57 protein-coding genes and 1 pseudogene (1 of these 58 only partly in view) are annotated in these 54,798 nt (G+C 66.0%); 32 read left to right on the top strand and 26 right to left on the bottom strand.

Going from position 1 to position 54,798, the window contains the following annotated elements; all coding sequences use genetic code 11:
- Window positions 1–434 precede the first annotated feature (434 nt).
- Both AC1DYS_RS30415 and AC1DYS_RS30420 read right to left on the bottom strand, forming a co-directional pair.
- A complete protein-coding gene (locus AC1DYS_RS30415) occupies window positions 435–887 on the bottom strand; it encodes a PA2169 family four-helix-bundle protein (RefSeq protein WP_477905544.1) in 453 nt (150 codons plus the stop codon).
- Window positions 888–995: 108 nt separating this feature from the next.
- A complete protein-coding gene (locus AC1DYS_RS30420) occupies window positions 996–2,417 on the bottom strand; it encodes a sigma-54-dependent transcriptional regulator (protein WP_477905546.1) in 1,422 nt (473 codons plus the stop codon).
- A gap of 306 nt (window positions 2,418–2,723) precedes the next feature.
- On the opposite strand from AC1DYS_RS30420, the gene AC1DYS_RS30425 reads away from it, so the two are divergent.
- From AC1DYS_RS30425 to AC1DYS_RS30460, 8 genes are all read left to right on the top strand, one after another.
- Window positions 2,724–2,912, top strand: coding sequence for a hypothetical protein (locus AC1DYS_RS30425; RefSeq protein WP_477905548.1), 189 nt, complete (start codon window positions 2,724–2,726; stop codon window positions 2,910–2,912).
- 16 nt (window positions 2,913–2,928) lie between these two features.
- Window positions 2,929–3,978, top strand: coding sequence for an SDR family oxidoreductase (locus tag AC1DYS_RS30430; RefSeq protein WP_477905550.1), 1,050 nt, complete (start codon window positions 2,929–2,931; stop codon window positions 3,976–3,978).
- A gap of 237 nt (window positions 3,979–4,215) precedes the next feature.
- Window positions 4,216–5,685: an RNA polymerase factor sigma-54 gene (rpoN, locus tag AC1DYS_RS30435; protein ID WP_477905552.1), complete on the top strand. Its 1,470-nt coding sequence runs from the start codon at window positions 4,216–4,218 to the stop codon at window positions 5,683–5,685.
- Window positions 5,686–5,756: 71 nt separating this feature from the next.
- Window positions 5,757–7,730: a PAS domain-containing protein gene (locus tag AC1DYS_RS30440; protein WP_477905554.1), complete on the top strand. Its 1,974-nt coding sequence runs from the start codon at window positions 5,757–5,759 to the stop codon at window positions 7,728–7,730.
- Window positions 7,731–7,754: 24 nt separating this feature from the next.
- The gene (locus tag AC1DYS_RS30445; RefSeq protein WP_477905556.1) at window positions 7,755–11,222 is read left to right on the top strand and encodes a response regulator; all 3,468 of its coding nucleotides are present in this window, start codon (window positions 7,755–7,757) and stop codon (window positions 11,220–11,222) included.
- A gap of 21 nt (window positions 11,223–11,243) precedes the next feature.
- Entirely contained in the window at window positions 11,244–12,080 is an 837-nt protein-coding gene (locus tag AC1DYS_RS30450; RefSeq protein ID WP_477905558.1) for a CheR family methyltransferase, read from the top strand.
- On the top strand, window positions 12,077–12,703 hold the full coding sequence (locus AC1DYS_RS30455) for a chemotaxis protein CheB (protein ID WP_477905560.1): 627 nt from the start codon (window positions 12,077–12,079) through the stop codon (window positions 12,701–12,703). Before AC1DYS_RS30450 ends, AC1DYS_RS30455 begins: the two co-directional genes overlap by 4 nt.
- Window positions 12,700–13,854, top strand: coding sequence for a hybrid sensor histidine kinase/response regulator (locus AC1DYS_RS30460; protein ID WP_477905562.1), 1,155 nt, complete (start codon window positions 12,700–12,702; stop codon window positions 13,852–13,854). Before AC1DYS_RS30455 ends, AC1DYS_RS30460 begins: the two co-directional genes overlap by 4 nt.
- On the opposite strand, the gene AC1DYS_RS30465 is transcribed toward AC1DYS_RS30460, so the two are convergent.
- Window positions 13,846–15,483, bottom strand: a complete 1,638-nt coding sequence (locus AC1DYS_RS30465) for a sensor histidine kinase (RefSeq protein ID WP_477905564.1) — start codon at window positions 15,481–15,483, stop codon at window positions 13,846–13,848. The two genes, AC1DYS_RS30460 and AC1DYS_RS30465, sit on opposite strands and share 9 nt — an antisense overlap.
- Entirely contained in the window at window positions 15,480–15,824 is a 345-nt protein-coding gene (locus AC1DYS_RS30470) for a hypothetical protein (protein WP_477905566.1), read from the bottom strand. The genes AC1DYS_RS30465 and AC1DYS_RS30470 overlap by 4 nt, the downstream gene beginning before the upstream one ends.
- A gap of 246 nt (window positions 15,825–16,070) precedes the next feature.
- Between AC1DYS_RS30470 and AC1DYS_RS30475 the strand changes: the two genes are divergently transcribed.
- From AC1DYS_RS30475 to AC1DYS_RS30485, 3 genes are all read left to right on the top strand, one after another.
- The gene (locus AC1DYS_RS30475; RefSeq protein WP_477905568.1) at window positions 16,071–16,790 is read left to right on the top strand and encodes a Crp/Fnr family transcriptional regulator; all 720 of its coding nucleotides are present in this window, start codon (window positions 16,071–16,073) and stop codon (window positions 16,788–16,790) included.
- Window positions 16,791–16,910: 120 nt separating this feature from the next.
- On the top strand, window positions 16,911–17,603 hold the full coding sequence (locus tag AC1DYS_RS30480) for a Crp/Fnr family transcriptional regulator (RefSeq protein WP_477905570.1): 693 nt from the start codon (window positions 16,911–16,913) through the stop codon (window positions 17,601–17,603).
- Between the two features lie 158 nt (window positions 17,604–17,761).
- Entirely contained in the window at window positions 17,762–18,292 is a 531-nt protein-coding gene (locus AC1DYS_RS30485; RefSeq protein ID WP_477905572.1) for a hemerythrin domain-containing protein, read from the top strand.
- A 114-nt stretch (window positions 18,293–18,406) separates the two neighbouring features.
- Here AC1DYS_RS30485 and AC1DYS_RS30490 read toward each other — a convergent pair whose 3' ends face one another.
- Window positions 18,407–19,171 carry an esterase/lipase family protein gene (locus AC1DYS_RS30490; protein WP_477905574.1) on the bottom strand — a complete coding sequence of 255 codons (765 nt, stop codon included), beginning with the start codon at window positions 19,169–19,171 and terminating at the stop codon, window positions 18,407–18,409.
- Between the two features lie 189 nt (window positions 19,172–19,360).
- Here AC1DYS_RS30490 and AC1DYS_RS30495 point away from each other — a divergent pair, with 189 nt between their 5' ends.
- The 3 genes from AC1DYS_RS30495 to AC1DYS_RS30505 all read left to right on the top strand — a co-directional run bounded on the left by AC1DYS_RS30495 (window position 19,361) and on the right by AC1DYS_RS30505 (window position 21,820).
- Entirely contained in the window at window positions 19,361–19,732 is a 372-nt protein-coding gene (locus AC1DYS_RS30495; protein WP_477905576.1) for a four-helix bundle copper-binding protein, read from the top strand.
- Between the two features lie 39 nt (window positions 19,733–19,771).
- On the top strand, window positions 19,772–20,923 hold the full coding sequence (locus tag AC1DYS_RS30500) for a glycosyltransferase family 9 protein (protein WP_477905578.1): 1,152 nt from the start codon (window positions 19,772–19,774) through the stop codon (window positions 20,921–20,923).
- A gap of 345 nt (window positions 20,924–21,268) precedes the next feature.
- Window positions 21,269–21,820 (top strand): hypothetical protein, encoded by a 552-nt coding sequence (locus tag AC1DYS_RS30505; RefSeq protein WP_477905580.1) that lies wholly within the window; start codon window positions 21,269–21,271, stop codon window positions 21,818–21,820.
- A 23-nt stretch (window positions 21,821–21,843) separates the two neighbouring features.
- Here AC1DYS_RS30505 and AC1DYS_RS30510 read toward each other — a convergent pair whose 3' ends face one another.
- Genes AC1DYS_RS30510 through AC1DYS_RS30525 form a run of 4 tightly spaced genes read right to left on the bottom strand, consistent with a single transcriptional unit; the run spans window position 21,844 to window position 24,129 of the window.
- Window positions 21,844–22,662, bottom strand: coding sequence for a mechanosensitive ion channel family protein (locus AC1DYS_RS30510; protein WP_477905582.1), 819 nt, complete (start codon window positions 22,660–22,662; stop codon window positions 21,844–21,846).
- A complete protein-coding gene (locus AC1DYS_RS30515; protein WP_477905584.1) occupies window positions 22,662–23,180 on the bottom strand; it encodes a DUF421 domain-containing protein in 519 nt (172 codons plus the stop codon). The genes AC1DYS_RS30510 and AC1DYS_RS30515 overlap by 1 nt, the downstream gene beginning before the upstream one ends.
- A 3-nt stretch (window positions 23,181–23,183) precedes the next feature.
- Window positions 23,184–23,510, bottom strand: a complete 327-nt coding sequence (locus tag AC1DYS_RS30520) for a plasmid stabilization protein (protein WP_477905586.1) — start codon at window positions 23,508–23,510, stop codon at window positions 23,184–23,186.
- 22 nt (window positions 23,511–23,532) lie between these two features.
- Entirely contained in the window at window positions 23,533–24,129 is a 597-nt protein-coding gene (locus tag AC1DYS_RS30525) for a superoxide dismutase family protein (protein WP_477905588.1), read from the bottom strand.
- 164 nt (window positions 24,130–24,293) lie between these two features.
- Here AC1DYS_RS30525 and AC1DYS_RS30530 point away from each other — a divergent pair, with 164 nt between their 5' ends.
- Both AC1DYS_RS30530 and AC1DYS_RS30535 read left to right on the top strand, forming a co-directional pair.
- Window positions 24,294–24,908, top strand: a complete 615-nt coding sequence (locus AC1DYS_RS30530; protein ID WP_477905590.1) for a YitT family protein — start codon at window positions 24,294–24,296, stop codon at window positions 24,906–24,908.
- Between the two features lie 40 nt (window positions 24,909–24,948).
- The gene (locus AC1DYS_RS30535; protein WP_477905592.1) at window positions 24,949–25,410 is read left to right on the top strand and encodes a nuclear transport factor 2 family protein; all 462 of its coding nucleotides are present in this window, start codon (window positions 24,949–24,951) and stop codon (window positions 25,408–25,410) included.
- A 2-nt stretch (window positions 25,411–25,412) separates the two neighbouring features.
- On the opposite strand, the gene AC1DYS_RS30540 is transcribed toward AC1DYS_RS30535, so the two are convergent.
- The 8 genes from AC1DYS_RS30540 to AC1DYS_RS30575 all read right to left on the bottom strand — a co-directional run bounded on the left by AC1DYS_RS30540 (window position 25,413) and on the right by AC1DYS_RS30575 (window position 32,702).
- Complete coding sequence (locus AC1DYS_RS30540; protein WP_477905594.1) at window positions 25,413–25,757, bottom strand: hypothetical protein; 345 nt, start codon at window positions 25,755–25,757, stop codon at window positions 25,413–25,415.
- A 9-nt stretch (window positions 25,758–25,766) separates the two neighbouring features.
- Window positions 25,767–26,234: a TIGR02594 family protein gene (locus AC1DYS_RS30545; protein WP_477905596.1), complete on the bottom strand. Its 468-nt coding sequence runs from the start codon at window positions 26,232–26,234 to the stop codon at window positions 25,767–25,769.
- 29 nt (window positions 26,235–26,263) lie between these two features.
- The gene (gene lepB / locus AC1DYS_RS30550) at window positions 26,264–26,932 is read right to left on the bottom strand and encodes a signal peptidase I (protein ID WP_477905597.1); all 669 of its coding nucleotides are present in this window, start codon (window positions 26,930–26,932) and stop codon (window positions 26,264–26,266) included.
- Window positions 26,933–27,044: 112 nt separating this feature from the next.
- On the bottom strand, window positions 27,045–28,415 hold the full coding sequence (gene chrA, locus AC1DYS_RS30555) for a chromate efflux transporter (protein ID WP_477905599.1): 1,371 nt from the start codon (window positions 28,413–28,415) through the stop codon (window positions 27,045–27,047).
- Window positions 28,416–28,518: 103 nt separating this feature from the next.
- Window positions 28,519–29,790: a c-type cytochrome gene (locus AC1DYS_RS30560; protein WP_477905601.1), complete on the bottom strand. Its 1,272-nt coding sequence runs from the start codon at window positions 29,788–29,790 to the stop codon at window positions 28,519–28,521.
- A complete protein-coding gene (locus tag AC1DYS_RS30565; protein WP_477905603.1) occupies window positions 29,787–30,458 on the bottom strand; it encodes a c-type cytochrome in 672 nt (223 codons plus the stop codon). The genes AC1DYS_RS30560 and AC1DYS_RS30565 overlap by 4 nt, the downstream gene beginning before the upstream one ends.
- A gap of 88 nt (window positions 30,459–30,546) precedes the next feature.
- Window positions 30,547–31,671, bottom strand: coding sequence for a metallophosphoesterase (locus AC1DYS_RS30570; RefSeq protein WP_477905605.1), 1,125 nt, complete (start codon window positions 31,669–31,671; stop codon window positions 30,547–30,549).
- Between the two features lie 116 nt (window positions 31,672–31,787).
- Window positions 31,788–32,702: a LysR family transcriptional regulator gene (locus AC1DYS_RS30575; protein WP_477905607.1), complete on the bottom strand. Its 915-nt coding sequence runs from the start codon at window positions 32,700–32,702 to the stop codon at window positions 31,788–31,790.
- 231 nt (window positions 32,703–32,933) lie between these two features.
- On the opposite strand from AC1DYS_RS30575, the gene AC1DYS_RS30580 reads away from it, so the two are divergent.
- The 7 genes from AC1DYS_RS30580 (at window position 32,934) to hpaI (ending at window position 40,375) form a co-directional block, all read left to right on the top strand.
- Window positions 32,934–34,364 (top strand): FAD-binding oxidoreductase, encoded by a 1,431-nt coding sequence (locus AC1DYS_RS30580; protein ID WP_477905608.1) that lies wholly within the window; start codon window positions 32,934–32,936, stop codon window positions 34,362–34,364.
- A gap of 8 nt (window positions 34,365–34,372) precedes the next feature.
- Window positions 34,373–35,353, top strand: a complete 981-nt coding sequence (locus tag AC1DYS_RS30585) for a Bug family tripartite tricarboxylate transporter substrate binding protein (protein ID WP_477905610.1) — start codon at window positions 34,373–34,375, stop codon at window positions 35,351–35,353.
- A 1-nt stretch (window position 35,354) separates the two neighbouring features.
- Window positions 35,355–36,830: an aldehyde dehydrogenase family protein gene (locus AC1DYS_RS30590; RefSeq protein WP_477905612.1), complete on the top strand. Its 1,476-nt coding sequence runs from the start codon at window positions 35,355–35,357 to the stop codon at window positions 36,828–36,830.
- Window positions 36,831–36,840: 10 nt separating this feature from the next.
- On the top strand, window positions 36,841–37,746 hold the full coding sequence (locus AC1DYS_RS30595; protein WP_477905614.1) for a DODA-type extradiol aromatic ring-opening family dioxygenase: 906 nt from the start codon (window positions 36,841–36,843) through the stop codon (window positions 37,744–37,746).
- On the top strand, window positions 37,743–38,687 hold the full coding sequence (locus AC1DYS_RS30600; RefSeq protein WP_477905616.1) for a fumarylacetoacetate hydrolase family protein: 945 nt from the start codon (window positions 37,743–37,745) through the stop codon (window positions 38,685–38,687). Before AC1DYS_RS30595 ends, AC1DYS_RS30600 begins: the two co-directional genes overlap by 4 nt.
- A 63-nt stretch (window positions 38,688–38,750) precedes the next feature.
- Window positions 38,751–39,566, top strand: a complete 816-nt coding sequence (hpaH, locus tag AC1DYS_RS30605; RefSeq protein ID WP_477905618.1) for a 2-oxo-hept-4-ene-1,7-dioate hydratase — start codon at window positions 38,751–38,753, stop codon at window positions 39,564–39,566.
- Complete coding sequence (gene hpaI / locus AC1DYS_RS30610) at window positions 39,566–40,375, top strand: 4-hydroxy-2-oxoheptanedioate aldolase (RefSeq protein ID WP_477905620.1); 810 nt, start codon at window positions 39,566–39,568, stop codon at window positions 40,373–40,375. Before hpaH ends, hpaI begins: the two co-directional genes overlap by 1 nt.
- A 42-nt stretch (window positions 40,376–40,417) precedes the next feature.
- Here the strand turns inward: hpaI and AC1DYS_RS30615 are convergent, their stop codons facing one another.
- Window positions 40,418–40,783: a nuclear transport factor 2 family protein gene (locus AC1DYS_RS30615; protein ID WP_477905622.1), complete on the bottom strand. Its 366-nt coding sequence runs from the start codon at window positions 40,781–40,783 to the stop codon at window positions 40,418–40,420.
- Between the two features lie 47 nt (window positions 40,784–40,830).
- On the bottom strand, window positions 40,831–41,727 hold the full coding sequence (locus AC1DYS_RS30620) for a LysR family transcriptional regulator (RefSeq protein ID WP_477905624.1): 897 nt from the start codon (window positions 41,725–41,727) through the stop codon (window positions 40,831–40,833).
- A gap of 125 nt (window positions 41,728–41,852) precedes the next feature.
- On the opposite strand from AC1DYS_RS30620, the gene AC1DYS_RS30625 reads away from it, so the two are divergent.
- The 4 genes from AC1DYS_RS30625 to AC1DYS_RS30640 all read left to right on the top strand — a co-directional run bounded on the left by AC1DYS_RS30625 (window position 41,853) and on the right by AC1DYS_RS30640 (window position 44,912).
- Window positions 41,853–42,296: a VOC family protein gene (locus AC1DYS_RS30625; protein WP_477905626.1), complete on the top strand. Its 444-nt coding sequence runs from the start codon at window positions 41,853–41,855 to the stop codon at window positions 42,294–42,296.
- Window positions 42,297–42,327: 31 nt separating this feature from the next.
- Window positions 42,328–43,218 carry an amino acid ABC transporter substrate-binding protein gene (locus AC1DYS_RS30630; RefSeq protein WP_477905628.1) on the top strand — a complete coding sequence of 297 codons (891 nt, stop codon included), beginning with the start codon at window positions 42,328–42,330 and terminating at the stop codon, window positions 43,216–43,218.
- A gap of 108 nt (window positions 43,219–43,326) precedes the next feature.
- Window positions 43,327–43,785 carry a nuclear transport factor 2 family protein gene (locus AC1DYS_RS30635; protein ID WP_477905630.1) on the top strand — a complete coding sequence of 153 codons (459 nt, stop codon included), beginning with the start codon at window positions 43,327–43,329 and terminating at the stop codon, window positions 43,783–43,785.
- 107 nt (window positions 43,786–43,892) lie between these two features.
- A complete protein-coding gene (locus AC1DYS_RS30640) occupies window positions 43,893–44,912 on the top strand; it encodes an alpha/beta hydrolase (protein ID WP_477905632.1) in 1,020 nt (339 codons plus the stop codon).
- 92 nt (window positions 44,913–45,004) lie between these two features.
- Here AC1DYS_RS30640 and AC1DYS_RS30645 read toward each other — a convergent pair whose 3' ends face one another.
- Together AC1DYS_RS30645 and AC1DYS_RS30650 are read right to left on the bottom strand one after the other, a co-directional pair.
- On the bottom strand, window positions 45,005–46,111 hold the full coding sequence (locus AC1DYS_RS30645; RefSeq protein ID WP_477905634.1) for an ABC transporter substrate-binding protein: 1,107 nt from the start codon (window positions 46,109–46,111) through the stop codon (window positions 45,005–45,007).
- Between the two features lie 191 nt (window positions 46,112–46,302).
- On the bottom strand, window positions 46,303–46,791 hold the full coding sequence (locus AC1DYS_RS30650) for a nuclear transport factor 2 family protein (protein ID WP_477905636.1): 489 nt from the start codon (window positions 46,789–46,791) through the stop codon (window positions 46,303–46,305).
- Window positions 46,792–47,002: 211 nt separating this feature from the next.
- On the opposite strand from AC1DYS_RS30650, the gene AC1DYS_RS30655 reads away from it, so the two are divergent.
- Together AC1DYS_RS30655 and AC1DYS_RS30660 are read left to right on the top strand one after the other, a co-directional pair.
- A complete protein-coding gene (locus AC1DYS_RS30655; protein ID WP_477905638.1) occupies window positions 47,003–47,926 on the top strand; it encodes a LysR family transcriptional regulator in 924 nt (307 codons plus the stop codon).
- 80 nt (window positions 47,927–48,006) lie between these two features.
- A pseudogene (locus AC1DYS_RS30660) lies at window positions 48,007–48,168 on the top strand (quinolinate synthase NadA); the annotation flags it as partial.
- Here AC1DYS_RS30660 and AC1DYS_RS30665 read toward each other — a convergent pair.
- Window positions 48,116–48,793: a uracil permease gene (locus AC1DYS_RS30665; RefSeq protein WP_477905640.1), complete on the bottom strand. Its 678-nt coding sequence runs from the start codon at window positions 48,791–48,793 to the stop codon at window positions 48,116–48,118. The pseudogene AC1DYS_RS30660 and the gene AC1DYS_RS30665 overlap by 53 nt on opposite strands.
- Before the next feature lie 287 nt (window positions 48,794–49,080).
- Here AC1DYS_RS30665 and AC1DYS_RS30670 point away from each other — a divergent pair, with 287 nt between their 5' ends.
- Window positions 49,081–49,809, top strand: coding sequence for a hypothetical protein (locus AC1DYS_RS30670; protein WP_477905642.1), 729 nt, complete (start codon window positions 49,081–49,083; stop codon window positions 49,807–49,809).
- A 178-nt stretch (window positions 49,810–49,987) separates the two neighbouring features.
- Here AC1DYS_RS30670 and AC1DYS_RS30675 read toward each other — a convergent pair whose 3' ends face one another.
- The gene (locus AC1DYS_RS30675; RefSeq protein WP_477905645.1) at window positions 49,988–51,700 is read right to left on the bottom strand and encodes a M20/M25/M40 family metallo-hydrolase; all 1,713 of its coding nucleotides are present in this window, start codon (window positions 51,698–51,700) and stop codon (window positions 49,988–49,990) included.
- A gap of 557 nt (window positions 51,701–52,257) precedes the next feature.
- On the opposite strand from AC1DYS_RS30675, the gene AC1DYS_RS30680 reads away from it, so the two are divergent.
- Both AC1DYS_RS30680 and AC1DYS_RS30685 read left to right on the top strand, forming a co-directional pair.
- On the top strand, window positions 52,258–53,034 hold the full coding sequence (locus tag AC1DYS_RS30680) for a glucose 1-dehydrogenase (protein WP_477905647.1): 777 nt from the start codon (window positions 52,258–52,260) through the stop codon (window positions 53,032–53,034).
- 112 nt (window positions 53,035–53,146) lie between these two features.
- Window positions 53,147–53,365 (top strand): SlyX family protein, encoded by a 219-nt coding sequence (locus AC1DYS_RS30685; RefSeq protein ID WP_477905649.1) that lies wholly within the window; start codon window positions 53,147–53,149, stop codon window positions 53,363–53,365.
- Window positions 53,366–53,746: 381 nt separating this feature from the next.
- Here AC1DYS_RS30685 and AC1DYS_RS30690 read toward each other — a convergent pair whose 3' ends face one another.
- The 3 genes from AC1DYS_RS30690 to AC1DYS_RS30700 all read right to left on the bottom strand — a co-directional run.
- Complete coding sequence (locus AC1DYS_RS30690; RefSeq protein WP_477905651.1) at window positions 53,747–53,956, bottom strand: tautomerase family protein; 210 nt, start codon at window positions 53,954–53,956, stop codon at window positions 53,747–53,749.
- 7 nt (window positions 53,957–53,963) lie between these two features.
- Entirely contained in the window at window positions 53,964–54,554 is a 591-nt protein-coding gene (locus AC1DYS_RS30695; RefSeq protein WP_477905653.1) for a malonic semialdehyde reductase, read from the bottom strand.
- A gap of 87 nt (window positions 54,555–54,641) precedes the next feature.
- Window positions 54,642–54,798: the end of a VOC family protein gene (locus AC1DYS_RS30700; protein ID WP_477905655.1), read on the bottom strand. The gene runs 395 nt beyond the window's last position; 157 of the gene's 552 nt are visible here — the last part of the coding sequence; the start codon falls outside the window, past its right edge; its stop codon occupies window positions 54,642–54,644.

The following is a 54,798-nucleotide window of genomic DNA, read 5'->3' on the forward strand; positions in this document are numbered from 1 at the left end:
GCGCAGCGACGCGTCATTAAGCCGATGCGAAGCGAGGCGAATCTGGTGTTCGGGTCCCCGTGGGTGGCGTCGAGGAGCGCAGGGGTTTGGGGCCGCGCGCGATAGCGCGCATCAACAACTGACTTCGCGACGTTTGTCTGAGCGCCGTGAGCGCAGCGAACAGAGCGAGTTGGGCGCGAGGCCCCAAACACCGAGCACCGCAGAGCAGTCCGGCTCAGCCGGACCGCCACCGTCGGGTCGCCTTTCTTTTGCCTACTTTTCTTTGGCGAAGCAAAGAAAAGTAGGTCGGCTGTCGGGACGACATCCCGACGCAGCCTCACGCAGTAAGAAGAAGCCTCTTGCGAATGCAGGCACAGAAACTCAACACCTCACCCCAAGCAAAAAAGCAAAAGGGCCGACCCTCAAGCCGACCCCTTAACCCCCAAAACCAACAATCAACTGGCCCGAGCAATATCCCTCAGCCGCTTGATCTGATCATGGTTGGCCTGCACCCCCATCTGCTGCCGTGCCACCAACGCACGCACAGCCTCCGGCAAGGTGTCGCTCTTCAGCGCAGCGCGATAGCGCGCCAGCGCAGCGTCTTCCCCGCGCTCGCATTCTTCGAGCATCGCCTGGTCGCTGTAGCCCGCGAGCGAGCCGCGCACTGCCACCCAGCCGCGGTGCATGGCGCCTGTTGCGGAGCCGCCGGTGTCAGGCTTACCGCCGTATTCGGCGACGAGGGTCTGCAGCTCATCGGCAGCGATGCGGCACTCGGTGGCGCGGCGAGCGAAGAGCTCTTGCAGGTTGGTCGACGAAACGTGCTTGGCGCAAGCATTGAAGCCGAGCTCGCCGTCCTTGCAGGTCTCGATCAGGTCATTCAGGGTGTCGACGATGTCATCGTTGCTCATGGAAGATCCTTTCGTTGTCGGCGCCGCGAGGCGCCGGGTTGGTCATCGGCGTCGAACCGCACGCCGAGTCGAAATAGCTCGCTTCCCAAACCCCATGACGGAACCCGGTCAGCGCCCTTCCTCCAATGCAGCCGGTTGCGTCACCGGTTCAGAGTCCAATGCCGCGTACTCCTTCAGACGGTTGTAAAGCGTCTTCAGGCTGATGCCCAGCGTTGCCGCGGTCTTCTCTTTGTGGCGACCCAGATGCTCCAGCGTCGCGAGCGTGACCCGGCGTTCGATCTCGGCAAGCGCCGTTCCAACCTCGATGACGATGGCCGGTGCGTTCGACGATGACGTGCTGCTCGTCGCGTTGACGACAGCATTGCCTTCGACACTCGCCTCAGCGGGCACGCACGCATCGTGGATCAGCGTGTCGCTGGCCATCACATAGGCGCGGTACACGACGTTGCGCAGTTCGCGCACGTTGCCTTGCCAGCGGCAGGCCGCCAGGCGCTGCAGTGCGACGGGCGCAAAGTGCTTCTTCTGTCCTTCGCGCTGCGAGATCTGGTCGAGGAAGTGCTGGGCCAGCAGCGGAATGTCTTCTGCACGCTCGCGCAGCGGCGAGAGGCAGATCGGGAACACATTCAACCTATAGAACAAGTCTTCGCGCAGGCGGCCGGCCTTCACCGCACCGAGCGGGTCGCGGTTGGTGGCGGCCACCAGGCGCACGTCGGTCTGCTGCACGGTGGTGGAGCCCACACGCATGAAGGTGCCGGTCTCGAGTACACGCAGCAGCTTGACCTGAAGGTCGAGCGGCATCTCGGTGATTTCATCCAGGAACAAAGTGCCGCCGCTGGCGCGCTCGAAGAAGCCCTGGTGCTGGCGATCGGCACCGGTGAAGCTGCCCTTCTCGTGGCCGAAGATCTCGCTCTCCATCAGATGGGGCGAAATGGCGCCGCAGTTGACGGCCAAGAAAGGCCGCGAGCGGCGGCGGCTCAGGTCGTGCACGGTGCGGGCCACGACCTCCTTGCCGGTGCCGCTCTCGCCGGTGACGAACACCGTGACGTTGGTGCAGGCCACCCGCATGATCTGCTCGTACACATGGCGCATGGCCGGCGCACGGCCCCACAGGCCGCCGAAGTGTCCTTCGGTTTCGAGCTTGGCCTCGAGCTCGTGGATCTCGTCGGGCAAGGGGCACGGGAGGCTCAGGCGAGCCAGCAGCACTTGCAGCTGTTTCATGCTGACCGGCTTGACCAGGTAGTCGGCGGCGCCTCGCCGCAGGGCCTGGATGGAGGTGTCCAGGCTGGCATGTCCGGTAATCAACACCACCTCGGTGTGCGACATGGATCGTGTGTCTTCCAGCAGTTCGAGGCCGTTCCCRTCGGGCAGCATCAAGTCGAGCAGAACCAGGTCGGGCACTTGCAGCGCCATCTGCTTGCGAGCATCACGCAACGACCCTGCGGTCGCCACCGTGAAGCCTTCGGTTGATATCAGCATCGCCATGCTCTCGGCTGAATCGCTGTCGTCGTCAATTACCAGGACGTGTGGCATTCCGTTTGCTCCAGTACATCTGCATGAGTAGAAAGTGGCAGACGGGTAAGCCTGCCCTCTGGGGTCTCCTTTTTCTGCGTACCTTGCCTTGCAGGGCTGGTCGCAAATGTGTTTTGTTTTTCTTACCGAACCATTGAACCGTCGAGTCCGTTGAATCCAATGACGGCATCTTGCCCGCTGGGCGCAAAACCCAGCGTCAGGACCAGCCGATTTGCTTGTGGGAATCGTCTTACACGAACTTGCCGGTCCACAGGCAAATTCAGCAGGTAAACCGGGAAGTTTTGCCACTTCAAGTGGAGATACCGAATGACACATTCGCAAGGCATTGGCACCGATGAACCCGAGGATCGAGCCGACCGTGACGGCGACGGCGCGCCCGACAAATCGGAGCGCGAGTTCGCCGAAGCCGGCCAGGTCCAGCCCCAGCCTGCCAGTGCACCCAACCCCAAAACCCAACCAGCCGCCCAACCCGAGACGACCCGGCGCAGCGGCTGAATGCCGAGGTGATCCGATGACAGAACGCACCCCTCCCAAACCCGAGAAAGCCGAGAAAGACCGCGCCAGCGCCCGCTCCACGCCCCGCTCGACACTCGAGGCCACCGGCGACAAGCAGCGCCAGATCCAGCGCGAGCAAGACTCCCGCGACGAGGCCAAGCCCTCGAACGAGGGCAGCGAATCGAAGAAGCCGGTTCAGGCAGGTGCACGCCAGCAGCCGACCGACCTGCCGGCCCAACACATCGAGAAGCCGGGGCTCGAGTCCGAGCTGCAACTGAAGCCGCGCTTCCTCGCGCCCGACTACGAAGGCAGCCACAAGCTGCAAGGCATGGTGGCCCTCATCACCGGCGGCGACTCCGGCATCGGCCGGGCCGTGGCGATTCTTTTTGCACGCGAAGGTGCCGATGTCGGCATCGTCTACCTGAATGAAGAAGACAGCGATGCCGAAGAGACGCAGCGCCACGTCGAGGCCGAGGGCCGGCGCTGCGTGCTGATCCCCGGCGATGTGAAGGACCCTGCGTTCTGCAATGAGGCGGTCGAGAAAACCGTCCAAGTGTTCGGCAAGCTCGACATCCTGGTGAACAACGCCGCCTTCCAGGAGCACGCCGATTCGCTGACCGACATCACCGAAGAGCGCTTCGACGAGACGCTGCGCACCAATGTCTACGGCTACTTTCACATGGCGCGGGCCGCATTGCCTCACCTGAGCAAGGGCTCGTCGATCATCAACACCGGCTCGGTCACGGGGCTCGAAGGCAGCCCGAAGCTGCTCGACTACTCCACCACCAAGGGCGCCATCCACGCCTTTACCAAGGCGCTGGCGAGCAACCTCATCGAGAAGGGCATTCGTGTCAACGCCGTGGCGCCCGGGCCCGTGTGGACGCCGCTCAACCCGGCCGACTCGCCTGCCGAGAAGGTGCAGCAGTTCGGCAAGCAGACCGACATGAAGCGCGCCGCGCAGCCCGAAGAGCTCTCGCCGGCGTATGTGTTCCTCGCGTCGCCGGTGTGCTCGGGCTACATCACCGGCATCGTGTTGCCGGTGACGGGAAGCATCGGCGCCGAATGATCGCGATGGCGTGGCGGCCTCATGGGCCGCAAGCCGCGCGCCGCTTGCGGTAAAAGCTGCACGCCATCGGCAAAGCTGTCTACGAAGCTCACGCGGCAGAGGCTCGCGTGTGTCGTGCCTTCATCGCGCAGAGTCAGCAAACATGCGGCCTTGCGGCCGATACCGGTGCATGCCCGGCCCGGTCGGCATGGGCGTTGCATTGAGCCTTTCCGATCTAGAGCTTCACGGACCGGTTCAATGACATCGCTGCACTTGCATACCGAGCAACGCCAACAGCAGGGGCTGTCGCCGCGCTTGCAGCAAGCGGTGCGTCTGCTCCAGTTGTCGTCTCTCGAGTTCGCCCAGGAAGTTCAGGCGGCGATGGACAACAACCCCTTCCTCGACACGACCGACGAAGACACGCTCGACGAGCCCGCCGCAGCCAGTGCGCCCGGCGAGATCCCGCTGCTGGCTACTGTGGACGCCGAGGCCCCACTGGATGGCGAGGCGATGGATGCCCCGCCGCTCACCGAAGCGGCGTACGACAACGAGCACGACAACTGGCAGACCGTCGGCCCCTCCGACGGCCCGCGCAGCGAAGACCCCGACAGCTCGCCGCTGAACCGCGTGGTGGCCGAGACCTCGCTCAGCGAACACCTGTTCGGCCAGCTCCACGTGCTGCCCCTCTCGCCGCGCGACATGCTGCTGGCCGAGGCCGTGGTCGAGTCGCTCGACGACGACGGCTACCTGCGGCTCGAGAGTCTCGAAGAGCTCATCTCGGTGATCGGCGTGCAGCCGCCCGCCACGCAAGAAGAGCTGCAGATCGCGCTCAGGCGCGTGCAGTCGCTGGAGCCTGCGGGCGTGGGCGCGCGCAGCGTCGTCGAATGCCTGCTGCTGCAGCTCGACAGCATCGAAGCGCCCGACGAGCGCGAACTGGCCCGCGTGCTCATCACCGAGCGGCTGGAGAGCATTGCCAACAAGGACGTCCAGACCCTCGCCCGGCTGGTGCGCCGCCCGGTCGATGCAGTCGCCGCCGCCTGCGCACGCATCCGCCGCTTCGACCCGCGACCGGGCTGGCGCTTCGGCTCCGCCGACATCCGCTACATCACGCCCGATGTGATGGTAAAGAAGGTGCGCAACACCTGGACGGTGTCACTCAACCCGGCCATCGTGCCCAAGGTGCGGCTGCACAAGGTGTATGCCGAGATGTTCCAGCGCCACCAGCAGGCCGCACACCCCGAGCTCGCCACGCAGCTGCGCGAGGCCCGCTGGACGTTGCGCAACGTGGAGCAGCGCTTCGCCACCATCCTCGGCGTGGCGCAGGCCATCGTGAAGCGCCAGCACCAGTTCTTCGACTACGGGCCGCTCGCCATGAAACCGATGGGCCTGCGCGAGATCGCCAACGAGATCGGCGTGCACGAGTCCACCGTCTCGCGCGTCACCAACAACAAGTTCATGGCCACGCCACTGGGGGTCTTCGAACTGAAGTACTTCTTCTCGCGCGCGATGACGGCCACCAGCGGCAGCGCCTTCTCGGGCACCGCCATTCGCGGCCTCATCAAGGACATGCTCGACAACGAGCGCACCGGAGCCCCTCTGTCAGACGCCGAGATCACGCGCCAACTGGCCCAGCAAGGCTTCGTGGTCGCACGCCGCACGGTCACCAAGTACCGCCACCTGCTGCGCGTGGAATCGGTTGAAAGGCGGCGTGCCGCGGCCTCGTCGTGACGACCCCTACCCCCCGCGAACCCAGTGTTCGCACCGACAGGCGCATCGGCGAACGGCGAGGCGGCGACGCCATGGCGACCCTTCCGCGGGCGGGCTCCCGCGGCGGTCGAAGCGCCGACAGAGAGTCCGTCTCGCGCTCTGCGTCCCCATCCAGGGCCGCCAGCTCGCCGGTGCTCGAAAGCGACCCGCGCGCCATCCTCGAAAGCATCACCGACGCCTTCTTTGCACTCAGCCCCGACTGGCAGTTCATCTACGTCAACCGCCAGGCCGAGGCGCTGCTGAACCGGCAACCCGGCGAGCTGCTGGGCAAGACGCTGTGGGATGAATTTCCGGGCGTGAGCGGAACGGAGTTCGGCAAAACCTACCGTCGCGTCGCCTCAGAACGCGTTGCCGCCTCGGTCACCGCCTACTACGCCGACCACGATCGCTGGTATGAAGCACGCGCCTACCCGGCGCCCTACGGCATCTCGGTCTACTTCAATGACGTGACCCCGCGCAGGCAGGCCGAGACCGAGGCCGCGCGCAAGGAGGCCGACACTGACACGCAGCGCCGGGTCTACGAGACGGCGCTCTCCAACAGCCCCGACTTCAACTACGTCTTCGACCTCGAGGGCCGCTTCACCTACGTCAACAAGGCGCTGCTCGACCTCTGGCAGAAGGACCTTTCCGAGGCCCTGGGCAAGAACTTTTTCGAGCTCGACTACCCCGAAGAGCTGGCCGCGCGCCTGCAGGCGCAGATCCAGCAGACCGCCCAGACGGGCAAGCCGGTGCGCGACGAGACGCCCTACACCAGCGCCTTCGGCACGCGCGCCTACGAATACATCTTCGTGCCCGTCACCGACGCCAGCGGCGCGGTGGTGGCCGTTTCGGGCTCCACCCGCGACATCACCGAGCGCAAGCAGGCCGAAGAGGCCCTGCGGGTGCAAGACAGGCGCAAGGACGAATTCCTGGCCACCCTCGCCCACGAGCTGCGCAACCCGCTGGCGCCGCTGCGCAACGGCGTGGAGATCATTCGCCTGGCCCACGGCAAACCCGAGCTGGTCGACCCGGCCTGCAACCTGATGGAGCGGCAGCTGACTCACATGGTCCGGCTGATCGACGACCTGATGGACGCGAGCCGCATGAGCCGCGGCAAGGTCGAGCTGCGGCTCGAACGCGTCGACCTCGCGCAGACGGTGCAGCTGGCGCTGGAAACCGTGCGACCGCTGGCGGAGCGGAGTTCCCACCAGCTCGAGGTCGATCTGCCGCCAGAGCGCGTCGTCGTGAACGGCGACACGACCCGGCTGGCGCAGGTGTTCGCCAACCTGCTCAACAACGCGGTGAAGTTCACTCCGCAGCACGGCAAGATCCGCCTGAGCGCACGGGTCGAAGACGGCCACGTTACGGTGAGCGTGGCAGACAACGGCGTGGGCATCGCGCCCGAAGACCAATCCCTCGTGTTCGAGATGTTCACGCACAGTTCGGGTTCGGGGCGCCGCGTGGTCGGCGGGTTGGGCATCGGCCTGTCGATGGTGAAGGGCCTGGTCGAACTCCACCAGGGTGAAGTCACCGTGCACAGCGAAGGCCCCGGCCAGGGCAGCGAGTTCAGCGTGCGCTTGCCGCTGGCCGAACCGGAGGCTCCGCCTCAGGACGCCGGCAAGCCCGCGGGCAGTGATGCGCCTGCAGGCCACTGCAAGGTACTGGTGGTCGACGACAACGAAGACGCCGCCAGCAGCATGGCCGAGCTGCTCGAACTGATGGGCCACGAGGTGCAGATGGCACACGACGGTGTCGATGCGCTGGCCGTGGCGGCCAGCTTCCAACCCGACGTGATCTTTCTCGACATCGGCATGCCCCGCATGAACGGCCACGAAGCGGCGCGCCACATCCGCCAGGCGCCCTGGGGCCGCGACATTGCGCTCGTGGCGCTGACCGGCTGGGGCAACGCACGCGACCGCGAAGAGTCGCGCGCGGCGGGCTTCGACCACCACCTCGTCAAGCCCGGCAGCTTCGAGGAGATCGAGGCCATCATCGGACAGGCCGTGCAAGCCAACCAACCCCAATGAGACCGGATGGAGAACGTCTACCCCATGTCATTGCCCCTGCCCGCCCCGACCCGCCGCAGCGCCCGCTTCGCGCCCCCGCTGCCCGTGTCGACGATGGCGAGCTTCGTGGTGGCCGTGCTGGCCGTCGTGCTGATCGCGTACTTCTCCTACAGCTCGCTGCAGTCGAGGGCCCAGGCCGCGGCGCTCGTCAGCCGCACCTTCGAGCTGGTCGGGCAGCTGCAGGGCCTGCTCTCCAGCGTGAAGGACGCCGAGACCGGCCAGCGCGGCTACCTGCTGACCGGCAGCGAGCAATACCTCGAACCCTTTAACACCGCGAAGGCATCGCTGCCCGGCCAGCTGGCGAAGGTGCGGGAGCTGCTCAGCAGCAACCCCCAGCAGCAGCAACGGATCGATTCGGTCGAACACCTGATAGCCGATCTGCTGGCCGAGCTGGGCCAGACCGTGGACACCCGCCGCGCCGGCAACCCCGAGGCGGCGCGGGCCCTCGTGCGCAGCGACCGCGGCAAGACATCGATGGACAGCATCCGTGCGGTGCTGGCCGACATCGAACGCGAAGAGCGTGCGACGCTCAATGCTCGCCAGGCCGAGTGGCAGCAGGCGGTCGATTTTTCGTACCGCATCACCTGGCTCGGCTCGGCGCTGCTGCTCTCGCTGATCGCCGTGGCCGCCCTGCTGGCTGCCCGCGACCACAAGCAGCGCGAGCAGCAGGTCTGGCTGCGGGCCGGCCAGGCCGGGCTCACGACGCGCATCCAGGGCGAGCAGCGGCTGGACGTGCTCGGCGGCAACGTGCTGGCCTTCCTTGCCGACTACCTCGATGCGCAGGTCGGCACCGTCTACATCGCCGAAGAAGACGGCAGCTTCCATCGCTTCGCGGCCTATGCGCTCAACGAATCGGCGCAGGACGCCGTCATCCAGCCCGGCCATGGGCTGCTCGGCCAGGTGGCCAAGGAGAACAAGCCGCTGCATGTGCGCGACGTTCCCGAGGGCTACCTGCCCGTCAACTCCAGCCTCGGCCGCGGCAAACCCCGTGAGCTGTTGATCGCACCGGCCACGGCCGAGGGCGTGGTGCAGGCCGTGATCGAACTCGGCTTTCTGCGCCGGGTAAGCGCGGCCGACCATGAGCTGATGGCGCGCGCATCCGAAGCGCTGGGCATCGCCGTGCGCGCCTCGAAAGACCGCACCCGGCTCGAAGCCCTGCTCGAAGAAACCCAGCGCCAGGCCGAAGAACTGCAGACGCAGCAAGAAGAGCTGCGCGTCAGCAACGAAGAGCTCGAAGTGCAGGAACGCGCGCTGAAAGAATCGCAGGTGCAGATGGAGGCCCAGCAGACCGAGCTGGAGCAGACCAACTCGAATCTCGAAGAGCAGACCCATCTGCTGGAACATCAAAAGGACGAGTTGGCCAAGGCCCAGACGGTGCTCACCGAGCGCGCCGAAGAGCTTGAACGCGCCAACCGCTACAAGACCGAGTTCCTCGCCAACATGAGCCATGAGCTGCGCACGCCGCTCAACTCCACCCTCATCCTGGCCAAGCTGCTGGCCGACAACCCGACCGGCAACCTCACTGAGGAGCAGGTGCGCTTCGCACAGACCATCTCGGGGGCCGGCAACGACCTGCTGGTGCTGATCAACGACATCCTCGACCTCTCGAAGATCGAGGCTGGCAAGGCGGAGGTGAACCCCGAAGCCATTCCCATTGCGCCGACGGTGCAGATGCTGGTCGAGACCATGACGCCGCTGGCGCAGCAGAAGGGCCTCGCGCTCGATGCCAGCGTGGAAGCCGGCACGCCCGAACGCATCGAGACCGACGGCCAGCGGCTCGGCCAGATCCTGAAGAACTTGGTGTCGAATGCGCTCAAGTTCACGCCTCAGGGCGAGGTGTCGCTGAAGGTGTTCGCCGCCGAGCCGGGGTTCGTCTCGTTCGCCGTGCGCGACACCGGCATCGGCATCGCCAAGCACCAGCAGGAGCTGATCTTCGAGGCCTTCCGCCAGGCCGACGGCAGCACGCACCGCAAGTACGGCGGCACGGGACTCGGGCTGTCGATCTCACGCGACCTGGCGCACCTGCTCGGTGGCGACCTCACGGTGCAGAGCGAGCCCGGGGCGGGCAGCGTATTCACACTGACCTTGCCCTTGTCATACAGCCAGCGCAACCCGAACGCGCTGGCGCGCCCGGTGCCGCCTCGAAGCGATGAAGCCGCTGCGCTGCCGCGCCGCGAAGAACAGGTCTTCAAGGCGAACGGTGTGGCAGCGGCGGCGGTGCGCTCCATCGAGATGGACGACGACCGCGAGCTCGTGACGCCCGATTCGCGCGTAGTGCTGGTGATCGAAGACGACCCGCGCTTCGCCGCGATCCTGCGGGACCTGGCGCGCGAGATGAACTTCCTGTGCGTCGTCACGCACACCGCCAACGACGGTTTGGCTGCGGCCGAGCGCTACCACCCACGCGCCATCTTGCTCGACGTGAACCTGCCCGACCACTCGGGCCTGGGCGTGCTCGACCAGCTGAAGCACAACACGCAAACGCGGCACATTCCGGTTCACATTCTCTCGGTGGCCGACCATGCGCAAGAGGCGCTCGAACGCGGCGCACTCGGCTACGACCTGAAGCCGGTGAAGCGCACGCAGGTGGTCGAAGCGCTGCAGCGGCTGGAGGCCAAGTTCTCGCAGAGCATGCGGCACGTGCTCGTGGTCGAAGACGACGCTCGCCAGCGCGAAAGCATCCGCCAGCTGCTGCACAGCGAGAACGTTCGCATCACCACGGTGGAAACAGGCGCCCAGGCACTGGCCCAGCTGAAGGAGATCACCTTCGACTGCATGATCATGGACCTGAGCCTGCCCGACCTCAGCGGCTACGAGTTGCTCACGCGCATGTCGGAGCAAGACGAGGTGTCCTTCCCTCCAGTGATCGTCTACACCGGCCGCTCGCTCACCGCGGCCGAAGAGCAGCAACTCAGGCGTTTCTCCAAGTCGATCATCATCAAGGACGCACGCTCGCCCGAGCGCCTGCTCGACGAGGTGACGCTCTTCCTGCACCAGGTCGAATCGGCGCTGCCGGCGCAGATGCAGCAGATGCTCAAGATGGCGCGCGACCGCGACGGCACGCTCGAAGGCCGGCGCATCCTGGTGGTCGAAGACGATGTGCGCAACGTCTTCGCGCTCACCAGCGTGCTCGAACCCAAGGGCGCGAAGGTGGTTCTCGCGCGCAACGGCCGCGAGGCGCTCGAGGCGCTGGACCGCAGCCGGGGCGAGTCCGACACCGAGATCGACCTCGTGCTGATGGACATGATGATGCCGGAGATGGACGGGCTCACCGCGATGCGCGAGATCCGCAAGCAGCCGGTGTGGAAGAAGCTGCCCATCATCGCGCTGACCGCCAAGGCCATGCGCGACGACCAGGAGAAGTGCCTGGCCGCCGGCGCCAACGACTACATCCCCAAGCCGCTCGACGTGGAAAAGCTGCTTTCGCTGGTGCGGGTGTGGATGCCCAAGTAGGCCGGCATGCAGATGGTTGCCATGAACCCCCGGAGCACCGATGTCGCGGACATCGAGTTGCGCCTGTTGGTCGAGGCCATCTACCTCAAGTTCCACTACGACTTCCGCGGCTACGCGGCGGCCTCGCTCAAGCGCCGCCTGGGCACCGCGCTGATCCGCTTCGGCTGCGAGACGCTCTCCCAGCTGCAGCACCGGCTGCTGCACGAGCCGGCCATCTTCCCGGCCCTGCTCGATTACCTCACGGTGCAGGTGAGCGAGATGTTCCGCGACCCGAGCTACTACAAAGCCTTGCGGGACGAGGTGGTGCCGCTGCTGCGCACCTACCCGTCGCTGAAGGTCTGGGTGGCCGGCTGCAGCGCGGGCGAAGAGGTGTATTCGCTCGCCGTCCTGCTGCGCGAGGAGGGCCTGCTCGACCGCACGCTGATCTACGCCACCGACATCAACACCGATGCACTGCGGCGTGCCGAGAGCGGCGTCTACGACTTGGACGACATGGCCAACTTCACGCGCAACCACCAGCGCTCGGGGGCCCGCAGCTCGCTCTCGGACCACTACACCGCGGCCTATGGGCGCGCGGTGTTCGACAAGTCCCTGAAGAAACACATCGTCTTCTCGGACCACAGCCTCGCCACCGACAGCGTGTTCGCCGAGGTGCACCTGGTGTCGTGCCGCAATGTGCTGATCTATTTCGACCGCGCCCTGCAAGACCGCGCGCTCGGCCTCTTCAGCGGAGCGCTGTGCCGCAAGGGCTTTCTCGGGCTGGGGTCGAAGGAGTCGATGCGGTTCTCCAAGCACCGCGACGACTTCGTCGACTTCGTGCCGCAGGACAAGATCTTTCAGCGCAAGGGGGATGCATGAGCACGCCGGGCGCTAAGGCTTCGACGAGCACCTACGCCTCGCTGCAAGGCTCCATCAGCGCCGTCGTGTTCGGCGCTTCGGCGGGCGGCATCGAAGCGCTGTCGTTGCTGTTGGCGGCCCTGCCGGCCGAACTGCCGGCTGCGGTGATGGCGGTGCTGCACCTGCCGCGCGACCGGCCCAGCCTGCTGGTGGACATCTTTGCGCCCATGTGCGCCCTGCCCGTGCAGGAAGCGCAGGACAAGGAGCACATCAAGCCCGGGCACGTCTACTTCGCTCCGTCCGACTACCACCTGCTCGTCGATACCGGCCCGAGCCTCGCCCTGTCGATCGACGAGCCGGTGAACTTCTCGCGTCCGTCGATCGACGTGCTGTTCGAAAGCGCCGCCGACATCTACCGCGAACGGCTGCTGGGCATCGTGCTCACCGGCGCCAGCCAGGACGGCGCTGCCGGCCTCGCCGCCATTCACCGGCTCGGAGGCCGCACGGTGGTGCAGGACCCGGCCTCCGCCCTCGTCCCCCTGATGCCGGAGTCTGCGCGCCGACGCAGCCCCGTCGATTTCGTCTTGCCTCTCGAGCAGATCGCCGATCTGTTGCAAGCTTTGAAACATGGAGGTGCCACATGAGCATCGATACCCGCAATGCCAGCCAGCCGCCACCGAAGGTGAAGTGCCTGATCGTCGACGACCTGCCCGAGAACCTGCGTGCGCTCGAAGCGCTGCTGCGCCACCCCGGCATCGAGGTGCTGCAGGCGCGCTCCGGGCCCGAAGCCCTCGAAGCGCTGCTGGTGCACGACGTGGCGCTCGCACTCATCGACGTGCAGATGCCCGAGATGGACGGCTTCCAGCTCGCCGAGACCATGCGCAGCGTGGCCCGCACGCGCGACGTGCCCATTATCTTCGTCACGGCCGGCAGCAACGACTGGCAGCGCCAGTTCAAGGGCTACGAAACCGGCGCGGTGGACTTTCTCTTCAAGCCCATCGAGCCGCACGTGCTGCGAAGCAAGGCCTCGGTCTTCTTCCAGCTGTACCGGCAGAAGCAGCAGCTCGCCCAAGAGCTGGAAGAGCGCGCGGAAGCCCTGCGGGTGAGCGAGATGTTCACCGGCGTGCTGGGCCACGACCTGCGCAGCCCGCTGAGCGCCATCGTGATGTGCGCCAAGCTGCTCGAGCACCACACCGACCCGTCGATGCAGAAGATCGGCGCCCGCCTCACCCGCAGCGCCACCTGGATGGGCCGCATGATCGAAGACGTGCTCGACCTCACGCGTGCGCGCCTGGGCGAAGGCATTCCGATCCACTGCGAGCAGGTCGACCTGGCCGCGCTGCTGCAGGGCGTGATCCAGGAGCAGCAGGCGGCCCACCCCGAGGGCCGCATCGAGCTCATTCGCTCGGGCACGCTCACCGGTGTGTGGGACGAAGACCGCCTGGTGCAGGTGGCGTCGAACCTGATCGGCAACGCGCTGCACCACGGCGTGCCGAAGACGACGGTCGAAGTGCGGCTCGACGGCACCGAAGCGCAGACCGTGCGGCTCTCGGTGGCGAACGAGGGCCACATCGCTGAGGAACTGCTGCCGCACATCTTCGACCCGTTCCGCAGCGGCGGGCGCAAGTCCGCCCGCACCCAGGGCCTGGGGCTCGGTCTCTTCATCGTGCAGCAGATCGTGCACTCGCACGGCGGGCAGATCGAGGTCGCGTCACCGCCCGGCGAGAAGACCTGCTTCACCGTGACGCTGCCGCGCGAGTCGCACGACACCCATGCGCCGCTCGCCTTAGGCTGAGAGCCTTTCGGGTGCTGGCGTGGCGGGCGCCGTGGTGGGCAGCGTGACGACGAACTGGCTGCCGCGACCGATGCCTGCACTCGTGGCGACCACCGTCCCACCGTGCGCTTCGATGAGCTCGCGCACCACCGACAGCCCGATGCCCAGGCCCATGCCGTTGAAGCCCACGGCGTGCGACTCCTGGACGAAGGTGTCGAAGATGTGAGGCAAGGCCGCGGCAGTGATGCCGATGCCGTTGTCGGACACCGTCAGCACGAGCTTGTCACCGCTTCCCACGAGCGACAGGCCGATGTCGCCCCCGTTCGGCGTGTATTTCGAAGCGTTGTCCAGCAGGTTGTTGACGACCTGCGCCAGGCGCACGGCGTCACCGCTCAGCTCGAGCCGACCGGGCGGCAGCGAGACCGTGAGCCGGTGCTGGCGCGTCTGGATGGCCACGCGGAAACCGCTAAGCGCTGCGTCAAGGATGCCGGTCATGTCGATGGTCTGCCGGTCCAGCCTGAGCTTGCCGGTGGCAAAACGCGACATGTCGAGCAGGTCGTCTACCAGCCGAGCCATGTGCACCACCTGCCGCTTGATCATGGCCTGCATGTGCTCCAGCTCGTCCCCGCTGACGCGGCCAAGCAGCTCGCTGGCATTGCGAATGGTGGCCAGCGGGTTGCGCAATTCATGCGCCAGCACCGCCAGGAACTCGGTCTGCTTGCGGTGGCCCTGTTGCGCGGCTCCCTGCAGCCGCTGAGCATCGATCACCGATTGCAGCAACCGCTCGTTGGTTTCGCGCAGTTCGCCATGCCGGCGCCGACGCTCGGCCAAGGCCGACGTCGGGTTGGACACAGGCGGCGTCAAAAGGCCACGATCCACCAGCGCGCCCCCGACGGGCAGCTGGCCATGGAAGGCGTAGCCCCCGTGGCCGTTGTTCTTGGCGCGGTACATCGCCACGTCGGCGCGCTCGATCAGCGTGTCGAGATCGTCCCCGTCGTCGGGAAAGATGCTGATGCCGATGCTTGCGGTCAGGAATATCTGGTGGCCGGACACGAGAATCGGCTGCTGGAGGGCCGTGCCCAAATGGGTCGCGATCTGGGCCGCATCGGAGGCCCGCGAGACACCGTTCAGCAGGATCAGGAACTCATCGCCCCCGTGCCGACTCACCGTGTCGCCTTCGCGAACGGACGCCGCCAGGCTCTGTGCGGTCTTCTTCAGCACCTCGTCACCGATCGCGTGGCCCAGGCCGTCGTTGACTTGCTTGAAGTTGTCGAGATCCAGGAACAGCAGGGCCAGGCAGGTGCCTCGCCGCTGAGCCTCGGCGGCGTCGCGGGTGAAATGGTCGAGCATCAAGCCGCGGTTGGGCAGCTCGGTCAGCGTGTCGAGTGCGGCGGAACGCGAGACTTCTTCCAGCATGCGGGCGTTGTGGCCGGCGTCTGCCTGGGCCTGCAGCATGGCCAGCACCAGGTGCTCGTTGGCCTCCAGCAGTTGGGCCGCACGGGTGCCCCCCAGCTGGCTCTCTGCATCGATGAGGTCTCGCTTCAGACCGGCGAGCACTTGGCGCGAGGCATCGACCTTGGCGTTGAGAAGGGTCAGCTCATGCGAGGCCTGCGCCACCATCAGCTTGTCGTTGTCTGCGGCCTGGTTCACGGCAGGGAGTAGCCCGTTCCGACAGCTTGGGAGTGTTCTGTGCCCGCAGAAACAAGCGTGTCCAGGGGATCAAGCAGACGCTCTGTGAGCCCGGCACCGATCATGGGGCCCAGCAGTTCGCGCACGGTTTGCAGCAAGCTGGTGCTCTCCGACTCGGCTCCGGCCAGCTGAAGCTGCAGGCTGCGCTCGTAGATCGCGGCCGAACCTCGCTTGCCGAGAATGGGCGCCAGCACGGCGTCGATCTCGTGCCATGCGAGCGTGAGCGCATCGTCGGGCTGGGCGGGACCCGGCGCATGGCCCGGGCCATGCATCAATGGCGGTTCATGCCCAGTGAATTGCATGGAAGCCCCCTGTCGCATTGACCTGTTGTGGTCCTCAGGATGGCCCCAACCGCCGCGGCTGTCCGTGCGCTGCCGCACACAAGGGTCGCTCTGGCGACCGTCTCATCACGCCTGAACGGGCCGAAAGGGCTTGAAAGTCTGTTCGCTATCGCACATACATGCGACACAGCGACTGCCATACTCCCTGCGCACTGCGCGCAGCGCTGCCATGGCCCCAGTGACCTGAAGCCCGTTGAGACCGAACCCATGGCCCTGATCCAAGAACCCACACTCAATCAACTGATTGCCGCATTGCCGTCCGCCGAAGCGCAGCGGTGGCTGCCCCAGCTCGAATGGGTGCAAATGCCGCTCGGCGAGGTGCTCTACGAGTCGGGTAGCACGCTGACGCACGTCTACTTTCCCACCACCGCCATCGTGTCGCTGCTGTATGTGATGGAGAACGGTGCATCCGCAGAGATTGCCGTCGTCGGCAACGAAGGCATCGTCGGCATCTCGCTCTTCATGGGCGGAGGCTCCACGCCCAGCCGCGCGGTGGTGCAAAGCGCCGGTCAAGGCTACCGCCTGGATGCGCAGGCCATGAAGGACGAATTCGACCGTGCCGGTCCGGTGCTGCACCTGCTGCTGCGCTACACCCAGGCGCTGATCACGCAGATGGCGCAGACGGCGGTGTGCAACCGCCACCACTCTCTCGACCAGCAGCTGTGCCGCTGGCTGCTGCTGAGCCTGGACCGGCTGCCCGGCAACGAGCTCGTGATGACGCAGGAGCTGATCGCCAACATGCTGGGCGTGCGCCGCGAAGGTGTGACCGAAGCGGCGCTGAAGCTGCAGAAGGCCGAGCTGATCCGCTATTCACGCGGGCGCATCACCGTGCTCGACCGCGGGGGCCTGGAGCAACGCACTTGCGAGTGTTATGCGGTCGTGAAGAAGGAATACGACAGGCTGTTGCCTGCCAGCCAGGCAAGCTGAGGCGCGCACGCGTTCGGGCAAATTTGCCGCAATGTGCGCTGGCAGACAGTGGCGTGGGCGAAAGCAGTCCAGAGTCGCGGGCCGACGAGTCGTTTTGCGCCGGCGTCACCGGGAGCCCATTTGGCCGCCGCCGAGAACCGCCTCATCGAACTGCTCCCGCGGGTCGACCGACAACGCCTGCTTGCCATTTGCAAGCCCGTCCAGCTGGTGCTGGCCGACGTGCTGGCCAGCCACGGCAAACCCAGCCGCCACCTCTACTTTCCGATCGACAGCTTCATCTCCATTGTGGCCTCCATCGCCGGTGAACCGGTGCTCGAGGTCGGCATGGTGGGACGCGAAGGCATGCTCGGCACCGAACTCGCCCTGGGTGTGAACACGGCACCGCTTCACGCGCTGGTGCAAGGCCCCGGGTCGGCTTGGCAGGTCGAAGCCAAAGCCTTCCGCGCCCTGCTGGCGAAGAGCCTGCCGCTGCAACGGGGCCTGAACCGCTACATCTACGTACAGATGGCTCAGCTGGCTACGGCCTCGGCCTGCCTGCGCTTCCACCAGATCGAGCCACGCCTTGCGCGCTGGCTGCTGATGAGCCAGGACCGCGCACACGCCGACCGCTTTCTCGTGACGCACGAGTTCCTGGCCTACATGCTGGGTGTGCGGCGCGTGGGCATCACCGCCGCGGCGGGGGCGCTGCAGCGGCAGCACCTCATCGAATATCACCGAGGCGACCTGACGGTGCTCGACCGGCCCGGGCTGGAGGCGGCCGCATGCAGCTGCTACGCCGCAGACCGGCTGGTCTACGAGAGCACCTTGGGCTGACTTTCAAGCCGCGCCAAACGGTGGCGTCGGCAGAATCGCAGCGCTGCTGTAGGACCTCTCCGCGTCTTCGCTCCGCACCCTTGTGTCCGCGCTTCAGCTGCATAAGCTGTCCGCTCGTGCATGGGCCATGTCGGCTCGCACCCCACCTGGAGACCCACATGACGGCAACCACCAAGCAGACCACGGGCAAGGCACCCGCCAAGCGCAGCGCCTCGCGCACCCCCGACGCGATCAAGCTGCTGATGCAGGATCACAAGGACGTGAAGGCCTTGTTCAAGGAATACGACAAGCTGGTGAAGGCCGAGGCCGAGGCCGACCAGAAGCAGCCTCTCGCCGAGCAGATCTGCATGATGCTGACGGCACACGCGACGATCGAAGAAGAACTCTTCTACCCTGCCGCGCGCGACGTGATGGATGAAGGCGACCTGGTCGACGAAGCCGAGGTCGAGCACGCGAGCGCAAAGGACCTGATCGCGCAGATTCTCGGCGGATCGCCGTCCGACGATCTCTACGACGCCAAGGTCAAGGTGCTGGGCGAGTACATCGACCACCACGTGAAGGAAGAAGAGAGCGAGATGTTCCCGAAGGTGCGCAAGACCGAGCTGGACCTGAAGTCGCTCGGCGAGTCACTGATGCAGCGCAAGGAAGAGCTGATGGGAGAGGCGCAGAACGCGCCGGCTACGCACTGACCCAGTGAAAAAGGGGTGCCGTCAGGGGCACCCTTTTTTCCGTTTCCGTTTCCATTTCCGTTCGCCCTGAGCCTGTCGAAGGGTCAGCCCGAACGGAGGACGGTTGAGTGGTGTTCACGCACCTTGAGCGTGGCCACCGGCCCTCGCATGCCGCTTCCACGCCCCTTCGGGCTGGCTCAGCCGATCGGCCACGATGCTCAGCACATTCCCGTTCCACGGCATGCCCATGTGGCTGCCGTCGACCTCCACGTTCTCGGCCTGCACGCTGCCATCGAGCAGGCATGTCTGCCACGCGACGACGCCGTCGCTGCGGCTGTAGATCGAGGTGGTGGGCACCGGCGGCGTGGTGCGCAGTCGCGTGGCGAGCTTGTCGTCGATGATCGGCGGGCTGCCATTCACCAGGCGGTACAGCCACGCGACGTTGTTGTCGCGCCCGTTGCCCGCGAAGGGTGTGCCCAGCGTGACCACCTGCCGCACCAGCGGCGCACGGATCTTCGCGATCTCGCGTGCGTAGATGCCGCCGAGGCTCCAGCCGATGAGGCTCACGCGCCGACCATGCAAGGTGGCGACACTTTGCACGTGACCCGCGAGGTTCTCGAGCCACGCGTCGACATCGCCCTGCGGGCCGATGTTGAAGCCCTGCTCCCAGTCGTAGACCGCGTAGCCGAGGTCTTCGCAGCAGTTGCGCAAGGGCACCAGCGAATGCTTGTCTGCGGCCAGGCCGGGAAAGATGATGACCGGATGTCCGTCGCCCTCGGGCAAGGCCTGCCTGTCCATCATGCGCATGCTCGCGTACTCGGCGACAGCGCGGAAGGGTTCCATGCCGAACATGCCCAGTGATGGAGCAGTCGGCGTGTTGGCGGCAAGCGTGTTGTCCATCAAGGTCCTCGGCAGATGAAGTTGAACTGCGAGTGATGATGATTGAGCATGCTGCAGTCGCACATATGCGTTTGGACGATTCCCGTGTGGGGAAACGCCTACGCAGAAGTGCTTAGACATTTTCTCGGTCTCACCGCGTGAAGCGGAATGTCGCTTGCCAGCAGCTGGAAACGCCGCAAGGAGACCGTCATGTCAAACCATCAATCCTGCATCGAGGCTTGCAACGAGTGTGCCAATGCCTGTGACCACTGCGCCATTGCCTGCCTGCAAGAGCCCGACCCCAAGGCGATGGCCCGCTGCATCGCGCTCGACATCGACTGCGCCCAGGTTTGCCGCCTGGCCGTCGCCTTCATGGCGCGCGGCAGCGCACACGACAGTGCGGCGTGCGCCTTCTGTGCCACGGTGTGCGAAGCCTGCGCAGACGAATGCAGTCACCACCAAGCCGAGCACTGCCAGGCATGCGCCGAGGCCTGCCGCAGGTGCGCCGAGGAATGCCGCCGCATGAGCCAGCAGCCGACGCGAGGTGGCGACCGCACCACCGGCACGCATGCCCAGCACTGAAGCCGACATGCACATATTGCAGCAACAAGCACCCCGTCCATGACCTCAACTGCCATCCACCTCGCACCACGACATCAAGCCTGGCGCGATGCCCGCAACATCCTCGTCGTGCGGCTCGATAACCTTGGCGACGTGCTGATGACGACGCCGGCCATCCAGGCCATCAAGCAGACCTCGCCCGACGCCCGAATCACCTTGCTGAGTTCGCGTTCCGGCGCGGCCATCGCCCGCCACGTGCCGGCACTCGACAACGTGATCGTCTACGACGCGCCGTGGGTGAAGGGCGCGAGCCACGGCAACCTGAGCGACCGCCGCATGATGAGTGCGCTCGGCCGCGAGAACTTCGACGCGGCGGTGATCTTCACCGTCTGCACGCAGAGCGCCCTGCCCGCCGCACTGCTGTGCCGCCTGGTCGGCATTCCGCTGCGCCTGGCCTACAGCCGCGAGAACCCGCACGACCTGCTGACCGACTGGGTGCCCGACCAGGAGGTGTGCAACGACGGCATGCGGCACGAGGTGGTGCGCCAGCTCGACCTCGTGCGCTCAGTGGGCTTCCACGCGAGCAGCGAGCGGCTGGTGTTCCGCTATGCCGCGAGTGATGTGCTGAGCATGCGGCGCAAGTTCGTCGGTGCCGGCGGCGACCTGATGCGGCCCTACATCGTCGTGCACCCTGGCGCGACCTCGGCCTCACGCCGCTACCCGGCCGAGCGCTTCGGCCAGGCAGCAGAGCGCATCTGCCGCGACACCGGCTGTCAGGCTGTGTTCAGCGGCGGGCACGACGAGCAGGCGCTCGTCGCGCGTGCCAGTTCGCAGATGCACGAGCCGGCCATCTCGCTCGCGGGCCAGCTCACGCTCGGGGAGCTGGCCGCGTTGATCGCCAGCGCGCAGGTCACCGTGTGCAACAACAGCGGGCCGGCGCACATGGCAGCGGCCCTCGGCACCCCGGTGGTGGTGCTGTATGCGTTGACGCACCCGCAGCACACACCCTGGCGCGCGAAGGCCCGCGTGCTCAACAACGACGTGCCCTGCCGCAACTGCTTGAAGAACGTGTGCCCCGAGCGCCACCACGACTGCCTGCTGAAGGTGGACGCCGACGACGTGGCCGATGCCGCCATGGACCTGATCGAAACACCGCTCGCAACGCGGCGTACCCCGGTTCCCGCTGGCTCGGCGTTTCTCGCCCTGCGCTGAAGAGGCGTCGGTCCATCCTTCTGCGCTGTCGTGACCTGTGCGGTATGCACGGGTTCACGGTGCCGCATCCGGACGTCAGCGATTGATGAGGCCGCCGTCATCGAAGGATCATGACCCCCACGGTGGCCGTTCATACGATGGGTGCTTGAACATCCCAAGACCGGCGGCCCTGCAGACGCTCTCGCGTTTGCCTCAAGGCGCGGACTTCTGCGCCCAGTGTCAAAAAAGCCCGCCAAACCCCGAAGCCGCAGCGTCTTTCGCGCCATCGGAGCGCCGTTTCTTTTCTTCCGGCGACTGCTCCGCTGCCGCGTCACGCTGAAGCGTGAAGGCAAGAACCTGAACGTCGTGCTCGTGCCCGACGAGCCTGACGCACCCCTTGAGGAAACCATCGACAAGGACGCTGAAGCATTGCGTTTGCTGCGCGCGGACCTGAAGTCTCTGCTCGATGCACACCCGATGACTCGCCGGATGGTGGCTCGTCATCTCGCGGCCTTCGAGCGCGCGTTGGCGAAGCATGGGATGAATGCCTTGAACCGCGTGCCGATCGACGTTCTCGTGCCCGCGCTTGCGCAGCTCGAAGCGCTGGTCAGCAACTGGTCGAGCCCGAGCCTCGCGTCGCTCCGCTCGGAGATGTCCGTCACGCTCATCAATCGATCGAACGACCCGTTCCACGGGCACCGGGGCGAGACGCCCTCGGCCTTTACCGACTCGAGCCTGCTGGTGGCCGAAGTGTCGGAAGTATCCGAATCCATGTTCATGGAATTCGCAGAGCAATACGAGAACCAGCCGGCTGCACAGGCGCCCCAGGAAAGCCTGTCACCGATCAGCCTTGATTTCGCCCCGAGCGGCTCGCCTGCCAACGCACTCGAACACAAGGGCCGCGCGTTACCGTCCTGACGCCCTGGTCCTGCTCGTTCCAGCTACGCGTAGGTGATGGATGCGGCACGCAGCCGCTGGTCGATCTGGTGGTTGAGGTCACTCGTCAGATGGCGGCGCACCGGGCCGTGCGCGTCGTGCCACACGCACAGCTCGAAGACCAGCGGCGCGCCGACCAACGTGGGCCGCAGCACCTCGGGCCCGGGCTCCTTCATCACATCGGGCTGCGCCAGCGCGGCCTCCAGCAGCAGGCGCTCGACCACCACCGGATCGCTGCTGGCAGCCACCTGCACGGGGACCCGCAGGCGGATGGGCGCCGCGGCGTAGACCAGGTTCGTCACCTGGTCGGTGATGAACTTCTGGTTGGGCACGAGGATGGTGATGTTGTCGTGCGTGACGATCGTCGTGCGGCGTGCGCCGATCTCGCGCACCGTGCCCTCGACGGCCGCCAACTCGACACGGTCGCCCACCTTGATGGGCCGCTCGAGCATGATGATCAGGCCGCTGACGAAGTTGCTGCAGATGTTCTGCAAGCCGAAGCCGACGCCCACGCCGACCGCGCCACCGATCACGCTCAGCGCGGTGAGGTTCACACCGACGTTCTGCAGGATCAGCACCAGCCCGATGACCAACACGAGGTAGCGCACGATGGAGCCGGCAGCTTGGCGCGTGCCCTCGTCGAGATGGGTGTGCCTGAGCGCGCGGCTCACCGTGAGGCGGCGCATCGCTCCGGCAAACCACAGCAGCGCGACGAAGAAGACGATCACCCTCACCACCGATGAGACGGTGATGGGTGCTCCGCCGAGGGTGAACAGTTCGACGTCGAATTCGCGCAGGTGCTGCAGCCAGTCGGGCGTGGTCATCAGACGGGTTTCTCTTTCTTCGCTGCTGCGGGGTCGATGGGAGCCCGTTCGAAGCGAATCACCGTGACGGAACCATCACCTTCCATGTAGGCCTTCTTGACCTGGGCGACGTCGTCGACGCCGTGTTCACGCAGCTTGGACATGAGGTCGTCCTCCGTCAGCATTTCCTGTCGAAGGCTGCCCTTCAGCACTCGCCCGCGTCGCACCAACAGCAATGGCGGCGGCTCGGCAAGCTTGGCCACGGCCGGGAACCGGTAGGCCGCCCAGTCGAGCAGGTAGTTCCAGCCGATGATGGTTGCGACGAGGATGAATCCGTCGGTGATCGACTTGTACTCTCCGGCCATCGCGTTCTGCGACGCATCGGCCACGAGCACCAGCAGCAGCACGTCGGCGATGCCGATGGAACCCACATCGCGGTGCATCACGAAGCGGAAGATGATGAACAGGAACCAGTACACCGCGCTGCCGCGCAGGATCAGCTCCCACGGCGGCAGTGTCAGTTCGAACAGCGATCCCATCGGTCAGCGGCCCACGGCCTTCAGCAGCTCGGCCTTGCTCATGCCCGAGCGCCCTTTCACGCCGCGGCTGCGCGCTTCGTTGTAGAGCTGTTCGTAGGTGCGGCCCTGCTCGCCGCTGTGCGAGCGTTTGCCGCCGCGGTGGCCGGCCGACACGTCTTCGATGGAGCTGCGGCTGGCTTCACGGGCTTCACCGTGTTGCGCACGCTCCTTGTTGACGGTGCGGGCTGCGATCTCTTCGGCGAGCTTCTCGCCCTTGCCTCGCGACTTGAGGCCACTCTTGATGTGCTCGTACTGGCGTTCTCGCTTCGCACTCCATTGGTTCTGCGGCATGGTGATCTCCTTTCCGAATGGATCACATCTCCTTGGGGATGGTCTTCGCCGGCTCACCGATGCCGGCGGGAACGGCCGGCGACGCGATCACGCCGCAGGCCACGCGGATGCCGGTGTTGCCCGCCGGCTGGGTGATGTAGTCGTCGGGCTCGGCGTGGATCACGAGCGCCTTGCCCATCAGGTCGGGCGCCCCGGTGCCGAGCAGCGCGCCCTTGACTTCGAAATTCGCGGTGACGTTGCCTGCTGCGTCGGCCTTCAGCGACGGCAGATCGCCGGCATGGTGCTCGCTGCCGGGTGGCCCGTGCGGTTTGTCGGTGGGGTTGAGGTGCTCGCCCGCGCTGCTGGCGTCAGGGCTTGAACAGTCGCCCTTCTCGTGCACGTGGAAGCCATGCTCACGGCTGGGCGCAAGGCCACTGGCCTTGACGCGCACCACCACGTGGTCGCCCTCCTGCCTGAACGAGGCGACTCCACGGACCGAGCTGCCGCTTGCGGGCTTGAGCTCTGCGACCGCACGCGGGCCGTCGGACTCCGTGGTCGCGCACGCTGCCAAGGCAACGGCAAGGCATGCGGCAAACGAGGCAGCGGCCACGCGTGGCTGGCGCGAGCATGTTCTGTTCATGTCGTCTTCTCTGGTCCGATCGGAATGGACCATGTTGACCACGCTCGCGGAACGAGGCTGTAGGACAAGACCCAACACGCGGGTCGGCGTGTTGCGGTTCTGCGCAGGTCGGCCCGTTGGGGCTTTGCGAAGGGCGTCGGCATGCTTCCTGCAAACTCGCCGCAATGAGCACGCATGCCACCACCAACCAGACCCACACGCCGTTCGAAGACGCGCAGGCCATCTTCACCGGCACCTTGTTCGTTTCCCTGGCGCTGATCCTGTTTGCCCAGGTCGGCCTCATGACCGGTGGCACGGCTGGGGCGGCCTTCGTGCTGCACTACGCCACCGGCTTCAGCCTGGGCAAGCTCTTCTTCGTGATCAACCTGCCCTTCTACTGGTTTGCCTGGAAGCGCATGGGGCGCGAGTTCACCTTCAAGACCTTCATCGCCATCACCCTGCTCTCGGCGATGACGGAGTGGTCGCCGCGGCTCTTCGCCATAGAGCGCCTGCACCCCGCCTATGCGGCCGTGCTGGGCGGCTTGCTGCTGGGCTCCGGTTGCCTCTTCCTGGCCCGCCACCGCGCCAGCCTGGGCGGGGCGACCATCGTGTCGCTGTACCTGCAGCAAAGCCGGGGCTGGCGGGCCGGCGCGGTGCAGATGGGCATGGACTGCTGCATCGTGCTGACGGCGTTGTTCGTCATCGAACCGGGGCGCGTGGCGTACTCGGTGCTCGCGGCAGTGGTGATGAACCTCTTCATCGCAGTCAATCACAAGCCGGGCCGCTACGCAGTCTTGTGAAGCTTTGGTAGGCTGGTGGTCCCTCGCGAAGGAGACTCGAATGCCTGCCCGCCGCCTTGAAGACCTTGCCGCCCGACTCGCCGCCGAAGACCGGGTCGTCCGCATGTTCGTTGCTACCGACGAGCGCGACTGGCCCACGCTCGAGGGCTGTTTCACCGACCCGTTCACGCTCGACATGACCTCGATGGTCGGCGGCGCACCCGCCAGCATGACGCCGCGCCAGGTCGCCGAGGCCTGGGCCGAAGGCTTCAAGCCGCTCGACCACGTGCACCACCAGGTGGGCAACTTCCAGACCGTGGTCGATGGCGACACCGCCACCGTGCGCTGCTACGGTGTGGCGCTGCACCACCGCGCGAAGGTGGCCGCTGGGCAACGCTCGCGCATGTTCGTCGGCACCTACGAACTCCAGCTGGTGGACTCGGCAGGAGGCTGGATGATCAACGCACTCACCTTCAAGCTGAAGTTCATCGACGGCAATCTCGAGCTCGAGAAAGCCACCTGAAGCTATCGGTCCGCGGGAGGTTTGGCAGGCGGTGGCGGCTTGGCAGCCCGCTTGGGCTTGGTGATGACGTCGGCTCGCCGAGGAGGCAACACCCCATGCCACTTGGTGTGGCAGGCATTGCAGACGAACTTGCGCGTGCCCTTGTTCCAAGCCGCAAGGGTTCGGCGCGAATGCGTGAACTGCCCGGAACAGCCCGCGCAGGTGAAGCGCAGATTGGCCGGCCCGTTGGCGACCCGCAACCCGACGCTGCGAGTACGCTTGTTGCGCAGGCGCAGGTAGACCAGCCCCGCCAGGAAGGCGACCACGGCCAGGGCGGCGGCAAAGAGGATTTCAGGGGCGAACTGCATCCGGTGGGGCTAGCCCTCGAAGGCGCCAGAGGGAGCCTGGCTCGGCCAACGATAGCCCAGGACCGAAACCTTCGGATAAAAGTGCTCCCGGACCTGGTCGAGCTGGTTGCCGCCGAGCAGGTGCACGTGCTCATCGTCGCTGCGCAGAAAGAAGCCGACGTGCCCTTTCCAGCCCGAAGGATCTTCACGCGACAGCACCACGATGCAGCCGCGCACCGGCTCGCTGATTGCGTCACCCCACTCGAGCCACGACCGCGCCAGGGCCGAGCCGGTGCCGCGCAACCCAACCTGCGCCAGAGACCAGTTAACGAACGACGAACACCACGACGCCTTGTCGTCGTAACCGCGAATGCCGGCGTGCCCGTGGTACTCGGTCACCCGCGGGTTGCTTTGCCCCAGCGGGTAGGTGCTGACGCCCACCTCGCGAAAGGCGACGGTCATCCATGGCGCTTGCAGGGCCAGAGGATCAAGCTGCATCGATCTGACAGTCAGGGTCTGGCCTAGCCCTATTGAATGCGCTCGCCGATGCGCTCGATGCGCGGCAGCCAGTCGCCCTGGATGTCGGCCGACACGAGGATGTGATGCGCCCGGCCGATCAGGAGGTGCCTGGGCACGACGCCGATGTAGCGGGAGTCTTCGCTGTTGTCGCGGTTGTCGCCGAGAAAGAAGTAGCTGCCTTCCGGAACCACGACCGGGCCGTAGTTGCGCCGCGATGCGACCTTCGGCAGAAACTGCACGTGACGCTCACTGCCCGCCGCGGTCTCGGTGGCGTGAACGGCCGGGGTGCTGCCGCCGAAGCCGAGCGGTTCGGTGGCCACGCTGACATGGTCGTATCCGGCAGCGCTGCCGTTGACGAAGAGCCGGTTGTCTCGCAGTTCCACCGTGTCTCCGGGAACGCCGATGAGCCGCTTGATCAGGCGCACACCGTCTTGTGGCGACGTGAAGGTGACGACGTCACCGCGCTGCGGCTCGCCGAGCCTGGCCACGGAGATGTCGGTCAGCGGCAGCTTGAAGTCGTAGGCCAGGCGGTTGACGAGAACCACGTCGCCTTCCAGCAGCGTGGGCCGCATGGAGCCCGACGGGATTGGGTTCCAGTCGGCCATCGCGGTTCGGAAGAAGCCGAACAGCAGCAGGAAGATCAGGAAACCGCGGTTCTGCTTGAGCCAGGTTCTCATGGGTGCGCCTTGTCGCCGGTGCAAGCCGTCGATTGCACGGCGCAACCGATCGGATCAATGGCATGCGCCGATCGTACTGGGGCACGAGACCCCGTCAACTGGATCGGACAAGTCAGGCGACGAGAGGCCGGATGAAGGTGGCCGCCACACCCACCAGCCCGGACACCAGCACCACCGGGATGACGCCCACCTTGAAGCGGAACAGCGCAATGCCGGCCACGAGCCCGATGACGGCCGAGAGCCATTCGAAGTGCCCCGACAGCCCGGTGGGCCACAGCACGTGGTACGCGAAGAAGACGGCGAGGTTGACGATCACCCCGACGACCGCTGCCGTGATGCCCGTCAGCGGTGCCGTGAACTTCAAGTTGCCGTGTGTCGACTCGATGAACGGCCCGCCCAGCAGAATGAAGCAGAACGACGGCAGGAACGTGAAGAAGGTGACCACGGTCGCGGCGACTGCGCCTGAGAGGAACAGCGAATCCGCACCGAAGATTGCTTTCGTCCAGCCGCCGACGAAGCCGACGAACGAGACAACCATGATGAGCGGCCCGGGCGTCGTCTCACCGAGTGCGAGCCCGTCGATCATCTGCGGCCCGGTGAGCCAGTGGAAGTGGTCGACGGCGCCTTGATAGACGTAAGGCAGCACGGCATACGCACCCCCGAAGGTCAGCAGCGCAGCCTTGGTGAAGAACCAGGCCATCTGCGTGAGAACGGCATCCCACCCATACGTGAACGTCAGCCCGCCGATGGCGACGAGCCACAGCCCCAGCGACACGGCCAGAACCTGAACGAACCGCTTCCAGGTGAACAGCGCGTGAGCAGGTGTCGGCGTGTCGTCGTCGATGAGCGCCGACCCGAAGCCCTTGGCCGCCTTACCGTGGCCACCGCCCACGGCGAACTTGTCCGGCGCGAAGCGGCCGCCGAAGTAGCCGATGACGCCGGCCGCAAGAACGATGAGCGGGAACGGCAGGCCCACGGCGAAGATGGCCACGAAGGACGCAATCGCGATGCCCCACAGCCAACGGTTCTTCAGTGCGCGTGAGCCGATGCGATAGGCCGCTGACACCACGATCGCCGTGACAGCAGGCTTGATGCCGTAGAACAGGCCGGCCACCACCGGCACCGTGCCGAAGGCCATGTAGACCCACGAAAGCCCGATGAGCAGGAACAGCGAGGGCAACACGAACAGCCCTCCGGCGACGATGCCACCCCATGTGCGGTGCATGAGCCAGCCGATGTAGGTGGCCAGCTGCTGGGCTTCGGGCCCGGGCAGCACCATGCAGTAGTTCAGCGCGTGCAGGAAGCGCTTCTCCGATATCCAGCGGCGCCGCTCCACCAGCTCCTCATGCATGATGGCAATCTGCCCTGCCGGCCCGCCAAAGCTGATGAAGCCGAGCTTGAGCCAGTACACGAACGCCTGGCCGAAGGTGACGGGCTCGGGGGCCTCGTGTGTGCTGCTTGCGATTGCTGGGATGGCGGTCATGTGGGAGGCGCGGCGTGAACGGGTTCGATCGACGTCGAACCCCGGGGCAAATATCTCACAGCGACGCCGGCGGCCGCCTCGCTTGCGCCTCTCTCGTGCCCCCTTACCGCGCCGAACCCCGGTACTTGCTCACCTCGAGCGCGGACACCGACGTGCTCTGGTTGCCCCAGGCGGTGCGCACGAAGGTCAGCAAGGCGGCAGTGTCTTCGTCGTTGAGCGTCGTCGCAAACGGGGGCATGCCGTAGGGGCGCGGGTTGCCGGCGGTCGATGGCGCGAAACCACCTTCGAGCACGACGCGCACGAGATTCACCGGCGACTTCATCGTCACCGCACGGTTTCCGGCCAGCGCCGGGTACGCACCCGGCACGCCCGCACCCTTGTCACCGTGGCATGACACGCAGTGCTGCTCGTAGAGCTTGGCGCCGCGGCTGGAAGCCATTTCGCTCACCGGCGATGCCGTCTGAGCGCGCTCGTCTCGCGCGGGGGGCAAGCCCTTCAGGTAGCTCGCCATCGCTCGCAGGTCGGCGTCCGACAGATGCTGCGTGCTGCCGTTGACCACCTCGGCCATTGGCCCCAGCACCGAAGCACCGCGTGTGACGCCGTTCTTCAGCAGATCGACGACCTGCTGCGTCTCCCAGCCAGCCACGCCGGCTTCGTGCGGATCGCTCAGCGACGGCGCGTACCAGTTCTGCATCGGAATCAGCCCGCCGCTCAGGTCCAGCGTGCTGCTCGTCGCACCCAGCGCATTGCGGCTTCCATGGCAGGCGTTGCAGTGGCCCAGGCCTTGCACGAGGTAGGCACCCCGGTTCCATTCAGCAGACTGTTCGGCGTCATTCACCAAGGGTCCCGGCTGGAAGTACAACGCGCGCCACACCGCCAGGGCCGGTTGCGTGTTGAACGGAAAACGCAGGCCATGTGCGCGGTTCGCCTGCACGACCGGCGGCAGGCTGCGCAGGTAGGCGTAGATCGCGTCGCTGTCTTCCCGCTTCAGCAGCGTGTAGTTGGTGTACGGGAAGGCGGGGTACAGCAGGCGGCCATCGCGCGAGCGGCCGTTGTGCAGCGCGCGCCAGAAGTGGGCCGGCGTCCACCGGCCGATGCCCGTGACGGGATCGGCCGTGAGGTTGGAGGTGTAGACCGTACCGAACGGCGTCTCGATGCCCCGGCCGCCCGCATACGGCAGCCCCCCGCGCAACGTGTGGCAGCCCATGCAGTTGCCGGCCTTGGCCAGGTAGGCGCCGCGGGCGATCTGTTCGGGCGTGGCGGGCGATGCAGTGACCGACGCGTCGATGCGTTCTTCATCGCGAAAGTTGAGTGCCGCTACGGCCGCAACCAGCAGCAGCAAGACCAGCAGAACGATGGCGATAGCGCGCTTCACCGCGGCACCTCCGTCGCGATGCCACCGCAAGGCCTGGGCATGGCAGCTGGCAGTTGCGCGATCGCCTTGGTTTGTGCGGGAACCGCTTGCGCGCCGAGCCACTGGGCGACGGCACTCACGTCGTCGGGCGCCAGCGCCCGCGCAATGTCAGCCATGCAGTCGGGCGATGCGGCGCGGCGGCTGCCGGTTTTCCATGCACCGAGTTGCGCCACGAGGTAGTCGCGCGGCAGGCCGAGCAAGCCGGGGATCGCAGGCGCCACGCCGGTCAAGGCCGGCCCGTGGCACTGCGCACAGGCCGGGATGCCGCGTGTGCTGTCGCCGCGCAAGGCCAGCGCTTCACCGCGGGCAAGCACCGCAGGCGTCACCGTGGCAGGTTGCGGCGGGGGGTACGGCAGGTCGAGGTCGGCGAAGTAGCCGGCGATCTCTTGCAGGTAGGCGTTGCTCAGCGGATCGATGAGCTGCGTCATCAACGGGTAATGGCGCCGCCCGTCGCGAAAGTTGACCAGCTGGTTGTAGAGGTAGCCCGCGGGCTTGCCGGCGATGCGCGGGTAGTAGCCATCACTGGCCGCCCGCCCCTCCTTGCCATGGCAGCCGGTGCAGGCCAGCACGCGCTGGGCCATGCTGTCTTCGAATGCTGACGCCGATTGCGCCCCGCACAGACTCGCCATGAGGACGCCACACCCGAACAGGACTGAGAGACGATTCATGCGCCCAGCTTAGCGGCATGTGCCGCCGCGCACGAGAGGGCAAATTGCCTCAGCTGCCTGCAGGTACCAGCCGGAGCCGTGTGATCTCGGAAGGCGCGCCGAAGCGCTTGGGTGGGCCCCAGTAGCCCGTGCCGCGGCTCGTGTAGACCCACAGGTCCTTCAGCTTGTGCAGGCCGGCAGTGAACGGTTGCTGCAAAGGCACGAACAGGTTCCAGGGAAAGAACTGCCCGCCATGGGTGTGGCCCGACAGCTGGAGATGGAAGCCGGCCCGCTCGGCGGCCTCGGCACTGCGCGGCTGGTGCGCGAGCAACAGCCGCACCAGCGCGTGGGCCGGCGCGCCGGCCATCGCCGTCTGCGGATCGCTGCGGTGCGCCGGGTCGAAGTGGTGTGCGCTGTAGTCGGCCACGCCGGCAACGACAAGCGAAGCCGCGCCATGCTGGAGCACCGCATGCTCGTTCATCAGCACGGTGAGCCCCAGGCGGCGCAACTCCCGAATCCACGCGTGGGCGCCGGAGTAGTACTCGTGGTTGCCGGTCACGAAGAAGGTGCCGTGGCGCGAGCGCAAGTCAGCGAGCGGCGCGACGTGCGAGCCCAACTCCGCCACGCTGCCGTCGACCAGGTCGCCGGTGACGGCCACCATGTCGGCATCCATGCCGTTCACGGCGTCGACGATGGCTTGCAGGTACGGGCCCTTGATGGTCGGGCCGACGTGGATGTCGCTGATCTGCGCGATGGTGAAGCCTTGCAGCGCGGTGGGCAGGCCGCGGATGGGCACGTCCACCGTCACGATGGCCGCGCGGCGGCGCGCATTGACGAAGCCCCACAGCGTGACGACACCTGCCAGCACGGGCACGGCCTGCGCCGTCCACAACACCAGGTTGTCGGTCGACTCCATCACGAGGCTCCCCACCAGCAAGACCACGTCGCGACCGAGCGTCAACACCAGCAGCGAGGAGAACAGCCCCATGAAGATCAGCCCGGCCCAGGTGAGCGCGTCGGACAGCGACCGGTTGCGGATTCTTCGTGCCAGCAAGCCCATCGGCATCAATAACGCCGACAGAACCAGCGTGGCGACTAACAGCCACGACCACGGCGCGCCGAGAGTCGGTGCCAACCGCCATCCGATGTAGCCGTGCAACAAGGCTGAGATGACGGTCAAGGGCATGAAAGGCATGGAAACACGCTCCGGCGCGATGAAGAAGAAGCGGTAGATGCGCCCGGCCCTGCGCCGTTCAATGGCCCGAAGGGGCTGCAGGCACAAAAAATACAGCGGGTTCCGGCTGTGGTGGGTCAGCCCGCGTGCCAGCTGACCATCCACGGCGCAAGGTACTCGGCAAAGCCGTCGGCTGCCGGCGATGAGGCTCGTGCCACAGGCCGGTACAGGCAGACCTTGCGCACCGCCTCGGGGTCGACGACACGCCGCATCACCAACCCGAAAAGCTTCGCCAGCACGCCCACATAGGCGGGAGCCAGCGTCACGGCCAGACCCTGCGACGCGATGCCCAGCGCCGTGGAGATGTTGTCCACCACGTCGACCGGCGTGATGCGCACGCCGTCGGGTGCGCTCAGGCGCATCTGCGCCACGTTGCGTTCGTGGTCACGGCCGGCCGCGACGATGGGCACGTCGACCAGGTCGGACCAACGTATCGCCGAGCGCTTCTTGGTCAGCGGATGGCTGGGTGCGCACCACAGCACCCAGGCACTGTCGAACAGCGCTTTGGCAACGACGTTGTCATCGGTGACGCGGTCCGGCCCGATGGCGAGATCGACATCGCCGACGGCCACGCAGTCGACCAGCCTGTCGACCGGCACATCGCGGATCCGCACGACGACCTTCGGCCGCCGCCGCAGGTAGTCGCGCATCGCCAGCGGCAGCGCGGTGGACGCCAGCACCAGCGGCGCGCCCACACGCACCACGCCTGAAGCGCGGTTGCGAACGTCATCGGCCGCACTGTCAGCGGCGCGCACATGGCGCAGCAGCGTCTCGGCCGACCCGAGGAAGTCGCGCCCGGCGCTGGAGAGCGCCACCTTGCGCGTGGTGCGGTCGAACACACGAAAACCGAGGATGCCTTCCAGCTCGGCCACGAGCTGGCTCGCGGCCTGCGCCGTGAGCCCGAGGCGCGAAGCCGCGGTCGTGAAGCTGTGCGTCTCCGCCACGGCGATGAACGCCTCGATCTGCCGCAGCGTGTACCGGGTGAGTGCCATCCGGCGATTATCAACCTGCCCTTGCGAATGGCACAGAAACGATTGGTTGTCGTGGAGCGAGACGGCATCGAAACTTCCATCTGACAAAGGCGCAACGACGCCAAGGACAAGCGCGAAAGCGCCCTCCTCTACAGATCGAGAGACAAAGATGAAACCTCGCTTCGACCGAAACATTGCCTGCGCCTTCACGGTCGGCGGGCAAGCAGCCGAGCTGACGCGCGAGGCGATGGGATGAATCTCGCCGATCTGCACGCCGCCTTCGCCGGTCGCCTTTACACCGAGGCCACCGAGATGGTGCCCTTCCTCACCGACTGGCGCCGCAAGTGGACTGGCAGGGCACTGGCCGTTGCGCAGCCCGACACCGCGGCCGACGTCGCCGCCGTGCTGCGCTGGTGCCACGCGAAGCGCATCGCGGTGGTGCCGCAAGGTGGCAACACCGGGTTGTCCGGTGGTGCCACGCCGGACACCTCTGGACATGCCGTCGTGCTGTCCACCGCGCGGCTGAACCGTGTACGCGCCGTCGACCCCGTGGGGCACACGCTCACTGTCGAGGCCGGCGTCACGCTGCAGCAGGTGCAGGACGCGGCGCGCGATGCCGGCCGCCTCTTCCCACTCAGCCTGGCCGCACAAGGCAGCTGCACGATCGGCGGCAATCTGGCGACCAACGCCGGCGGCGTCCAGGTGCTGCGCTACGGCAACGCGCGCGAGTTGTGCCTCGGGCTCGAAGTCGTTACTGCCGAAGGCGAGCTGTGGGACGGCTTGCGTGCGCTGCGCAAGGACAACAGCGGCTACGACCTGCGCGATCTCTTCATCGGCAGCGAAGGCACGCTCGGCGTCATCACGGCTGCGGTGTTGAAGCTGTTTCCGTTGCCGGCGGCGCAGGCCGCGGCTTTTGTTGCCGTGCCGTCGCCGGCTGCGGCACTCGCGCTGCTCGCACTGGCGCAGGTGCGCCTGGGCCCCGCGCTGACTGCGTTCGAGCTGATCAGCGAAACCTGCCTTCAACTCGTTGAACGTCATGTGAGCGCGGCACGCCGGCCGCTCGCCGAAGCTTCCCCGTGGTACGTGCTGCTCGAAGTGAGCGACACGCGTGACGAGGCGCATGCCGCAAGCGAAATCGAAGCGGTGCTCGAGGCCGCACTCGAAACCGGCCATGCCGTCGACGCGGCACTGTCGGCCAGCATCGCTCAGTTCCGCGGCCTGTGGGCGCTGCGCGAGGACATCTCGGAGTCGCAAGGCGCCGAAGGGCCGACGATCAAGCACGACATCGCGCTGCYGATCGCCCGCATCCCGAGCTTCATCGAAAGCACCGACGCCGCCATCGCACGCCACTTCCCCGACGTGCGGCTGGTCGTCTTCGGCCATCTGGGCGACGGCAATCTGCACTACAACGTCTCGCCGCCGGCCGGCGCATCGGGCGACACGCAGCGTGCTGCATTCGCCGCGCTGGAAGCGCCGATCAACCGCCTCGTCCACGAAGCCGTGCAAGAAGCCGGTGGCTCCATCTCGGCCGAGCACGGCCTGGGCGTGCTGCGGCGCGACGAGGCCGCCCGCTACAAGACGCCCACCGAACGACGACTGATGCACGCCGTGAAACGTGCGCTCGACCCACTCGGCCTGATGAACCCCGGGAAGCTGCTCGCCCCGGAACCGACAACAACCTAGGAGACCTCATGATCCAACGCCGCCACCTTCTCGCCGCCGCCGGCGGATGCCTCGCATGGACCGCCATGGCGAGCCGCGCACAGGGCCTGCCCGACAGCGCGAAGATCTTCGCCGGCTTCACCGCCGGTGGCACCGTCGACGTGACGGCCCGCCGCATTGCCGACAAGCTGCGCGACGTGATCGCCAAGTCGGTCGTGGTCGAGAACCGCACCGGTGCCGGCGGCCAGATCGCGCTGTCGGCCCTGAAGACATCGCCGGCCGACGGGCTGACGCTGCTCGTCACGCCGATGTCGATGTTGGGCATCTACCCGCACACCTACAAGAAGCTCCCGTACGACCCGGTGGCGGATTTCCTGCCGGTCTCGCAGGCAGTGCGCTTCGACTTCGGGCTCGCCGTCGGCCCGCTGGTACCCGCGACGGTGCGCTCGCTGAGCGACTTCGTGGCGTGGTGCAAGGCCAACCCGAAGGACGCGAGCTTCGGCAGCCCTGCGCCCGGGTCGGTGCCGCACTTCGTCGCCGAGCTGTTCGGCCGTGCCGCCGGCTTGGACTTCAAGCACGTGCCCTACCGCGGCACGCAGCCGGCGATCATGGACGTGATGGGCGGCCAGCTTGCCTCGGTCTCCGGACCGGTCGGTGAGTTCCTGCAGCACCTGCCCACGGGCAAGCTGCGACTGCTGGCAACGTCCGGCGCCGCGCGCAACCGCTTCGCGCCCGGCGTGCCCACCTACGCCGAGCAGGGCTTCAAGGACATCGTCTTCGACGAGTGGTTCGGGGTCTACGTGCCGGCCAAGGTGCCAGCAGCAGTCGTCGAAAAGCTGTCGGCCGCGCTGCGCACGGCGCTGTCAAACCCCGAAGTCGTCGACGCCCTGGCGCAGATGGGACTCGAAGCAAAGTCTTCGACGCCGGCCGAGCTCACGGCGCTGCTGAAGAAAGACTCGGACCGATGGGCCCCACTGGTCAAGACCATCGGCTTCAGCGCGGACTCCTGAGATGGCATCGCCTGAACTCCACGTGGCTGGCGTCGCCGTCTCGCCCGACCACTACATCGACGGCCAGCGCGTTGCGTCGGACGAGACTTTCGAACTCTTCAGCCCGATCGACCAGCGCCCGCTCGGCCGCATCGCCGAAGGCAGTGAGTCACACGTCGACGCAGCGATACGCGCCGCGCAGCGCGCCTTCCCGGCGTGGAGCGCGCTGACGGCGGCCGAGCGCAAGCCCTACCTCGACCGCTTCGCCGCGCAGATCGGCGAGCGTGCCGAAGCCTTCTGCCAGCTGGAGAGCACCGACGCAGGCGTGCTGCTCTCGCGCATGCGCCACGGCGTGGTGCCGCGCGCCATGCTCAACATCAGCTGGTTCGCACAGCATGCGTTGGAGCTGCAGAACCGGCCGATCGACACCGAGCAAGCGCATCACATCGTCCGCCATGACCCGGCCGGCGTGGTCGTGATCATCACGCCCTGGAACGCGCCGCTGATGCTGTCCACCTGGAAGCTCGGGCCGGCGCTGGCGGCCGGCAACTGCTGCATCCTGAAGCCGCCGGAATGGGCGCCGCTGACTTGCTCGCTGCTCGCCGACGCGGCAGATGCAGCGGGCCTGCCGCCGGGTGTGTTTAACGTCGTGCAAGGCGCGGGAGCCAGCACCGGAGCCAGGCTGGTCGCCGACCCGCGCATCGCCCGCATCTCGTTCACCGGCAGCGTGCCGACCGCGAAGTTCATTGCCCAGGCCGCGGGCGCGAACCTGGTGCCCTGCAGCCTGGAGCTGGGCGGCAAGAGCCCGTTCATCGTGCTGGAGGACGCCGACCTCGACAACGCCGCCGCGACCGGCGCGCTGATGTACCGCAACGCCGGCCAGGTGTGTCTCGCCGGCACGCGCTTCCTGGTGCACGAGAAGGTGGCCGAGCCCTTCGTCGCCGCGATGCGGGCGCAGGTCGAACGCCTGCGGGTCGGTGACCCGCGTGACGAGAGCACCGAGGTCGGCCCGATCATCCACCCGCGCCAGGTCGAGCGCGTGCTCGGCTTCGTCGAACGTGCGCTCGCCGGCGGCGCGCAACTGCTGTGGGGCGGCGGCCGCCACTCCTTCGGCGCGCAGTACCTGCAGCCGACGATGCTGACGAACCTGAAGCAGGACGACGAGATCGTGCAGAACGAAGTCTTCGGCCCGGTGTTGACGCTGCAGACCTTCGCTGACGACGACGAAGCGATCGCGATGGCCAACGGCACCGACTACGGCCTGGGCGGCGTCTGCTATGGCGAGACTGTGCATGCCACACAACTCGCCGAGCGCGTGCGCACCGGTTTCATCTGGGTCAACAGCTTCGGCATCCGCGATCTCGCGGCGCCGTTCGGCGGCATCAAGCGCTCGGGCATCGGCCGTGAAGGCGGCGACTGGAGCTTCGAGTTCTTTTGCGACGTGAAGGACGTGGTCGTGCCGAAGAAGCCGTTCCGCGCCAGTTTCAGCCATCGATGAAAGGTTCACCATGAACGGCAAGATCGTCGGCGCGGCCCTTGTGTCGCACCACCCGGGACTGATGCAGTGCGAAGAGTTCCGCCGCCTGATGGGCGCGGGCGACGACTCGGATCTCATCGCGGGTTATGCCCGCCTGCGTGCCAGGATCGCCGCAGCCACGCCAGACGTCGTACTCATTTTCGACAGCCATTGGTTCACGACCGGCTACCACCTGGTCGACGGCCGCGCTCAGCACAGCGGCAACTACATCTCAGACGAGATGCCGTGGTATCTGCATGGCGTGCCGTACGACTACCGTGGCCACCCGGTCCTGGCGCAGTCGATTGAGGACATCTCGCGCGAGCTGGGTGGGTTCCATCGCAACATCGTCCATCCCGAGCTCGGCCACCAGTACCCGACGGTCAACCTCGTCAAGCAGCTTCGGTTGGAGGCGGCGGGCGTGCCTGTCGTCACCGTGAGCGCGTGCCAGAACTGCGATTGGGGCGAGTTCCTCGTCTCCGGCGCGCAGATCGGCGAGGCCATCCGGCGCAGCGGGCTGCGTGCCGTGCTGCTGGCCTCCGGTGCCTTGAGCCACAAGTTCAACGACATCCACTGGAAGCCCAAACACCCACGCATCTTCCACGAGAGCAATGTCTCGCGGCCCGAGAACGTGGCCAGCGACAAGGGTGCGATCGAGCTCATGCGCCAGGGCCGCCACGACCAGATCGTCGAGCGCTGGAACGACGAGTACCGCAAGCTGCCGTGGGAAGCATTCGGCGCGCACTACCTGCAGATGCTCGGCGCGATGGGCGGTGCGGACTGCGGCGCCAAGGGCGAGGCGCTGTCCGACTACGAGAACGCGCGCGGTACTGGCAACGTGCACATGTGGTTCAACACCGACGCGCTCGAGACAACAGCAGGAAGGGACGACACATGAACTTCGAGTTTCCGATAGAACAACTGCCGGCCGTGATGCGCGGCCCACGCATTGAACGGTGCCGCGTGCTGGTGGGCGGCAGCGCGTACTGGGGCACGATGGTCGAAGCCGGTGCCGACGCAGGCCGGCTGCGCCTGGACGATGGGCGCGTGCTCGACGCCGACAGCGCCAGCTACCTACCGCCGGTCAGCCCCAGCAAGATCATCGCGGTGCACATCTCGTACAGCTCGCGCAGTATCGAGACGCGCAACAAGCCAAAACCCACCGAGACGCCGACCTATTTCACCAAGCCACCAACCGCACTGAACGGCCACCGCGGGCAGATCCTCAAGCCGGCCGATTGCAAGTACCTCAACTACGAGGGCGAGTACGCGGTGGTGATCTCACGCACTTGCCGCAACGTGACACCCGACGAGGCGTGGGACTGCATCGAAGGCTTCTGCCCCGCGCTCGACATGGGGCTGCAAGACTTTCGCGACACCGACCAGGGCTCGATGCTGCGCGTGAAGGGTGCAGACACGCTGCTGCCGATCGGCCCGGGCCTGGTGCGCGGCATCAACCTGTTCGAGCAGACGCTGCGCACCTACGTCAACGGCCTCGTCGTGCAGGAAGCGCACATCGGTGACGAGACGATCTGGGGCCCGCACTACGTGATCGCCGACATCGCGCGCCACATCACGCTGGTGCCCGGCGATGTGATCCTGATGGGCACGCCCTGCCATTCCCGCAGCGTGGACCCGGGTGATCTCGTGGAGTGCGAGATCACTGCCATCGGCCGCGTCTCCGGCACCGTGGTCGCGATCGAGGCCCCGCGAGCGAGCGGCCTCGGCGTGGGGCATGCGCCGACCGACAGCGCCGAGGTTAGGCGCGTCGCATTGGGCTTCGACGAACGCGTGCCCGAGCGATTCAAGGACAACCTGCGCAAGACGCGCCGGGGCTGATACCGCGGCAGCGCCGCGCCTCACCGAGAACAACCACGAATGAACAAGGCACAAGGAGCCCTCATGCTTTCACCCGCCGTACACGCCGCGCTGGCCCGCGATCTCGACGAAGCCGAACGCACCCGCGTGCAGCTGGAGCAGTTCTCCAAGCGCCACCCCACGATGACGATCGCCGACAGCTACGCGATCCAGCGCGAGTGGGTGCGCCTGCAGCGTGACGCGGGCCGGCGCATGGTCGGCCACAAGATCGGCCTGACCTCGCGTGCCATGCAGATCGCCTCGCAGATCACCGAACCCGACTACGGCACCTTGCTCGACAGCATGCTGCTGCGCGACGGAAGCGAGGTCGAAGCCGCACGCTTCATCGTGCCGCGCTTCGAGGTCGAGTTCGCGTTCGTGCTGGCGCGCCCGCTCGCAGCCGAACCCGGTGGCCCCGATGTGACGCTGTTCGACGTGCTCAACGCCACCGACTACGTGGTGCCGGCGCTCGAACTCATCGACGCACGCATCGAGCAGTTCGACCGAGTGAGCAAGGCACCTCGCAAGGTGCTCGACACCATTGCAGACAACGCCGCCAACGCCGGCGTCGTGCTCGGTGGCCGGCCGATGAGACCAGACGCGGTGGACTGGCGCTGGGCCGGCGCCCTGCTCTACAAGAACGGCGTGATCGAGGAGTCGGGCCTCGGCGCCGCGGTGCTCAACCACCCCGGCAACGGCGTCGCTTGGCTCGCCAACAAACTCGCGGCACACGGCGAATCGCTCGCGGCCGGCGAGATCGTGCTCGGCGGTTCGTTCACACGCCCGGTGGCCTGCGTAGCTGGTGACACCTTCCATGCCGACTACGGACCGCTGGGTTCCATCTCCATCAAGTTCGCCTGATGCAAACACCGCAAACACCCATCAACACCTTCAAGCAGGCAATCGCCGCCCCGGGCGTGCAGATCGGGCTGTGGCTCGGACTTGCTGACCCGTACGCTGCCGAGCTCTGCGCCAGCGCCGGGTTCGACTGGCTGCTGATCGATGGCGAGCACGGGCCGAACGATCTGCGCTCGATGCTGGGCGCGCTGCAGGCTGTCGCGCCTTACCCGTCGCACCCGGTGGTGCGCATTCCGCTGGGCGAGGTGTCGCTGATCAAGCAGGTGCTGGAGATCGGCGCGACGACCTTGCTGGTGCCGATGGTGGAAAGCGCCGAGCAAGCGCGCCAACTCGTGCGCGCCACCCGCTACCCGCCGCAAGGGATGCGCGGCGTCGGCAGCGGTCTCGCGCGCTCGTCGCGCTGGAGCGCCTACGCCAACTACCTGCACGAAGCGAACGACAGCATCTGCCTGCTGGTGCAGGTGGAGACTGTGCAAGCGCTGTCGCAAGTCGACGAGATCGCGGCGGTCGATGGTGTCGACGGCGTCTTCATCGGGCCGGCGGACCTGTCGGCGTCGATGGGGCATCTCGGCAATCCGGCGCACCCCGAAGTACGTGCGGCCATCGACAGCGCGATCGCGCGCATCCTCGCCGCCGGCAAGGCGCCGGGCATCCTCGCGGTCGACGAAGCGCTGGCCCGGCACTACATCGATCTAGGCGCGCGCTTTGTCGCCGTCGGCGTCGAGGCGACGCTGCTGGCCAGGACCACGCGTGCGCTGGCCGCCCGATTCAAGGCGGCGCCCGCAGCGGCGTCAGGCCCTGCCGTCTACTGAGCGCACGCCACACCTCCCTCGAGGAGCGGTTTGGGCCTCGGGCTATGACTTGAGCGCAGGCGGTCCGAAGAACCCGACGATGCGATGCAGCTGGCCGGTCGTGGACAGCTCACCGAAGTCGATGCCGTCCATGAACACCTTGCCATCCGCAAGCAGCATGCGCCAGGTGAAGCGAAGCTTCTCGTGATGCGTGTCGACCCCGCTGGTCACTTCAAGGCGGGCTCCAGGGAACTGCTCGAAGACCTTGCCGATATGGTCAACGAGTCCCTGCCGGCCTGCGATGTGGATCGTTGGGTCGGTGTATGTGCCGTCCTCCGCCCATGCGCGATCGAGCAATTGCTGCCTGAGCGCACGGTCGGGTTCGCTCCACGCGCCGGCGTAAAGCCCGATCAGTTCATTCGGTTCCATGCTTGCTCTTCCTCATTGCGGTTGAAAGTGGTTATGCGGCGCCGCGGCTATTTCTCGATCACGCCAAGTGCCCCGTTGGCACTGTATGCGCTGCAGATCAGCTGAGCGAACAACCGGGCCGGCTCGCTGAGGCTTCGGTTCGCCCGATGCACGAGGCCGATATCGCGATGGAACGTGTGGGGTCCGAGATCGATTGCGCGTACCGCTGCAGGCCAGCGGCGATGCGTGGCGGTCTGCGGCACCAACGCGACGCCCACGCCATTGGCCACGAGCCGCACGATCGCATCGAGTTCGTCCAGCTCGCAGACTTGTTGCACGTTCAGGTGCGCAGCGCGCAGGAAGCGATCAACCTGCCGGCCGCCGAACGAGGCGCGGTCATATCGGACGAACGGTTCGCGAGATAACAGCTCGGACCAGTCCTTGCCGTCCACGTGCCGCGGCACCAGCAGGCGAAACGGCTCGTGCGCGAGCGTGCTCCAGCGCAGGTCGCTGTGCAGCGAGAACGGCGGCCGGATGATGGCTGCCATGGCGATGTCGCCTGCATCGACCTGGTTCAAGAGTTCCATGGACAGGCCCGGCACGACCCTCGTTCGGCAGCCGGGTACCTGCTTGTGGAACTTGCCGAGCACGTCAGGCAGCAGCGAACGTTGCACCGATGCAATGGCGCCGATGTTAAGCAGCACGCTGGCTCCCTGCCCCGCGTTGCTGGACCCGAGGTTGCTGTAGAGCGCGAGCAGTTGCTGGGCCTGCTCGAGCGTCTGGTGCCCCATGGCATTGAGACGGGCCGACCGACCGGTGCGGTCGAAGAGCTCGAAGCCGAGCTCCGCCTCGAGCCGCTGCATCTGTGCACTGACGGCAGCCTGCGTGAGGCCGATCTGCTCACCGGCGGCGGCGAAAGTGCCCTCTCTTGCCACGGCGATCAAGGTCTTGAGTTCGCGAATCATCAACAAATTCCATTTGCGCTTGGCGCAAATATATATTGATTTTATTTTCCATCGGACTGCCTACGATTCAACCCACTGAACACCGCCAGCGCCACGATCAGCAACCAACCTCCTCGACCATGACCATGTCTGCCCCGACCAAGAATCCCGACAGCCTTTCACCGTTCCACGTCGCATTCCCGGTGCACGACATCGCGCTGGCCCGAGAGTTCTACGGAGAGCTGCTGGGCTGCCCGGAGGGCCGCAGCGCAAATGACTGGGTCGACTTCAACTTCTACGGCCACCAGATCGTTGCGCACCTGGCCCCCGCCGAAACCGGCATCGCAGCGCGCAATGCAGTCGATGGACACGGCGTGCCGGTTCGCCACTTCGGCATCGTGCTGCCGATGGCCGAATGGGAATCTGTGGCCGCGCGCCTAAAGGCCCAAGGCACCGCATTCGTGATCGAGCCCTACATCCGCTTCAAGGGCGAGCCCGGGGAACAGGCAACGATGTTTTTCCTCGACCCCTCTGGTAACGCGATCGAGATCAAGGCGTTTGCCGACATCGCGATGCTGTTTGCCAAGTGATCGGCGTGCATCGCGAAACAGGAGCAATCAATTGAAGAAACTGGCCCTGGCTTTCCTTGCCCTCATTGCTGCTGCCGCGGCGCAAGCGGACACGCTGCAGAAGATCAAGACAACGGCGTCCGTGACGATGGGCGTGCGCGAATCGTCGGGCGCCCTCTCGTACACCATCGGCAGCGGGAAGTACGTCGGCTTTCACATCGATTTGTGCCTCCGCGCGCTGGCCGACATCCAGAAGCAGCTCGGACTTCCCAAGCTGGACATCCAGTACCAGACGGTGTCGTCGGGCAATCGGATACCGCTGCTGCAAAACGGGACGATCGACCTGGAGTGCGGCTCGACGACCAACAACGCCACCCGTCAGCAGCAGGTCGCGTTTGCCCTCACGACCTACGTGGAAGAAATCCGCATCGCCGTGAAGGCGAGCTCAGGCATCCAGTCGATCAGTCAGTTGAACGGCCGCAGGGTTGCGACGACCACCGGCACGACAAGCGTGCAGCTCTTGCGCAAGCACCAGAAGGCCTCAGGCGTCGAGTTCCAGGAGATCTTCGGCAAGGACCACACCGACAGCATGCTCAACCTCGATTCCGGTCGCGCCGATGCCTTCGTGATGGACGCTCAAGTGCTGGCCGGCAACATCGCCAAGTCCCGCAATCCGGCGGACTTCAGAATAGTCGGCGAGGTGCTCGGCGTGGAACCGATCGCCATCATGATCCGCAAGGACGACCCGGCCTTCAAGCAAAGCATCGACAACACGCTGCGCGGCTTGATGAAGAGCGGCGAGATCGCGCTGCTCTACGACAAGTGGTTCATGAGGCCGATCCCGCCGGCCAACACCGCCGTCAACCTGCCGGCCTCCGAGGAGACGAAGGCCGCCTGGGCCAATCCGACCGACAAGCCCGCTGAAGAGTACGGGCGTCGGTGAAGGGCTGAATCCCTCATCTTCCTGCGCGACCTCGGCCTCGACGGCCGTGAAAGCAGACTTCAACGGTTCGCCCCCCCGGCCTTCTGTCGAAGAGCGCGCTGCAGAAATGTGCGGCGCCTGAGCTGGGTTGCGGCGCTGTGCCTGCAACCCACAAATATCCCAACCTCAGCTGAAAGTGAAACCATGAACAAGCCCACCTACGCCCCGGAATACAGCGCCATCGTCGATGTACTGAACAAGTACAACGAGGGCTGCAAGCAGGCCAAGAGCAGCATCATGAAGCCCGCTTTCAGCGAGCAGGCAACCATGTTCAGCGTGGGCACCGACGGACAGCTATCAGGCGGAGCCATCCACAACCTGTTCGACGGTATCGACAAGGATTTCCGTCCGTCGCCTGAAGCTCAAAGTGCCATTGTCCACATCGAGATCGTCGGCACCGCCGCAAGCGCCCGCGTCGACACCAACGACGTCTCCGGCTTCTGCTTCACTGATTTCTTCCATCTGCTGAAGGTCGAGGGCAAATGGACCGTGATCAGCAAGATCTTTCACACGCACGTCGCCCCTTGAGCGCGTTGGGCGTTCGTCTGGCACCCCGCCTTCGTCAATTTTGGGGCTTGAAACCAATGTTTCAGCAGCCTGTTGATGACGCACACATCCACTAAGAACGAAACATCATGAAAGCCCTCACCTCCGCTCTTGCCCTTCCCGTCTTGACCCTTTCGCTGGGCAGTGCTTTGGCAGCCAGCCTGCCTGGCGTCGAACACAACACGGCGAAATTCTTGCAATCCCTTGAAGGCGGCAAGACGCTCGACACCATGACGCCGGCCGAAGCCCGCGCCGCGCTGGTAGGCGCGCAAGCTGGCCCCAAGGTGACCTTGCCGGCGGCCGACGTCAGCGAGAAGACGATCCGCGTCAATGGCAGCGACCTGAAGCTGACCGTCGTGCGCCCGGCCGGCAGCAAACAGAAGACCCTGCCCGCGTTCATGTACTTCCACGGCGGCGGCTGGGTGCTGGGCGACTTCCCGACCCACGAACGGCTGGTGCGTGACCTGGTGGCAGGCTCGGGCGCCGTGGCGGTCTTCGTCAACTACACCCTGTCGCCCGAGGCGCGATACGGCGTCGCCGTCGAGCAAGCCTATGCCGCCACAAAGTGGGTGGCCGAGCATGGCAAGGAGATCAAGGTCGACGGCAAGCGCCTCGCCGTAGCTGGCAACAGCGCGGGCGGCAACATGGCCGCCGTGGTTGCCCTGATGGCGAACGAGAAGGGCTCACCCGCACTGCGTTCGCAAGTACTGCTGTGTCCGGTGACGGATGCGAGCTTCGACACGCCGTCGTACAAGGAATTTGCCGATGGCTACTTCCTGACGAAGGACTTGATGGCATGGTTCTGGGACAACTACACGACCGACGTCAACGCACGCAAGCAGATCTACGCATCGCCGCTGCAGGCGACAACCGAGCAGCTCAAGGGCTTGCCGCCGACGCTGATCCAGACCGCCGAATTCGACGTTCTGCGCGATGAAGCCGAGGCTTACGGCCGCAAGCTCGACGCTGCGGGTGTGCATGTGAAGTCGGTGCGCTACAACGGCATGATTCACGACTTCGGGTTGTCGAACGCCTTCAGCCATCTGCCAGCGCCCCGCAGCGCGATAGCGCAGGCCTCACAAGAGCTCAAGGCCAACCTCAGCAAGTAATTTCGAAGGCAAGAAACCTTGGACAGACCGTGCGCTTCCCTGGGACTGGCGCGGCGGCCAGATGCGCAACGGCAAGTCAAGCGGCGATCGCCTCAGTCCTTCAGCGGAGAGATGCCCTGCACCGGCCCGATCAGCCGTTCGAACAGGCTCTTGAGCCGCTCCACCCGGGCGCGGTCGCGCATGAAGGCGCGGAACTCTTCGGGGCTGGTGTTGTACTGGTCGATCGGCTTGTAGCCCGAATGAGGCGCCACGTCATTGCGGATCGGGAACTGGCGCGCGTTGGAGACCACCGGGAGCGAGAGCATCCAGCTCATGTACAGCCTGGCTGCGGCCGGGTGCTTGGCGTCCTTGAAGATCGCGCCCGTCTGCGCCCAGGTGAGGAAGGGGTCATTCGTCGGCAGCACGAAGCGGGTGTTGGCCGATTCCACCGGCACGAAGTTGCCCGAGGTGCCGGTGCACACGGCGTACTTGCCTGCTTCCACGGCGTCGCGCGGCGTTTGCGTGCCGCGCACCCATTGCACGCCGTTGGCCTGCAGCTTGTCGATGAACCCGATGCCGTACTTCTGCACGATCTTGTCGAAGACGTAGAGCACGGCATCATCGTCGTGCGGATAGGCGATGACGATGCGGTTCTTGAACTCGGGTTTCAGGAACTCGGCGTAGTCACGCGGTGCGTTCTCAGCGGCCACCAGCGTCTTGTTGTAGCTGTTGGCGAAGGTCAGCATGAAAAGGCCGGTGAAGCGCGCCTGCGGGTCCTTGTAGACCGCGGGGACCTGGTCCCAGCCGATCGGCTTGTACGGCAACAGCAGCCCGCGCGCCGCCCAATCGTCGAAGTCGTGCAGCGTCTGCAAGTGAGCGATGTCGACCTTCAGGTCCTTGCGCAGCAGTTCCTCTTCGATGCGCGCATCTTGGTACTTGCTGAGGTCTACGACGACGTCGACCTTCATGCCCGGGAACTGACGCTCGAAGCCGGTCTTGATCGGGAAGCCCTGCGTGACCTCGTCGCCACCTGCGTAGACGGTGAGCCGGCCGCCCTCTTTCAGCGCGGCCTGATGCAGGTCTTGCAGTGTCTGGCCGGTGCCATCGCGTTCGGCGGCAGCCGGTGCGGCCTGCGCCCAGACGCTGGCTGTCGCGGCGATGGCCAAGCCAACAACGGCAGTGCGCCGCCTGATCGGCAGCAGCGCGGGATTGGCGTTCACCACGTCATCTCCCGCACAAGCTGATGGGCGAACCCGAGGGTAGAAGGCATCCAGATGCTCCTGTGGTGTTCCGACGGAGCGACTCTATGGACACCAACCGGATCGATAAACGGCGCATCGATCAAATGGTTCTTGCGTACATCGTCGCAATCGCACAGATCGGCGATGCTTCCCTCGTCGCCCCGCGCGCTTCAGCGCCTGACCGCCGGGTCCCAGTGCTCCGCGATCTTGCCGTTCTCGATGCGGAGCATGTCGAACCAGGTGGTCGTGTACTTCTGTGCAGCGTCCTTCGGATCGGCGTACTCGCGGGCGAAGACCAGGATCACGAGATCTCGCTCCGCGATGATGGACACCAGCGGCGCCTGCACGCGCGCCTCGATCGCCTTCGGCTGGCCTCGCTTCGAGAAGAAGTCGACGAAGGCCGCGCGGCCGCTCGGCACGTTCGGGTTGTGCTGGATGTAGGCCTCGGTGAGGTACTTCGGCGCCAGCTCCATGTGAAGCCCTTCGAAAACCTCGCGCCAGAAGTCGTAGACCAGCCGCTTGTTGGCAGCAAGCTTCGCGTCAGGGCTGGCCAGCATCGCCTCCTGGTCAGGATTGGGAACGACCGGCGCCTGCGCGCTTGCCGAGGCAGCGAACAGGATGGCGGCGGCAAAGCAGAGAGCACGGAATAACGACGACATAGATCTCCTCGGATGGGGTCAAGCGGAAGCGCTCACGGCAGCGCGACCGGCAAGCGTCAGAGTATGCGGCGACCTCCGACGCTCATGGCCGGTGCTCAGTCTCCGGACGGGTTGCAAGAAGCGGCAAACTCTATTCGCGGCAATTCGATCGATAAACAGCTCATCAATAGAATCATCGTTGCATGCTTCGTCGCACTGAACCCCGCAGCCCATGGACCGCCTGACCGCTGCCCGAGTCTTCGTCGCCATCGTCGAGCACGGCAGCCTCACTGTCGCGGCCGATCGACTGGAGATGTCCACCGCCATGGTCAGCCGCTACCAGGCAGCGGCCGAGGCTTGGCTGGGCGTGCGGCTGCTGCATCGGACGACGCGGCGAATCAGCCTCACCGAGGCGGGACAGGCCGCGCTGCCATCGTGCCGCCAGCTGCTCGGCCTGGCAGAAGAGGCGCAGCACCAGGCCGGCGAGGTGAGCCGTGTGCCGGCCGGACGGCTGCGCATCACGTGCTCGCCCTCGTTCGCCGAAGCGCAGCTCGGTCCCCGGCTGGCCGACTTTCAGCGCCTGTACCCGCAAGTGACCTTCTCGCTGCTGGCTGTCGACCGCAACATCGACCTCGCGGCCGAGCGCATCGACCTGGCGGTGCGAATCACCAATTCGCTGGAGCCGACGATGATCGCGCGGCCGCTCGCAGCCTGCCGCTCCGTGCTTTGCGCATCGCCCGACTATCTGCGCACGCATGGCGAACCGCGCACGCTGGAGGCGCTGCAACTGCACCACTGCCTGACGCACACGATCGTCGGGGCGACGCAATTCCGCTTCCGCCGCGACGGCCAGCTACTGGAGCTGCCGGTGACGGAGCGGCTGTCGACCGATGACACCGCGGTGCTGCGCAGCGCGGTGCTCCAGGGCAGCGGCATCGGCATCCTGCCGACCTACTTCATCGGCGACGAGCTGCGCCAGGGCCGCCTCGTGCACGTGCTTCCAGAGCTGGAGCCCGAAACGCTGGGCATTCACGCGATCCTGCTGTCGCGCCAGCACCAGCCGCTGGCGGTGCGCCTGCTGGTCGACTTTCTTGCCGAGCGCTTTGGCGGCGAGCAGCCGCCATGGGACCGCGAAGTGCACCCGGAGGTCGCCTAGGTACCCGCAACTCAGGTTTTCGACCGTGCCTGTTTGGTGGTGAGCGTTGTTGAGCGCGTGCGCGCGCTCAAGGCCACGCCGCCAGCAATGGCGCTGCCTGCAAGAGCTGCGCGCACTGCCCCTGGATGGCCATGAACGGCGTGGTCGGCGTGCCCCACGCGCACCTGCCGCTCGACCGCATGCCGGCCTTCACCGCTGCGCTGAAGAACGGCCAGCCCGTGGGCGAGTTTTATTCGGTGTGAACAGCATCACCAGCAGAGGCAGCAGCGCCAAAGTAAACAAGGTGCATAAACAGGCCACCCAAAGCGGATAGTCGTCCGGGTTGCCAAAGACGAAGTACTTCAACGCCGAGTAGCCCAAGGCCAGCGCCATCAGCAACGTGATGCCCGGCAAAAGAAAGCGGAACAGGAACGTCATGCCGAAGGCCGCTACACCCTTCATCGGATGGCCCAGTGCATACCAGACCGTCGCCCACAAACAGTAGCCGAGGATGAACAGCATGACGCTCGCCCCGAGCCACAGGCCCACACTGCGGGCGCTGAGCTCTGCGGCCACCCGGTCCCCCGGGGCGTACACCACCCTCAACTGCGTCCCTTCGAGGGGGAACTCGGTCGATGCCACCGAACTGGGCAACTCCAGCAGCTCACCATCGGGCCCTGCGAACCGCACCTGAGCGGTGTGCATCAAGCGCTGGTGGGTGACGGTGCGGTCTCTGGAGTCTCTCTCCTGATAGTCGCGGTATTCGGAGGTGTATCCGACCACGGTAGCGCTGTAGGTGGGTTTGGTGGCAAGAGAGTAAAGCGCTTGGCCGGTCCAATAGCTGAAGGGCACGAACAAGGCAATCAACGCAAAGATGATGACCACCAACAACGCGCTGCCCCCCGTCCCAGGCCGTATGCGCTGTGACACGCGCCGCCCCAGCCAGACGGCGGCGCCAAGGAACACCGCCGTGCTGGCAAGCAGAACCTGGCCTGCAGATGTCAATGCCATGGGCCAGGCTCCGAATGTGATGCATGAAAAATGAGAGATGAAGGGGCGCAGGTATCCATGGCCGGGGAGTCTAAGGTCCGGTGCCTCCAGCCCAGGCCTGCTCAAAAGGTGAGATGCAGCTGCGGCGCCACCTATGATCCGGCCTTCGTTTCAGGAGGCCTTGCATGCCATCAACTTCTTCCGCGGCGCCATCCATGGTGCGCACTGGCGCCAAAGCGGGTGTGGCGTTTGCCAGTTCCGTCGCAATGGGTTGTTTGCTGGCTTTGCTGCTGGGTGGTGGCGTGTTCTTCTTCTACCTGAGTCGGCTGTCCGGCCCCGGCATGCCCGCCGCGGCGCACACAGGTGGCGCCGGCGTCATCCTTGCCTTGCTGTTTTCACCGTCATCGTTGGTCGGCATTTTGCTGCTGGCCTTTGTGCCGATTTACGTGATGCTGGGCGTGGCGCGTGGCCGCAGCCGGGCTGTCCAGCAAGTCGTGATGGGCCATGGAGAAGCTCTGTCGCAACGCCTGACGGACGTGATTGCCGCACGCATCGAGGCCATGCCGCGGACCAAAGGCGCGCTGGAAAGAGTGTCCGAGGTGTTGTCGGCCGATGCCATCAGCGAGCAATTGGCGCCCGTGCTGGGCCAAGGCCGGGCCGTGCGCGGCATGGTGAATTTCGCGGTGAATCGTCTGCCGCTGGCTGACCTGATGGCGCAATGGCAGCAGAGCCGCACTACAGAGGCGGCCGTTGTACCCGCACCTGGAGCGCCTGATCCAGCGTTGCGCTCACTGCTCATGCAGCGCATTGGCCAGACGCTGCAGGACGCCGCCACGCCTTCCAGCAAGCCGCTCTACATCGCAATGGCCGTCCAAGCGACGCTGCTGGCGGTGGGCATGTGGTTGACGCGTTGACCCTCATCGATGCGCCAGGATCGCTCCCGATGAGGAACTGCTCTTTGACGCTTCGAGCGGTCGTTGACTGCGATGTGTGCAAGGTAGCCGTTGGGCGAACGGCGGGCGACTTCACGCTGATTGGCACCAAGCAGTCACCAGACCTCTCCACGGACGCCGGACCCGACCGTGGCATCGGCTATCTCGTGGTCTTGTTTGCAATCTCGTCCAGCATGATCTGGTACAGGATGCGTGCGCTGAGCTGCAGGTCTTCGATCGGGGCGCCCTCGTTCAAGCCGTGGTAATTGATCGGTGGCCCGAACGCCAGGGTGAAGAGCGGGCCGGCCGCGACGAGATTGACCTGCCCTTTTGCATCGGTGCCCCCGCCGATGGCCGCCAACGGCATCGGCGCGCCGACCGCCCGCTCATAGGCGCCGCTGATCCGTTGGAACCGCGGACTCTGCGGGTCGCGTACGTCGGGTGAAGCGGCGTTCACGGTCGCCACCGTGACGGCCTGACCCGGCCGGTCCTGCTGAAAGCGGTTGACCAGTTGTTCGAAGGCATCGGGGAAGACGCTGGTGCCTGGCAACTGCCCCTCGGTCTTGCCGTCCCACGCCACGCCGTGATGGCCGAGGGCATAGCGGATGTCGAGTCTGAGGGCCACGTCTTGGGGGCTGGTCGTGACGCGCGTCAGCGCGTAGGTCGTCCCGTTGCCTTGCTCGAAGACCTGATCGTGGCGTTCGAGCAGATCGGGATGCTTCTCGCCGAAGACCGTCGTGCCCCAACCCCAGGCCATGAACTGCAGCATCCGCCCGACGCCGTTCGGCGCGAGCGTCGCGTCGTCCACCAGGTGAGAGAGGAAGTTCGCGAGCGAGACGACCGGGCTCGCTCCGTTCGCGCGGTTCTCATCCGGCACCGACCCGTGTTGCGCGCCGATGACCTTGGTGGTCAGGACCACCGCCTTTGCGTCGCGGGAAACCTCGAGCGGCGCGCGCCGATACAGCGGATCGTCGAAGCCGTATTGCTGGTAGAGATCGGCGACGTTGGCCGCCAGGCGGTCGAGCGCGGCCTCATCGTTGCCGTTGATGCGCGCGGTCACCGTGTCCGGGATCTGATTGGTGGCCCCGGGGGCGCTGTTGAATGCCTCGATGAAGATGCCGTTGCTCGGCGCCGCGCCGAGCGGGATGGTGAAGACCGGCCGCTCGATCCCCTTCTCCGCGCGGACCGTCCAGACCGCATCGAAGACGATGCCGAAATCGGGCACGCCGACCTCCTGGAAGTAGTACGCGGTCGAGAAGTCGGTCTCCTCGGAGGTGTCGAAGATCAGTTCGACCGTCAGCCCGTCGAGTGCGTTGGTTCCGTCGTAACGGTTCGCCAGCGCCCGCATCACGATGAGCGCGAGGACGGCTGGGCCCTTGTCATCCGCCGCCCCTCGGCCCACCAGGAAAGGCTGCGCCGCGCCGCGGTAGTCACGCGCCTCGACCCGCGGCTCGAAAGGCCGCCAATCCGCATTGCCGGGGGGCACGGTGTCCAGGTGCGCCAGGATCGCGACCTTCTTCGGCCCGCTGCCGAGACGGAACCCGAACACCCATTGGGTCTGGGTCGGGCCCGCCCGGCTCCACTCGAACGGCTCGAGCTTCAGGGTTCTCTGCTCCCGGTTGAACTCCTGGGCCAGCCCCATCAGGTAGTCGCGCGAGCGCGCCAGGTTGTCGACCACCAACTGCTCGCTTTGCGGGTCTTCCGTGCGGTACGTCTGCAGCGTGACGAGGTGGCTCGTCTCGGAGACGAATTGCTGCGCCAGCGTCCGCTCCAAGTACGAGCGGGTATCGTCGCCATCCGAACTGCCGCAGCCAGCGAAGAACACCAGGGCAGCGACGGCCAAGCGACCGTGATGCACAAGGTCGCGTTTCATGCAGCTAAGCATAGACATAAGAACCTCCGGCGTGTTCACGTATCGTGCCGATCAAACCCCGTCGGCTCAGGGCGGTATGCATCGCCATCGCGATCTCCTCTCGTTGTTGTGGCAAAAGATCGCGGGCAAACCGTGTTCCATGACGGTGGCTGCCAAGGCTGAGTCAGTGTCGAAACCCGGCGCTGCTAACGATCTGGCTTGGCACAAGACAAGTTCGGCGGTTTGAGTTGCGGCTGCTCGCGTGACCGGTAAGGCCGCAGCTTGCGACTTCTCAATTGCAGAGCAAGGAAAGGCGGCAAATGGGATCGCATCCACTCGCATGTCCAGCTATGGCGAGATGTCACCCTGCCCTTGCGTGGACAGGCACGTGACCCGGTTCCCCCACGTCGGCCCCGATTACCAGCCAGTCATCGGCGATGATGATTGGCCTGCCAAGGGTCATATTTAGCATCGCGGGTGCTTTGCCGCTCAGCGGCTCTTCGAGCGGTGAGACTGGCCGTGCACGACAGGCTGACGTGGCTCAGCCACCACTCAACGACCACATCATGACGAACGACATGAATCCTTCCGCCCTGAAAAGCTTCGACCTCACGGGGCGAACCGCACTCGTCACCGGCTCCAGCGTCGGCATCGGCTACGCGCTTGCGCGCGGGCTGGCCAGCGCCGGCGCCCGCGTGATCCTGAACGGGCGCAACGCGCAGAAGCTCGAGCAGGCCGCAGATCGCTTGCGCGCCGAAGGCGCCTTCGTGCTCAGCGCGACGTTCGACGTGACCGACGGCGCGGCAGTCGTCGACGGTGTCGGGCGGATCGAGGCCGAAGTCGGACCCATCGACATCCTCGTCAACAACGCTGGCATGCAACGTCGCGCCCCGCTCGAACAGTTCGAGGAGGGGGACTGGCACGAGCTGATGAAGACCAATGTCGACAGCGTGTTCCTGGTCGGCCAGGCGGTCGCGCGCCACATGATCAAGCGTCGCCGCGGCAAGATCATCAACATCTGCTCGGTGCAGAGCGAACTCGGCCGCCCGAACATCGCGCCCTACACCGCGAGCAAGGGTGCGGTGAAGATGCTCACAAAGGGCATGGCGATCGACTGGGGTCAGTACAACATCCAGGTGAACGGCCTCGGCCCGGGCTACTTCAAGACCGAACTCACCGAGGCGTTGGTCAACGATGCCGAGTTCACGCGCTGGCTGGTCGGACGTACGCCTTCGCGCCGCTGGGGCGATGTGCAGGACCTGGTCGGCGCAGCGGTGTTCCTGGCCAGCGACGCGTCGAATTTCGTCAACGGCCACATCCTCTACGTCGATGGCGGCGTGACCGCCACGCTTTGATGAACTCTTGGAGACCGCAGCTCGGATGACTGCTGACAGGAGCCTCCGATCGATTGAATGGACGTCAGCTTAGGCGCGTTAGCCAACTGAGCGACGCGAGACAATGCGGCCGATGGAACCCACCGACGCCGATGCCCGCCTCACCGACCTCGAGATCAAGGCGAGCTTTACCGAGGACCTGCTGGACACGCTCAACGAGATCGTCGCGCGCCAGCAAGCCCAGATCGACCGCTTGATCAATGAGCTCTCCACGCTGCGCAACCAGATGCCCACAGCTGACGGTGCCCCTGCCTTCCGCAGCCTGCGCGACGAGCTGCCGCCGCACTACTGAGCAGGTCCAGGCGCCCGCCATGGAAGATCTGCCATGCCATCGGCCTGCGATTGCCGCCTGTCAGCGTCACGACCCGGCGCGCCGGGGATTTGGTGGGCCGCTCTTGTCGTCGTCTCCGCGGGTACCCACACTGTGGACGAGCTTCGAGAAGTCCTCCCTGTGAAGTGTTAGGGCGACTTCGCGAGAATCGTCGAATTCTCCGGTCAGTGATAAGGGCGCTCGGTCGCCCAGGCGGCAAGAGATCGCCAATGCCTGCTGGCTGGTTCTGTGATGGTCCGGGCTCCGGGTCGACACTTCCAGTTCGGCGTCATCGAATGCATCCGTTGGACACTCAACTTCGATGGCAGCGCTTCGCCACGCCAAAGTCGCCGAGGCTCTGAGTCAGGTTTTGGGGCGCGCCTGTTCGGTGGTGAGTGGCTTGCCGCCCACGCCCCACAGTCCGCTGCGGATCTCCTGAATTGCGCAGCGTGTCATGGGGCGGAGGCCTTCACCGCCGACCCGGACGACGGCCTCGGCAAGCTCCGCGATGAGACGCTGCTTCTGGGCGTCATCGAGCACGCCTTCGATGATCTTGACGTCGATGAATGGCATACGGCTCCTACTGGATGGAAACGGCGTCAGCAAACGGCAGCCGTGGCCCGCGCGGGGCCGGCGACTCGGGGTCGCCGTAGCCCAGGTTGACGAGAAAGTTGGATCGCCAGCGGCCGTCTGGGAAGAACGCTGCATCGACGGCGGCAGGGTCGAAGCCGCTCATCGGCCCGCAGTCCAGCCCCAGCATGCGCGCGGCGACGATCAGGTACGCGCCCTGCAGGCTGCTGTTGCGCAGTGCCGTCGTCTGAGCGAGAGCTGCATTGCCTGCATACGGCGCGCCCGCATCGGGTCGCGCCGGAAACTGCTGCGGCAACTGCTCGTAGAACCGCGTGTCCTGCGCGACGATTGCGGTCACTGGCGCGCTCGCCACCTTGGAGACGTTACCCGGCGACACGCAGGACTTCAGCCTTTCCCTCGCCTCCGGGCTGCGCACGAACACGAAGCGCGCCGGCTGCGAGTTGAACGCTGTCGGCCCCCAGCGAAGCAGCGCGTACAGCTGCTCCAGCGTCTCGTCGGGCACCGGCTGGCCGGTGAACCGCGAATAGGTGCGCGCGGTGCGGAAGACCTGGTCGAACGCGTTCTCGCTCAGTTGGGGCATGGCATCAAACTCCTTCTGCGACCGTGTAGGCCGTCTTGACTGTCGTGTAGAACTTGGCCCCGTGGCGACCCGGCAAGTGCGCCTTCATCACGCGCGCCCCGGGCCGCGCCGGCGGAACTTCGCCTGCCACTCGGCCAGCGGCATGAAGCTCGGATCGTCGCGCACCATGCGCTCCGTCTCGGCCAGCAGCTCGGCTTCGCTCTTCGACAGGTCCAGCGGCGCGCCGTAGGGCTGGTTGACGTAG

The sequence above is a fragment of the Rhizobacter sp. P2_G4 genome (assembly GCF_056403575.1).

Excerpts from the sequence above, each read along its gene's own strand:
- AC1DYS_RS30415 (WP_477905544.1), bottom strand. The coding sequence starts at position 887 with ATGAGCAACGATGACATCGTCGACACCCTGAATGACCTGATCGAGACC.
- AC1DYS_RS30425 (WP_477905548.1), top strand. The coding sequence starts at position 2,724 with ATGACACATTCGCAAGGCATTGGCACCGATGAACCCGAGGATCGAGCC.
- AC1DYS_RS30430 (WP_477905550.1), top strand. The coding sequence starts at position 2,929 with ATGACAGAACGCACCCCTCCCAAACCCGAGAAAGCCGAGAAAGACCGC.
- rpoN (WP_477905552.1), top strand. The coding sequence starts at position 4,216 with ATGACATCGCTGCACTTGCATACCGAGCAACGCCAACAGCAGGGGCTG.
- AC1DYS_RS30440 (WP_477905554.1), top strand. The coding sequence starts at position 5,757 with ATGGCGACCCTTCCGCGGGCGGGCTCCCGCGGCGGTCGAAGCGCCGAC.
- AC1DYS_RS30445 (WP_477905556.1), top strand. The coding sequence starts at position 7,755 with ATGTCATTGCCCCTGCCCGCCCCGACCCGCCGCAGCGCCCGCTTCGCG.
- AC1DYS_RS30450 (WP_477905558.1), top strand. The coding sequence starts at position 11,244 with ATGAACCCCCGGAGCACCGATGTCGCGGACATCGAGTTGCGCCTGTTG.
- AC1DYS_RS30455 (WP_477905560.1), top strand. The coding sequence starts at position 12,077 with ATGAGCACGCCGGGCGCTAAGGCTTCGACGAGCACCTACGCCTCGCTG.
- AC1DYS_RS30460 (WP_477905562.1), top strand. The coding sequence starts at position 12,700 with ATGAGCATCGATACCCGCAATGCCAGCCAGCCGCCACCGAAGGTGAAG.
- AC1DYS_RS30470 (WP_477905566.1), bottom strand. The coding sequence starts at position 15,824 with ATGCAATTCACTGGGCATGAACCGCCATTGATGCATGGCCCGGGCCAT.
- AC1DYS_RS30475 (WP_477905568.1), top strand. The coding sequence starts at position 16,071 with ATGGCCCTGATCCAAGAACCCACACTCAATCAACTGATTGCCGCATTG.
- AC1DYS_RS30485 (WP_477905572.1), top strand. The coding sequence starts at position 17,762 with ATGACGGCAACCACCAAGCAGACCACGGGCAAGGCACCCGCCAAGCGC.
- AC1DYS_RS30490 (WP_477905574.1), bottom strand. The coding sequence starts at position 19,171 with ATGGACAACACGCTTGCCGCCAACACGCCGACTGCTCCATCACTGGGC.
- AC1DYS_RS30495 (WP_477905576.1), top strand. The coding sequence starts at position 19,361 with ATGTCAAACCATCAATCCTGCATCGAGGCTTGCAACGAGTGTGCCAAT.
- AC1DYS_RS30500 (WP_477905578.1), top strand. The coding sequence starts at position 19,772 with ATGACCTCAACTGCCATCCACCTCGCACCACGACATCAAGCCTGGCGC.
- AC1DYS_RS30510 (WP_477905582.1), bottom strand. The coding sequence starts at position 22,662 with ATGACCACGCCCGACTGGCTGCAGCACCTGCGCGAATTCGACGTCGAA.
- AC1DYS_RS30515 (WP_477905584.1), bottom strand. The coding sequence starts at position 23,180 with ATGGGATCGCTGTTCGAACTGACACTGCCGCCGTGGGAGCTGATCCTG.
- AC1DYS_RS30520 (WP_477905586.1), bottom strand. The coding sequence starts at position 23,510 with ATGCCGCAGAACCAATGGAGTGCGAAGCGAGAACGCCAGTACGAGCAC.
- AC1DYS_RS30525 (WP_477905588.1), bottom strand. The coding sequence starts at position 24,129 with ATGAACAGAACATGCTCGCGCCAGCCACGCGTGGCCGCTGCCTCGTTT.
- AC1DYS_RS30530 (WP_477905590.1), top strand. The coding sequence starts at position 24,294 with ATGAGCACGCATGCCACCACCAACCAGACCCACACGCCGTTCGAAGAC.
- AC1DYS_RS30535 (WP_477905592.1), top strand. The coding sequence starts at position 24,949 with ATGCCTGCCCGCCGCCTTGAAGACCTTGCCGCCCGACTCGCCGCCGAA.
- AC1DYS_RS30540 (WP_477905594.1), bottom strand. The coding sequence starts at position 25,757 with ATGCAGTTCGCCCCTGAAATCCTCTTTGCCGCCGCCCTGGCCGTGGTC.
- AC1DYS_RS30545 (WP_477905596.1), bottom strand. The coding sequence starts at position 26,234 with ATGCAGCTTGATCCTCTGGCCCTGCAAGCGCCATGGATGACCGTCGCC.
- lepB (WP_477905597.1), bottom strand. The coding sequence starts at position 26,932 with ATGAGAACCTGGCTCAAGCAGAACCGCGGTTTCCTGATCTTCCTGCTG.
- chrA (WP_477905599.1), bottom strand. The coding sequence starts at position 28,415 with ATGACCGCCATCCCAGCAATCGCAAGCAGCACACACGAGGCCCCCGAG.
- AC1DYS_RS30565 (WP_477905603.1), bottom strand. The coding sequence starts at position 30,458 with ATGGCGAGTCTGTGCGGGGCGCAATCGGCGTCAGCATTCGAAGACAGC.
- AC1DYS_RS30570 (WP_477905605.1), bottom strand. The coding sequence starts at position 31,671 with ATGCCTTTCATGCCCTTGACCGTCATCTCAGCCTTGTTGCACGGCTAC.
- AC1DYS_RS30575 (WP_477905607.1), bottom strand. The coding sequence starts at position 32,702 with ATGGCACTCACCCGGTACACGCTGCGGCAGATCGAGGCGTTCATCGCC.
- AC1DYS_RS30585 (WP_477905610.1), top strand. The coding sequence starts at position 34,373 with ATGATCCAACGCCGCCACCTTCTCGCCGCCGCCGGCGGATGCCTCGCA.
- AC1DYS_RS30590 (WP_477905612.1), top strand. The coding sequence starts at position 35,355 with ATGGCATCGCCTGAACTCCACGTGGCTGGCGTCGCCGTCTCGCCCGAC.
- AC1DYS_RS30595 (WP_477905614.1), top strand. The coding sequence starts at position 36,841 with ATGAACGGCAAGATCGTCGGCGCGGCCCTTGTGTCGCACCACCCGGGA.
- AC1DYS_RS30600 (WP_477905616.1), top strand. The coding sequence starts at position 37,743 with ATGAACTTCGAGTTTCCGATAGAACAACTGCCGGCCGTGATGCGCGGC.
- hpaH (WP_477905618.1), top strand. The coding sequence starts at position 38,751 with ATGCTTTCACCCGCCGTACACGCCGCGCTGGCCCGCGATCTCGACGAA.
- hpaI (WP_477905620.1), top strand. The coding sequence starts at position 39,566 with ATGCAAACACCGCAAACACCCATCAACACCTTCAAGCAGGCAATCGCC.
- AC1DYS_RS30615 (WP_477905622.1), bottom strand. The coding sequence starts at position 40,783 with ATGGAACCGAATGAACTGATCGGGCTTTACGCCGGCGCGTGGAGCGAA.
- AC1DYS_RS30620 (WP_477905624.1), bottom strand. The coding sequence starts at position 41,727 with ATGATTCGCGAACTCAAGACCTTGATCGCCGTGGCAAGAGAGGGCACT.
- AC1DYS_RS30625 (WP_477905626.1), top strand. The coding sequence starts at position 41,853 with ATGTCTGCCCCGACCAAGAATCCCGACAGCCTTTCACCGTTCCACGTC.
- AC1DYS_RS30640 (WP_477905632.1), top strand. The coding sequence starts at position 43,893 with ATGAAAGCCCTCACCTCCGCTCTTGCCCTTCCCGTCTTGACCCTTTCG.
- AC1DYS_RS30650 (WP_477905636.1), bottom strand. The coding sequence starts at position 46,791 with ATGTCGTCGTTATTCCGTGCTCTCTGCTTTGCCGCCGCCATCCTGTTC.
- AC1DYS_RS30655 (WP_477905638.1), top strand. The coding sequence starts at position 47,003 with ATGGACCGCCTGACCGCTGCCCGAGTCTTCGTCGCCATCGTCGAGCAC.
- AC1DYS_RS30670 (WP_477905642.1), top strand. The coding sequence starts at position 49,081 with ATGCCATCAACTTCTTCCGCGGCGCCATCCATGGTGCGCACTGGCGCC.
- AC1DYS_RS30675 (WP_477905645.1), bottom strand. The coding sequence starts at position 51,700 with ATGAAACGCGACCTTGTGCATCACGGTCGCTTGGCCGTCGCTGCCCTG.
- AC1DYS_RS30680 (WP_477905647.1), top strand. The coding sequence starts at position 52,258 with ATGAATCCTTCCGCCCTGAAAAGCTTCGACCTCACGGGGCGAACCGCA.
- AC1DYS_RS30685 (WP_477905649.1), top strand. The coding sequence starts at position 53,147 with ATGGAACCCACCGACGCCGATGCCCGCCTCACCGACCTCGAGATCAAG.
- AC1DYS_RS30690 (WP_477905651.1), bottom strand. The coding sequence starts at position 53,956 with ATGCCATTCATCGACGTCAAGATCATCGAAGGCGTGCTCGATGACGCC.
- AC1DYS_RS30695 (WP_477905653.1), bottom strand. The coding sequence starts at position 54,554 with ATGCCCCAACTGAGCGAGAACGCGTTCGACCAGGTCTTCCGCACCGCG.